The organism is Pseudarthrobacter sp. J1763, assembly GCF_050490295.1.
Lineage (GTDB): Bacteria > Actinomycetota > Actinomycetes > Actinomycetales > Micrococcaceae > JBNPEO01.
On record NZ_JBNPEN010000006.1, the window covers coordinates 168,571 to 210,685 of the forward strand.

Annotated in this window: 37 protein-coding genes, 1 tRNA gene and 2 pseudogenes (1 of these 40 cut by a window edge); 21 read left to right on the forward strand and 19 right to left on the reverse strand. The window is 60.5% G+C overall.

The annotated features are described in order from the left end of the window. The 3 genes from ACQQCD_RS08305 to ACQQCD_RS08315 all read left to right on the forward strand — a co-directional run. On the forward strand, positions 1-561 hold the 3' end of the coding sequence (locus ACQQCD_RS08305) for an MFS transporter (RefSeq protein WP_430267922.1). Its footprint begins 843 nt before the window's first position; the window shows 561 of its 1,404 coding nt (coding positions 844-1,404); its start codon lies beyond the left edge, outside the window; it ends in the stop codon at positions 559-561. An 82-nt stretch (positions 562-643) separates the two neighbouring features. Beyond that, positions 644-1,126, forward strand: a complete 483-nt coding sequence (locus ACQQCD_RS08310) for a cation:proton antiporter regulatory subunit (RefSeq protein ID WP_430267923.1) — start codon at positions 644-646, stop codon at positions 1,124-1,126. Positions 1,127-1,129: 3 nt separating this feature from the next. Next, entirely contained in the window at positions 1,130-2,329 is a 1,200-nt protein-coding gene (locus ACQQCD_RS08315; protein WP_430267924.1) for a cation:proton antiporter, read from the forward strand. 108 nt (positions 2,330-2,437) lie between these two features. Here ACQQCD_RS08315 and dcd read toward each other — a convergent pair whose 3' ends face one another. Continuing rightward, positions 2,438-3,013 carry a dCTP deaminase gene (gene dcd / locus ACQQCD_RS08320; protein ID WP_430267959.1) on the reverse strand — a complete coding sequence of 192 codons (576 nt, stop codon included), beginning with the start codon at positions 3,011-3,013 and terminating at the stop codon, positions 2,438-2,440. Between the two features lie 108 nt (positions 3,014-3,121). Here dcd and ACQQCD_RS08325 point away from each other — a divergent pair, with 108 nt between their 5' ends. Beyond that, positions 3,122-4,843 carry a CAP domain-containing protein gene (locus ACQQCD_RS08325; RefSeq protein WP_430267925.1) on the forward strand — a complete coding sequence of 574 codons (1,722 nt, stop codon included), beginning with the start codon at positions 3,122-3,124 and terminating at the stop codon, positions 4,841-4,843. A 17-nt stretch (positions 4,844-4,860) separates the two neighbouring features. On the opposite strand, the gene ACQQCD_RS08330 is transcribed toward ACQQCD_RS08325, so the two are convergent. Then, entirely contained in the window at positions 4,861-5,298 is a 438-nt protein-coding gene (locus tag ACQQCD_RS08330) for an SRPBCC family protein (protein ID WP_430267926.1), read from the reverse strand. A 132-nt stretch (positions 5,299-5,430) separates the two neighbouring features. After that, entirely contained in the window at positions 5,431-5,952 is a 522-nt protein-coding gene (locus ACQQCD_RS08335; RefSeq protein ID WP_430267927.1) for a hypothetical protein, read from the reverse strand. A gap of 144 nt (positions 5,953-6,096) precedes the next feature. Here ACQQCD_RS08335 and ACQQCD_RS08340 point away from each other — a divergent pair. Continuing rightward, a tRNA-Gly gene (locus ACQQCD_RS08340) sits at positions 6,097-6,170 on the forward strand. A gap of 279 nt (positions 6,171-6,449) precedes the next feature. On the opposite strand, the gene ACQQCD_RS08345 is transcribed toward ACQQCD_RS08340, so the two are convergent. Next, positions 6,450-7,805, reverse strand: a complete 1,356-nt coding sequence (locus ACQQCD_RS08345) for an MFS transporter (protein ID WP_430267928.1) — start codon at positions 7,803-7,805, stop codon at positions 6,450-6,452. Positions 7,806-7,954: 149 nt separating this feature from the next. Between ACQQCD_RS08345 and ACQQCD_RS08350 the strand changes: the two genes are divergently transcribed. The 5 genes from ACQQCD_RS08350 (at position 7,955) to ACQQCD_RS08370 (ending at position 11,896) form a co-directional block, all read left to right on the forward strand. Next, positions 7,955-8,821 (forward strand): LysR substrate-binding domain-containing protein, encoded by an 867-nt coding sequence (locus tag ACQQCD_RS08350; RefSeq protein ID WP_430267929.1) that lies wholly within the window; start codon positions 7,955-7,957, stop codon positions 8,819-8,821. 29 nt (positions 8,822-8,850) lie between these two features. Next, positions 8,851-9,453, forward strand: a complete 603-nt coding sequence (locus ACQQCD_RS08355) for a DNA-3-methyladenine glycosylase I (protein ID WP_430267930.1) — start codon at positions 8,851-8,853, stop codon at positions 9,451-9,453. Beyond that, positions 9,450-10,379, forward strand: a complete 930-nt coding sequence (locus ACQQCD_RS08360; protein ID WP_430267931.1) for a DNA-3-methyladenine glycosylase family protein — start codon at positions 9,450-9,452, stop codon at positions 10,377-10,379. The genes ACQQCD_RS08355 and ACQQCD_RS08360 overlap by 4 nt, the downstream gene beginning before the upstream one ends. A 65-nt stretch (positions 10,380-10,444) precedes the next feature. Then, on the forward strand, positions 10,445-10,873 hold the full coding sequence (gene panD, locus ACQQCD_RS08365) for an aspartate 1-decarboxylase (protein WP_430267932.1): 429 nt from the start codon (positions 10,445-10,447) through the stop codon (positions 10,871-10,873). A 42-nt stretch (positions 10,874-10,915) separates the two neighbouring features. Beyond that, the gene (locus tag ACQQCD_RS08370) at positions 10,916-11,896 is read left to right on the forward strand and encodes an AEC family transporter (protein WP_430267933.1); all 981 of its coding nucleotides are present in this window, start codon (positions 10,916-10,918) and stop codon (positions 11,894-11,896) included. 22 nt (positions 11,897-11,918) lie between these two features. Here the strand turns inward: ACQQCD_RS08370 and ACQQCD_RS08375 are convergent, their stop codons facing one another. Continuing rightward, entirely contained in the window at positions 11,919-12,905 is a 987-nt protein-coding gene (locus ACQQCD_RS08375) for an LLM class flavin-dependent oxidoreductase (protein ID WP_430267934.1), read from the reverse strand. Positions 12,906-13,158: 253 nt separating this feature from the next. Here ACQQCD_RS08375 and ACQQCD_RS08380 point away from each other — a divergent pair, with 253 nt between their 5' ends. The 3 genes from ACQQCD_RS08380 (at position 13,159) to ACQQCD_RS08390 (ending at position 17,541) form a co-directional block, all read left to right on the forward strand. After that, on the forward strand, positions 13,159-14,136 hold the full coding sequence (locus tag ACQQCD_RS08380) for a transporter substrate-binding domain-containing protein (RefSeq protein WP_430267935.1): 978 nt from the start codon (positions 13,159-13,161) through the stop codon (positions 14,134-14,136). 73 nt (positions 14,137-14,209) lie between these two features. Next, entirely contained in the window at positions 14,210-14,773 is a 564-nt protein-coding gene (locus ACQQCD_RS08385) for a hypothetical protein (RefSeq protein WP_430267936.1), read from the forward strand. Next, positions 14,770-17,541, forward strand: coding sequence for an ATP-binding cassette domain-containing protein (locus tag ACQQCD_RS08390; protein WP_430267937.1), 2,772 nt, complete (start codon positions 14,770-14,772; stop codon positions 17,539-17,541). Before ACQQCD_RS08385 ends, ACQQCD_RS08390 begins: the two co-directional genes overlap by 4 nt. A gap of 14 nt (positions 17,542-17,555) precedes the next feature. On the opposite strand, the gene metH is transcribed toward ACQQCD_RS08390, so the two are convergent. Beyond that, entirely contained in the window at positions 17,556-21,194 is a 3,639-nt protein-coding gene (gene metH / locus ACQQCD_RS08395; RefSeq protein WP_430267938.1) for a methionine synthase, read from the reverse strand. Between the two features lie 85 nt (positions 21,195-21,279). Here metH and ACQQCD_RS08400 point away from each other — a divergent pair, with 85 nt between their 5' ends. Continuing rightward, complete coding sequence (locus ACQQCD_RS08400; protein ID WP_430267939.1) at positions 21,280-21,747, forward strand: hypothetical protein; 468 nt, start codon at positions 21,280-21,282, stop codon at positions 21,745-21,747. A gap of 12 nt (positions 21,748-21,759) precedes the next feature. Here the strand turns inward: ACQQCD_RS08400 and ACQQCD_RS08405 are convergent, their stop codons facing one another. From ACQQCD_RS08405 to ACQQCD_RS08440, 8 genes are read right to left on the reverse strand one after another with little or no spacing between them, the layout of a single operon-like run. After that, a complete protein-coding gene (locus tag ACQQCD_RS08405; protein ID WP_430267940.1) occupies positions 21,760-22,821 on the reverse strand; it encodes an LLM class flavin-dependent oxidoreductase in 1,062 nt (353 codons plus the stop codon). Positions 22,822-22,869: 48 nt separating this feature from the next. Next, positions 22,870-23,016, reverse strand: a complete 147-nt coding sequence (locus ACQQCD_RS08410; RefSeq protein WP_430267941.1) for a hypothetical protein — start codon at positions 23,014-23,016, stop codon at positions 22,870-22,872. Next, positions 23,016-24,386, reverse strand: coding sequence for an NtaA/DmoA family FMN-dependent monooxygenase (locus ACQQCD_RS08415; protein ID WP_430267942.1), 1,371 nt, complete (start codon positions 24,384-24,386; stop codon positions 23,016-23,018). The genes ACQQCD_RS08410 and ACQQCD_RS08415 overlap by 1 nt, the downstream gene beginning before the upstream one ends. Before the next feature lie 9 nt (positions 24,387-24,395). After that, positions 24,396-25,481 (reverse strand): LLM class flavin-dependent oxidoreductase, encoded by a 1,086-nt coding sequence (locus tag ACQQCD_RS08420; RefSeq protein WP_430267943.1) that lies wholly within the window; start codon positions 25,479-25,481, stop codon positions 24,396-24,398. Then, positions 25,478-26,311 (reverse strand): DUF1684 domain-containing protein, encoded by an 834-nt coding sequence (locus tag ACQQCD_RS08425; protein WP_430267944.1) that lies wholly within the window; start codon positions 26,309-26,311, stop codon positions 25,478-25,480. Before ACQQCD_RS08425 ends, ACQQCD_RS08420 begins: the two co-directional genes overlap by 4 nt. Beyond that, positions 26,308-27,339, reverse strand: coding sequence for an ABC transporter substrate-binding protein (locus ACQQCD_RS08430; RefSeq protein ID WP_430267945.1), 1,032 nt, complete (start codon positions 27,337-27,339; stop codon positions 26,308-26,310). The genes ACQQCD_RS08425 and ACQQCD_RS08430 overlap by 4 nt, the downstream gene beginning before the upstream one ends. 9 nt (positions 27,340-27,348) lie before the next feature. Then, the gene (locus ACQQCD_RS08435) at positions 27,349-28,179 is read right to left on the reverse strand and encodes an amino acid ABC transporter ATP-binding protein (RefSeq protein WP_430267946.1); all 831 of its coding nucleotides are present in this window, start codon (positions 28,177-28,179) and stop codon (positions 27,349-27,351) included. Next, positions 28,179-29,204, reverse strand: coding sequence for an amino acid ABC transporter permease (locus ACQQCD_RS08440; protein ID WP_430267947.1), 1,026 nt, complete (start codon positions 29,202-29,204; stop codon positions 28,179-28,181). The genes ACQQCD_RS08435 and ACQQCD_RS08440 overlap by 1 nt, the downstream gene beginning before the upstream one ends. Positions 29,205-29,490: 286 nt before the next feature. On the opposite strand from ACQQCD_RS08440, the pseudogene ACQQCD_RS08445 reads away from it, so the two are divergent. Both ACQQCD_RS08445 and ACQQCD_RS08450 read left to right on the forward strand, forming a co-directional pair. Beyond that, positions 29,491-29,967 (forward strand): annotated as a pseudogene (locus tag ACQQCD_RS08445) (FAD/NAD(P)-binding protein); the annotation flags it as partial. Between the two features lie 339 nt (positions 29,968-30,306). Beyond that, positions 30,307-31,392 carry an IS110 family transposase gene (locus ACQQCD_RS08450; protein WP_430267948.1) on the forward strand — a complete coding sequence of 362 codons (1,086 nt, stop codon included), beginning with the start codon at positions 30,307-30,309 and terminating at the stop codon, positions 31,390-31,392. 212 nt (positions 31,393-31,604) lie between these two features. On the opposite strand, the gene ACQQCD_RS08455 is transcribed toward ACQQCD_RS08450, so the two are convergent. Continuing rightward, a complete protein-coding gene (locus ACQQCD_RS08455) occupies positions 31,605-31,757 on the reverse strand; it encodes a hypothetical protein (RefSeq protein WP_430267949.1) in 153 nt (50 codons plus the stop codon). A 216-nt stretch (positions 31,758-31,973) separates the two neighbouring features. Here ACQQCD_RS08455 and ACQQCD_RS08460 point away from each other — a divergent pair, with 216 nt between their 5' ends. The 5 genes from ACQQCD_RS08460 (at position 31,974) to ACQQCD_RS08480 (ending at position 36,299) form a co-directional block, all read left to right on the forward strand. Next, complete coding sequence (locus tag ACQQCD_RS08460) at positions 31,974-32,693, forward strand: 2OG-Fe dioxygenase family protein (protein WP_430267950.1); 720 nt, start codon at positions 31,974-31,976, stop codon at positions 32,691-32,693. Positions 32,694-32,706: 13 nt separating this feature from the next. Then, positions 32,707-33,927, forward strand: a complete 1,221-nt coding sequence (locus tag ACQQCD_RS08465) for an argininosuccinate synthase-related protein (protein ID WP_430267951.1) — start codon at positions 32,707-32,709, stop codon at positions 33,925-33,927. Then, positions 33,920-34,885, forward strand: coding sequence for a DMT family transporter (locus tag ACQQCD_RS08470; protein ID WP_430267952.1), 966 nt, complete (start codon positions 33,920-33,922; stop codon positions 34,883-34,885). Before ACQQCD_RS08465 ends, ACQQCD_RS08470 begins: the two co-directional genes overlap by 8 nt. Positions 34,886-35,367: 482 nt before the next feature. Continuing rightward, positions 35,368-36,012, forward strand: coding sequence for an AAA family ATPase (locus ACQQCD_RS08475; RefSeq protein WP_430267953.1), 645 nt, complete (start codon positions 35,368-35,370; stop codon positions 36,010-36,012). Beyond that, positions 36,003-36,299, forward strand: coding sequence for a hypothetical protein (locus ACQQCD_RS08480; protein ID WP_430267954.1), 297 nt, complete (start codon positions 36,003-36,005; stop codon positions 36,297-36,299). Before ACQQCD_RS08475 ends, ACQQCD_RS08480 begins: the two co-directional genes overlap by 10 nt. 105 nt (positions 36,300-36,404) lie before the next feature. Here ACQQCD_RS08480 and ACQQCD_RS08485 read toward each other — a convergent pair whose 3' ends face one another. From ACQQCD_RS08485 to ACQQCD_RS08500, 4 genes and pseudogenes are all read right to left on the reverse strand, one after another. After that, positions 36,405-39,371 carry a Tn3 family transposase gene (locus ACQQCD_RS08485; RefSeq protein ID WP_430267955.1) on the reverse strand — a complete coding sequence of 989 codons (2,967 nt, stop codon included), beginning with the start codon at positions 39,369-39,371 and terminating at the stop codon, positions 36,405-36,407. Positions 39,372-39,449: 78 nt separating this feature from the next. After that, positions 39,450-40,022: a recombinase family protein gene (locus ACQQCD_RS08490; protein WP_430267956.1), complete on the reverse strand. Its 573-nt coding sequence runs from the start codon at positions 40,020-40,022 to the stop codon at positions 39,450-39,452. A gap of 444 nt (positions 40,023-40,466) precedes the next feature. After that, positions 40,467-41,759: an IS256 family transposase gene (locus ACQQCD_RS08495; RefSeq protein WP_400160669.1), complete on the reverse strand. Its 1,293-nt coding sequence runs from the start codon at positions 41,757-41,759 to the stop codon at positions 40,467-40,469. Positions 41,760-41,874: 115 nt separating this feature from the next. Next, a pseudogene (locus tag ACQQCD_RS08500) lies at positions 41,875-42,115 on the reverse strand (hypothetical protein); the annotation flags it as partial.

Below are 42,115 nucleotides of genomic sequence, written 5' to 3' on the forward strand. Positions count from 1 at the left end.
GGTGTGGTCGCGGCCGGAACGTTTGGTTTTGAACTCAAGCAGGTAATTTTCTTCGCCATCTTCGGCAATGTGGTGGCAGCGGTCGGAGCGATTATCGGCGGTTGGTTAGATGACAAAATTGGCCCCAAACGTGTGATCGTTTTCTCCCTCATTGGACTGCTGATCGCTGGCACAGCAATTTTGGTGTTTGGCAACAATCCACAGTCGATGTTGGGTCTGAGCTGGAGCGGCACCACCACGTTCTGGATCTTCGGGCTGCTGCTATGCCTTTTTGTGGGCCCCGCGCAGTCCTCTTCCCGGGCTTACTTGGCCCGCCTGGCACCGGATGGCGAATCTGGCGAGCTCTTTGGCCTCTACGCCACTACTGGCCGCGCAGTTTCCTTCTTGGCCCCGGCGTTGTTCACGCTGTGCATTGCAATCGCGGCTCCTCTCGTAGCTGAAGGCCAGGCTCAGCGTTGGGGAATTTTGGGCATTATGGTGGTCCTGCTCGCCGGGCTTTTGGTGCTGTTGCCGGTGAAGTCACCGGAGGAAATTACGCCGGCGGTAGTCCCGGAGCACTAAGAGCTCACCGTTTTGCCGGGGACAGTTCACGCTGAAGCTTTTCAGCCAGCGGGAGTCCCCCTGAGAGGACTAGGCTGATGGCATGAATGTGGAAGAAACCGAGCTGCCCGGACTGGGCCTCCGCAAGGACTTCATGACCGCTTCCGGCCGGCGTATTGGTGTGGTGCTTCACCGGGACGGGTTGACCGAGTTCATCGTCTCTACTTGGGATGATCCAGACACTTGTCAGGCTTCCATCCCGCTGACGAGTGCCGAAGCCTTGGCGTTGGGGCAAATGTTGGGGGGTCAGGGAATCGTTAATCAGCTCACCGAAGAGCACAGGGACGTCCCCGGCATTGAAACACGTCAATTTTCAATCGGACAGGATTCGCCATTTTTGGGCAAAGCCATGGGCGCCGCCTCGATCCGCACCCGCAGTGGTGTGTCTATTGTGGCGATTATGCGTGAAGGCGAAGTGATCCCCTCGCCCGGTCCCGACGTCGAACTTCGCAAGGGTGACTTGCTGGTGGCGGTAGGCACTCTGCAGGGTTTGGAAGCTGCCGCAGCGATTCTGCGCAACGGGTAAGCGGTGGATAACCTCGCGCTGACCCTGATTGAACTCGGTGCAGTTGTTTTCAGTTTGGGACTGTTGGCCCGGCTGGCCGGGCGCATTGGCATGTCCCCGATCCCGTTCTATCTCTTGGGTGGTTTAGCTTTCGGCGCGGGCGGAATCATCAAGCTTGACGGCATCCGCGAATTCAGCCACCTATCCGGTGAGATCGGTGTGATCTTGCTGTTGCTGATGCTCGGGCTGGAGTACTCGGCCAGCGAGCTGGTCACGGGTCTGCGAAAGTCGTGGCAGGCCGGTGTATTGGACTTGGTTCTCAACGCCCTACCTGGCGCCCTGGTGGCGCTTTTGCTGGGATGGGGGCCGGTGGGTGCGCTGGTGATGGCCGGTGTCACTTACATTTCGTCCTCCGGCATTGTGGCGAAAGTGCTCACCGACTTGGGCCGGATCGGTAACCGCGAAACTCCTGTGGTGCTTTCCATTTTGGTGTTCGAAGATTTGGCTATGGCCGTCTACTTGCCCATCCTCACGGCAACGCTTTCTGGCGTGAGTTTCTGGGGTGGGCTGCAAACGGTTGGCATTGCGTTGGCCGTGATCACAGTGGTTTTGGTGGTGGCATTGCGGCATGGACACCGGGTCTCCAAGATTGTTCACAGCGAGAATAGTGAAGTCTTTTTGCTCAACGTTTTGGGCGCGGCGATGCTCGTGGCCGGTATTGCTTCAGCCCTGCAAGTGAGTGCAGCAGTGGGCGCATTTATGTTGGGGATCGCGATTTCCGGTGTTACAGCGCATAACGCCACCCGAGTGTTGGAGCCGTTGCGGGACTTGTTCGCGGCGATTTTCTTTGTGGCCTTTGGGCTGAACACTGACCCCTTGTCCATTCCGCCGGTGCTCGGTTGGGCGTTGTTGCTCGCCGTGATTACCACTGCTACCAAGGTGGCAACGGGCTGGTGGGCGGCGTCCCGTGCCGGAATTGGCCGGCCTGGCCGTGCGCGTGCCGGTGCCGCGTTAATAGCCCGCGGGGAGTTCTCGATTGTTATTGCCGGCTTGGCGGTGGCCTCTGGCGCTGTAGTGCCGCAAATCGCTGCATTGGCCACAACCTATGTGCTGATTATGGCGGTGAGTGGTCCGCTCGCTGCCCGTTTTGTGGAACCGGTGATGAAGCTGATTGGGCGAAACTCCAAGCCCAAGCCACCCGCCGTCGTACCTTCCAACACTTAAGTCCCCCGCCGCCGAAGAACCCCTCCGCCGAATGGGTAGATAATGTCCCTTAGAACGGCGTCAAAGCGACGTTATCTACCCACTCGGCGAAGAGCGTTGGAAGGGTTGCTAAATCTGACTGCGGTGGAAATTCATGTAGCTGCGCGATGCGGTGGGGCCACGCTGACCCTGGTACCGGTTGCCGTACTCGCCGGAACCATAGGGGTGCTCAGCGGCCGAGGTGAGGCGGAAGAAGCACAACTGGCCAATCTTCATCCCGGGCCACAACTTGATGGGCAATGTGGCCATGTTGGAAAGCTCAAGCGTGACGTGGCCGGAGAAACCGGGGTCAATAAATCCTGCGGTGGAGTGCGTCAACAGGCCAAGGCGCCCCAGCGAAGACTTGCCCTCAAGCCGGGCAGCAATGTCATCCGGCAGCGTCACGGTCTCATACGTGGAGCCCAGAACAAACTCACCAGGGTGCAGAATGAACGGCTCGTCCGCTTCCACCTCGACCAAACGGGTGAGCTCCGGCTGCTCTTGGGCAGGGTCAATGTGAGCGTACTTGTGGTTGTCGAACAGGCGGAAAAACCTGTCGATTCGCACGTCAACACTCGAAGGTTGCACCATGGCAGGATCGAACGGTTCCAGCACAATGCGTTGGGAATCGATTTCGGCGCGAATGTCGCGGTCAGAGATCAGCACAGACCCAAAATACCGCATGCATTGTGTGGTTCTAGCCCGTGCGCATAAGGTATCCCTCAGAATGACGTCGGGTTCACCGCCGCCGGCGCCTCCGGATCTGGGGAAAAAGTGAAAAAAATTTCGGTCGCCACAGCGATCTGTTTGGCCCTTGCTGCCGCCGTTGTACCCGCCGCACCCGGCCTGGGGACGCTGTCAATTTCGCAGCGCGCCAGTGTTGAGAGCACGGCAACTAGCGCCGAACAGCAGAGTACGACGACGCCCCTGGCCACCGCGGCTCAGAGCACCCAAGTGCCAACCGCTTCAGCCGTGCCAGCCCCGCAGTCGACGGTCAGCACAACGCCCTCCGTCACAACGCCGTCCGCAAAGCAAGCAGCACCAACACCGGCTGCCCTCACTCAAGCAGCCCCCACCACAGCTGCAGCAGCGCCCGTGGCGAGTCCCTCCGCATTATCTTCTCCCACTGCCACCATCCCCTCGATCGGCCCACTGTTCCAGCCCACGGCCGGAGCCGGGAAGACCGCCCAGGCTGCGGCAGTATCCGAATCGGTAAAGGCAGCGACCCCGCAAGCTTTGGTTCCGGATAGCAATACCGCTGCCATCAAAACCGTGTTCGACGCGATCAACACCTACCGTGTGCAGAACAAGTTGTCTGCCATGAAGTATCACCCCACGGTCGCGGGCATGGCTCAGGAGTGGTCAAACAACATCGCCAGCCGCGGTGTAGTGGAGCACCGAGCAAACTTCTGGCTGGACCCGCGCGCGCTCAATCCAAACAACGGCGCCGGCGAGGTCATTGCGATTCGCGGCGACCGGGATGCTGCACAACTGGTGGAGTGGTGGAAGTCCTCCACCGCGCACAATGCAGCTCTCTTGGATCCCCGGTTTAACGTGATGGGCATTGGCATTACTTACACGGACCAGACCTACAAAATCTGGGGCGTAGTGAACTTTTTCGGCTACACAACACTTCCGTCCGGGACGGTAACTGCACCAAGTGGAACAGCAGTTCCGCCTCAACCAACCCAGCCGCAGCCTGTCCAAGACGCATGCACACCTCCGGCTAAGCACATGCCGTCCACACAGAATCTGAGCACTTCAGCGATCCGCAGCGGGGCCGATGTGGTGGCCGTCAACGCCGCTGGCGCACTGCTGGATTACCCCGCAACGGGCACCGGAACCTTGGGTGCTGCACGGACCATCGGCACTGGATTTGCCACCACAAAGGCAGTGTTCACCACGGACTGGGACCGCGACGGCGTTTACGATGTGATCGCTCAGTGGACCTCCGGAAAACTCAGCCTGTACCGCGGAATTCTGGGCGGCGGGTTCAGGGCCGAGGTGGTGTTGGGCAAGTCCGGTTGGGACACCATGAAGATCTCCATTGGAGAATGGTGCGCCACAAATCGGATGCCGCAGATTGTGGCAGCGGACGCGAGCGGCAACGTATACCTCTACCCGAATATGGGGCTCGGTGATCTGGCAACGCGAACCTTTTTGGCCTCGGGAACCAGCGCGGTTGCGCTGACCATGGTGGATTACGACGGCGATGGGTTCCAAGATCTCTTGGTCCAGAACGCAGCGGGTTCAGTGAGTTTGTACCGCTCGCGTGGTCAGGCTGCAGTGATTAGCGAGGCGCGCACTGTGGTGGCGACCGGATGGCAGACCGTGATCCAGGCGAAATCGTTGAAGAGTTTCACTGCGTTGAACAGCCGCGGTGTGGTGTTACAGCGTAACGATGGATCGGCGTCGTATCTTCCGCTGGGAGCTGGTGGATGGCAGACGCCGGTGAAGCTAGCTGGTGTGTGGTCCCAAGTTCGGATGGCGCGGTAAGCGGGTAACCGGTTGCTTTAGTCGGCTGCTTCGAGGACTTCTTTAAGCCGTTCCAGTTGGGCAACTTCAGTGAGCATGGACTTTTGAACCATCGAACCCATGATCTTCATAAGGCCTTTGGGAACGTAATCGAGTACAAAGCGCACGCGTGTGGAGTCGCCGTCGCTGCTGAGGTAAAAGCCTCCATGGGGGCGGGCTGGCCCCGCAACCACCTGAAATTGCAGCTCGGCGCCGGGCCGGGCCACTGTGATTTCGTAGTCTCCGGCAATGGGACGCCCGCCGGGGCCGGCGAGGGTTTGTTGGTAAATGGCGCCTTTGGCACCCTTGGCACCTGAGCGGAGGGCAACGCTGCGAACACCCTCGCGCCATTCGATGTTTTTCAGACCGTCGGCAAGGAAGTTGTAGACCGTCACGGCATCCTTGTGAATGGAGACCTCGTATTCGGCGGTTGACACGGTTGGAGACCTTTCGGTGGAAGTTGGCTAGCCGCCTCAGTCCCCCACAACGCTGGCCGCCCGATTCAGGATACGTTTCACCACTTCATGCACCTAGAGAATCGCCCGGGCTTTACCGAAGAGTTACCGCACTTACTTGGCGGTAGTTGCCGCTTCTAGCTCAGCTTTGCGCTTGGGCGAGGGAAAAGCATCGCGCATGTGATCGCTGGTGAGGAAGTCGGCCACACCAATCATGAGGACGGCAAAAATGATCTGCTCCACCACCATCCAATAGGGGTATAAGCCGGGGATGGTTGCCACCACAAGGGTGATCACTGGGAAAATTTGGCTGAACAAGCGCAGGCGTTGGTAGCCGTAGTAGAAGCCGTTTTTGGCCCGCCAGCCGAAGAAAAACAGAGTCACTGTCATAAGGAGTACCACCAGGCCACGGAACCACACGGCAAACGGCACGTTGATTCCGTTGAGCTGTTGCACCAGAGCGATCCCGATCGCGGCAAGACCCACCACAACCTCCGCGGCCAGAATTCCGAACACCCATTTGAACGCTGATTGCGTTTTGGGGTGAGCCAGCTTCTGCGGATCCACTGTGTAATGCCCGTGCCGGCCGCCAGCGAGCTTGTCGAGGTCCATCCCGATGATCTTGAACGATTGCATATCTCAAGAGTATTCGGGCCCGAATAGCCGCCGGCACTGAATCCGTACATCATTTGGTTGATTCTTAGGCAGGTTCTTGGCTGGGGTAGAACTGCGCTAAGCTGAGTTCTGCTCCGGCTGAGCAATGCTCGGCTTGGTAGCGATGCGGGCGTAGCTCAATGGTAGAGCGCTAGCTTCCCAAGCTTGATACGCGGGTTCGATTCCCGTCGCCCGCTCCAATTTTTCCCGGTCCGGCCCATTTTTTGCGGCCCTCGCCACCACTTCGAAGCACAGAGTCGCCCTTTCCCAACCCAAAAACCTGCAGGCACCCCGTGACCGAGCATCTGCCCCGGCCTTCCAGCCCAGTTGCTCCCAGAGGCCTCGACGGTTCCCCGGCGTGTCGTGGCAACACGCCGTCGCACTTTGGGCGGGAGGGACAGCAACTGGGCCGGAAGGTCAGCAGAGAACGGCCGACGGCGTGCCCAGACTGGGCTCGTACCAACCGTTGCGCGCGGGCACTAGTGCGCCGAAGCCGTCGGAACGCTCCCGCTAACCCTCCGCTGAACAATTCGGATCCGCGGGCGTCGAGTGAATTCAACACTCAGTTTCAGCTCGCCGCGACGCGCCAGCAACACTCCGATCACCAAAGCTGCGAGCGCGGGAACCCCGCCAGCAATAGCTAGGGCCAGGTGCGGGCCAAAGTGCTCGGCGAGCCAACCCATCATGGGCCCACCAATGGCCTGACCGCCGATGAGGACCATAATGTATAGGCTCATCACCCGGCCTCGAATCATCATGTTGGCACTGATTTGTACCAGCTGGTTGGCCGCGGTGAGGAACATCAAGCAGCAGAACCCGGAAAGCGCCATCACCACACCGAAGAACGGCATGGACGGTGCAGCTGCGGCCAGCAACAGGGCCAAACCGTAGGCCCCGGCGGCTACCACCACTGAGCGTAAACGTAAGTGCCGGCGTCGTGCGCTCATCACCGCACCCACCAAGGCGCCAGCGGCAACCAAGGCGTTCAGCAGGCCGTAACCACCTGCACCGAAAGCGAAGACGTTGTTAGCGAAGGCGGCGAGCAGTACCGGCAGGCTCATGGCGAATACTGAGACGAAACCAGCCATCAACCACGGCCAATAGATGGTGGGTTTGGACAAGGCGTAGCGGAGACCTTCTTTGAGCATGCCTTTGCGTTTGGGGGCGGGCACCGCAATCATCAACTGATCCCGCCGCAAGGAGCTGAGCATCACCACGGTGAACGCACATGCTGCGGCGTTGGCTACAAAGGCCCAGCCGCCACCCACTGCTAGGAGCAGCCAGCCAGCCAGTGCGGGCCCAATCAGGCCGCCGAGCTGAAAAATTGTGGAATTCACCGAAATCGCGTTTCGCAAATACTTGGGGCCAACCAGTTCATTGACAAACACTTGACGGGCTGGCTGATCAAGCACTGTGACAAAGCCGAGTATCAGGGCAATCACGTAAATGTGCCAGACCTGCAGGTTCCCAGTCAGGGCCAGAACTGCAAGAGCGGCAGCCAAGAACCCGGCCACCACTTGGCACAGGATGAGAATTTTCCGTTTAGGGAAACGGTCGGCAATCATCCCACCCCATGGGCCTAGGACCAATGACGGCAAGAATTGTAGGGCAACGGTAATACCCACTGCGGTGACGGACCCGGAGAGCTGCAACACCAGCCAGTCCTGAGAAATGCGCTGCATCCACAGTGCAATGACCGATACAAAGTGGGCGATTGCGAAGAGCTTGAAGTTGGGGACTTTAAGCGAGTTGAAGGTTTGACGCCATGGGAGGCGTTCAGTAACGACGGCGATGGGCTGGGTCAGGGATGCCGTTGCGGGCTGCGGGGGTGCCACAGGGGTTCCTCTGGTGGAAATTTTTGGGGACAATTCAAGGCTAGTTATAGCCGGAGTAATTGCGTAGGCTTATTCACCGTATAAGACTCATAAAGAATCGCAATAAGTCCCGCACAACGTTGTGGGGTACTGATGGGACGGGGAAGCGCATGAGTGAGCAGTTATATGATCCGGCTCAGCTCAAGAGTTTTTTGACCGTGGCGGAAACACTGAGTTTCACCCGGGCGGCTGAGAAGTTAGGCCTGGCCCAGCCCACCGTGAGCCAACATGTGCGCAAACTCGAGCAAGCCGCCGGCCGCAATCTGGTGGTGCGGGATACGCGTGATGTCCGGCTCACTGATAACGGTGATGCCATGGTTGGTTTTGCCCGCACCATTCTGGCGGCGCATGAAAACGCTGCCCGCTATTTCACGGGATCTGCCATGCGTGGGCGGTTACGTTTTGGCACAGCGGATGACCTCGCGATCACCGGCCTCCCGCGCATCCTACGGGATTTCCGCCAGCTGTACCCAGAGATCAACTTGGAGCTCACGGTGGGCCAAAGCAACCAGTTGTACCGGCGGCTCAAGGCTGGTCAGCTGGATTTGGTGTTTGTGAAATGGGTAGCCGGGGCCAAAGAAGGCGCCGCTGTGAAACATGATTCCTTCACTTGGGTGGGGCTTGAACAAACACAGCTTGAGCCGGGCCGGCCCGTTCCCATGATCACTTACCCGGCACCGAGTTTGAGCAGAAAACTTGCCATCGATGCGCTTGAACAAGCTGGCCGCACGTGGCGGATCACGTGCACCACTAAACAAATCAGCGGCGTCTTGGCTGCTGTGCGGGCAGGCTTGGGTGTGACTGTAATGCCGTCGTCGTTGGTTCCGGACGATCTGCGCATCATCACCCAACGCTTTGAACTCCCGCCGGTGGGAGACGTGGATTTCACCCTCATCAGCAATCCGCACGCCAATAAGGATGTTGTGGACGCCCTGGGCCGCGCCATTTTGGGCCGTACGCTGAACCGCAGCCACTAACTACTCCTCCACTGGAGACAATGGACACTATGAGCGATCTGAACGGCACCATCATGGGCGAGGACGGATTGGCCCGCCCGCCATGGGCTGCCACCGACCCGCTACTGCGCGAGTATTACGACGCCGAATGGGGCATGCCCGTCCGGGACGAGCAGGGCATGTTTGAGCGGCTGAGTTTGGAAGCGTTCCAGGCGGGGCTTTCGTGGGCAACGATCTTGCGCAAACGCCCAGCGTTCCGGGCGGCTTTCGCTGATTTCAACCCGGAAGTGGTGGCAAAATACACGGACGACGACGTCCAGCGGCTTTTGCAAGACGCCTCCATTGTCCGTAATCGGCTTAAGATTTTGGCGGCCATCACTAATGCGAAAGCCACCATTGCCCTGCGCGAGGAGGGTGGTTTGGTGGATTTTGTGTGGTCCTTCCAACCCGCGGAAACTCCGCAGCCCAAGCATGCTTCCGAGATTCCAACACAGTCTCCGGAGTCCATTGCATTGTCTAAGGCACTGCGCAAAAAGGGCTTCGCTTTTGTTGGCCCCACCACTATGTACGCGTTGATGGAAGCGGTGGGAATGGTGGACACACACCTGATGGATAGCCATCGGCGTGGCAGCTCTGGCGTGTGGCTGGTGTGAGTTCAGTTTTCACTGCGACCTTGCCGATCAACGGGCGAATGGACGTTGCCGCCATGATGCAGTCGCTGAGCAATCACGCGCTGCCGAGCGGGGAGATCTGTGATCCCGGCTCAGCTCAGCACACCCGAATGCTGCCGGTGGGAACTTCCATGGCGCACGTCAGCGTACGCCTGAGCCCTCGCGAGGTTGAATTCCAGGCCGAACTGGCGCAGCCTGCTCCAAAGCAAGGGCTCAACCCCATAGAGGTAGAGCAAGCCGTACGCTGGTGGCTGGATGTGGACACCGATGTGACAAGCATTGAGCGGTATCTGAGCGAGGATCCCCTGCTCGCCGCCCTGATCGAGCAGCGGCCAGGCATTAGGATCATGCGCTACGTCAACGGTTTTGAAGCAGCGATTGTCACCGTTTTAGGTCAGCAAGTGTCCTTGGCGGCGTGCCGGACTTTTGGTGGCAGGCTGCTCGCCGCATACGGCACGCCCTTTACAAGCCCCACCGGGATGACGCTGATGGCGTTTCCGAAACCGGACACACTGGCGGCGATACCGGAGGACGAACTGCGGGCAATCCTTGGCATCACCGGTTCGCGTGCGCGGACGGTAACGGCCGTGGCTCGCGCCTTCGCGAGTGGGCTTCAGCTCGCCCGCCCGGAGCCGAACACCAGCCCGAACACCAGCCCGGGGCCTACAAAAGCAGCCCAGCAAGAGGTACGCGAACAACTTTTGGCGATTCCCGGCGTCGGACCCTGGACAGCTGATTGCTTGGCGCTGCGCGTGATGGGTGACCCGGACGCGTTTACGCCGGGTGATTTGGTGCTGCGGCGGGCGCTCGGAAACATTACTGTGCCAGCCGCCACCAAACGCGCGGAAGCGTGGAGCCCGTGGCGAGCCTATGCACTCGCGCAACTTTGGGCCTCGGCGCTCACCTAAGCGTCACCGGGCTGTCTGCCATCTCACAGACGCGTTGATGCCCGGAGGGTTAGACTTGATGCGTTATGAATCGCACAATGTTCAAGTCCAAGATCCACCGCGCAACGGTCACCCACGCAGACCTTCACTACGTTGGGTCAGTCACTGTTGACTTGGACCTGTTGGAAGCGGCGGACATCCTCCCCGGCGAGCTGGTCTCGATCGTAGACATCACCAATGGCGCTCGCCTCGAGACCTACACCATTGCTGGCGAGCGCGGTTCTGGAGTGATCGGGATCAATGGCGCGGCCGCCCACCTGATTCATGAGAACGATCTGGTTATCCTCATTACCTACGCGGCCATGACCACCGAAGAAGCCACGGCGTATCAGCCCAAAGTGGTGCATGTGGACAAGGACAACAAGATTGTCCAGCTAGGCAATGACCCTGCCGAGAGCATCACCCCGGACCTACTGCGCCCTCCGCACGCGCTCAACAACGCTTCACTGAACTAATCAGATTTAACGCACTGGCCCTGCGCTAGCTAGGGTAAAGAGGTGCTGCAGGTACTCTCCGGCTTTTTCATCGTCTGGGCCATTATTGGCGTGGGCTACTTCATTGGGCGCCGGAACGTCCTAGGCAACAACGCCGGGCAGGTGTTAAGCCGCCTGGCGTTTTTTGTGGGAAGCCCCGCATTGCTGTTTGAGACACTCAGCAAGGCAGATCTCAAAGCTGTATTTGCCCAACCGCTTTTGGTGGCTGCAGTCAGTGCCGTGGGCACGGCACTTCTGTTTCTGCTGGTCAGCAGACTATTTTTCAAGCGGAGCCTTCCAGAGACTCTCATCGGCTCCATGTCTTCTTCGCTAGCCAACTCGGCCAACTTAGGCATCCCCATCGCCGTGTTTGTTTTGGGTGATGCCAGCTACGTGGCGCCGCTGCTCATTTTCCAGTTGGCCTTTTTTACGCCGGTTTACTTGATGGTTTTGGACGCGGCAACCAATGCGGAAATGGCCCGTTCACGAGCTACAACGGACAGCGCTGGTACTCGCCGAAGCGCGCTGCGCTCCACACCGCTGATGTTTTTGTTGATCATTGTCCGCAACCCGATGATCATCGGTTCCGCTCTGGGACTACTTGCGGCGGCTTACAAATGGACGCCGCCGGAACTGATCCTGGAGCCCATCCACCTCATTGGCGGGGCGGCCGTGCCAGCCATGCTCTTGTCGTTTGGTATGTCGCTCAACGGGACCAAACCGCTTCAGGCGTCCGAGGGGCGACGCACAGACACCCTGGTGGCCAGTGCGTTCAAACTTTTTCTGCACCCGCTGCTTGCGTTGGTGTTTGCCCGCTTCGCTTTGAACCTCGAAGGTCACGCACTCTTCGCCGCAGTGGTGGCAGCAAGTTTGCCGACTGCGCAAAACGTTTTTGTGGCAGCTACCAGGTACCAAAAGGGAGTGACGGTGGCGAAGGACGTTGTCCTGATCACCACCGTCCTCGCCGTTCCCGCGATGCTGGGCATCGCGGCGTTACTCGGTTAAGCGGGCTACTCGGTTAGGCAGGCTAAGCACCCAGCCCTGCAGCCTTGGCTAGCAACTCCACCGAACGCAAACGGTCCTCAGTGGTGTTGGCCTGATGAGCCACAATGAGCTCGTCGGCGTTGGCGTGCTTGGCGAATCCTTCGAGGTACTCCACCACGGTTTCCGGTGTTCCCACTGCCGAATAAGTCATCATTTGCTTGATGTGTTGACCCTGCGGGGAATCCAAAACCATGTCCGCCTCGTCATCGGTGAATTCGCGTCCAGCACCGAAGAACAATGACACCCGGGCGCGCATGGTGGCCTGAATCAGCTGGTGCGCGTAGCTTGCCTCGTCGGCTGCAACCACGTTCGCCCCGGCAATAACGTACGGTTCGGCCAAGTGCTCTGACGGTTTGAACTCGCGACGGTACGCGGCCACCGCATCCTGCAAAGCGTTTGGTGCAAAGTGGGAGGCAAAGGCATAGGGCAAACCCAGCGCGGCGGCCAGCTTTGCGCCAAAGAGCGAGGATCCAAGAATGTACAGCGGCACATTGGTGCCCTTACCCGGGGTGGCTTCTACCCCCTTGATCAGAGTTGGACCGGTCAGGTAGCCCTGCAGTTCTTGAACATCCTGCGGGAAAGAGTCGGCGGACATGGGGTCGCGGCGCAGCGCACGCATGGTGTTCTGATCGCTGCCCGGCGCACGGCCCAGTCCCAGATCAATACGCCCCGGGTGCAGGGTCTCCAAGGTTCCGAACTGCTCGGCAATGGTCAGCGGCGAGTGATTGGGCAACATAATCCCACCGGCGCCCAAGCGAATTGTGGAAGTATTCGCGGCCACGTGAGCAATGAGCACGCTCGTAGCGGAGGAGGCAATGGACGACATGTTGTGGTGCTCCGCGTACCAAATACGCTTGTAGCCCAGTGTCTCTGCGAGCTGCGCCATGGCGACGCTTCCGGCCAAACTCTCCCGCGCCGTCTGGCCCTTCCCAATGGTTGCAAGGTCCAGGATGGATATCGGCAAAGTCACGGCACAAGCCTTTCAAAAACACGTTGAATAAGTCGCCAACCAGTTCCGGCAGCCACGGAAGGCATAACCCCACAGCCGCCATTCTTATTTCCGAATGCGTCGAAGAATGTGACTGTCCGCGTCCTGAGGTGAACTGCCATGACTCCGCGTATCGCCGGGTTGCGGGCCCATTGATTCGCCCCGCACCGCTAACGGATAGTTGCTGCAACGCGCACGTTTCCCACTTATCACTGCAAACTTCTGAGGAGGAGTTATGGCTATCGAGTCCAAGCCCACCGCTTTTATTTCCATCGCAATCGCAGCCCTTGTGGGGCTGACTGCCTGCTCTGATCCTGGCGCGTCGGCGGCTAGCCCGGCGTCGTCGCAGGCCGTCACGGCAGCCGGCAAAACATTCAACCTAAGTCCCGAGCAAAACCGTCCAGCCGTGAGGGTCGATCCGGCAGCCGCAGCATTGGTGCCGGCCGCGATTAAGGCCGACGGCAAACTCACCGTGGTGACCACCGGCGGTACGGCACCGCTGAGCCTGTTCGCTACGGACAACAAAACTCTCATCGGCTCCGAGGTAGACATTGCCTACGCCGTGGGTGAGGCGCTGGGGCTGAAGGTTGAAGTCCTGCCGGTAGCCTGGGCCGACTGGCCGCTGGGCGTGGAATCAGGCAAGTATGAGGCGGTTCTGTCTAACGTGACTGTCACCGAGGCGCGGAAGGAAAAGTTCGATTTCGCCTCCTACCGCAACGACCTGTTGGGCTTCTACGCCAAGTCAGATTCCACCATCGGCATCATCAAAGAAGCCAAGGATGTGGCCGGCAAAAAGATCATCGTGGGCTCCGGAACCAACCAGGAAGCCATCTTGATCCGCTGGGATGAGGAGAACAAAAAGAACGGTTTGGCTCCGGTTCAGTTCCAGTATTACGACGACGACTCGGCCTCAAGTTTGGCCCTCCAGTCCGGACGTGCGGACCTGACCTTCGGTCCCAACGCGGCCGCCGCTTACAAAGCGGCGAAGGACGGAAAAACGAAAGAGGTGGGCACCCTCAATGGCGGGTGGCCGCTGACAGCTCAGATCGCGTTCACCACTAAGAAGGGCAATGGTTTGGCAGGGGCCGCTGAGGCTGCGTTGAATCACCTGATCCAAGACGGGACGTACACCCAGATTTTGGACCGCTGGGGCTTGGGCTCCGAAGCGATCCAGAAGTCTGAGCTGAATCCGCCGGGACTGCCGAAATCCTAAGGATGTAGGCATTCCGCGTCACATAAGGGCACGCACTAAGGGTAGGGGCTCCCCAGCCCCTACCCTTAACCACGTGACTTTGACTAAGATTCGCACCGCCGCCGCGACTACGTTTGCCGCCGCCGGTGTTTTGATTGCTCTTGCTGGTTGTTCCGGTTCTGCCACCAGCACCGCCACCTCAACCTCCCCGGCAGCATCGGCCACAGCCACCGCCACCAGCACTGCCGCAGCTGACGGTCCCTGCACCGGTGTGAAGGTGATTGTGGATTCCGCTTCGTTGAAGCAGTCCGCCGCTAACACCTCCGTGTGCGTCCCGGCAGATGGCCCCGTCCTAGCCTCGGCAGTGTTGAGCCAAGCGCAGGTGAAGATCGAGGGCACCGCGAAATACCCCACGAGTTTTGCCTGCCGCGTCAACGGTGTACCTGCCGCGGATCTGGACATTAAGCACAAGGGCGGCACCATCCGCGAAGCGTGCGACGACAAGAACACCGTCTCCTACTGGGCACTGTGGGTGAAGCCCGCGGACGGCAAGTGGGGTTACGCCCAAGAGGGTCTGGATACTCTCAAGCTCACCACCGGTCAGAGCCTCGAACTGCTCTACACGGTAGATAACGAACCGGCCGCCCCCGCGGCATGATGTTCCGGCCCGCGCCGTTACGAGCCGCTGCGGCGCTAGCTGCCGTTTTCATTGCGGCGCGGGTCGTCTACCGTGTCCTCTTTAATGGGGCTGGGCTCGGCGCCGGTTTGGGGACACCGGTTTTGCTGGACCTTCCGGCGTTCCGGCTTCCCGCCCCGTATGCGCACGTAATTTTTCTGGGCCCAGTCACTGCACAGGGACTCTGGCAGGCGGTGTTGTCCGCGTTGCCGATTGCGTTGATGATCCTCGCTTTTGGTGTGCTGAACTCCGTAGTGGACATCTCGCGGGGCTTTGTTTGGCTGGCCCGCGGCGGACCCTTGCAGGGTATGGCGCGGATGCTGGTGGTGGCGTGGGCTGCGTTGCCGGCTTTGGCCAGCGCCGTTGCTTCGGTGCGGTTGGCGTTTCGTTTGCGCGGTGAACGTTTTGGCCCGCGCGCCCTGGTGCCGATTCTTGAACGCACCCTTGAACACGCCAGCAGGGTGGCCGCCGCACTGGAACTGCGCGGCTTTGGTGCCCGCTTTTCAGGACAAAATACGTACGACGGCGTTGAGCCAGTTCTGGTTCGTAATGCTGAGTTCCGGATCAGTTCAGCAAGCATCAGCGTGGCCGGCTTTGTGCCGCCCCGCGGTACCGTCACGGTCATCACTGGGCCCACAGGTTCAGGAAAATCAACGATTCTGCGCGGAATTTCAGGGTTGCTGACGCACGTTGACGGTGGTTCCCTCTCCGGCGAGGTCCTCATCGCCGGACAGGACCGGGTAGCCGCGCCGCCGCGAGAGACTGCCGGAAGTGTCGGCGTCGTGCTTCAAAATCCGCGGGCCGCTTTCGCCACTACTCAGGTGCGGGATGAGATTGGTTTGGCGCTTGAGTTGCGGCACGTGCCAGCCGCTGAGTCGCGGGCCCGGGTTCTCGAGGTGGCCTCCGGTATCGGCGTTACGCATCTCTTGGACCGGGATGTCTCTACTCTTTCGGCGGGCGAGGCAACACTTGTGGCTATTGCAGCCGCCGTCGTGAATGGGCCGGAATTGTTGTTGGCGGACGAGCCGCTTGCCGATTTGGACACCGCGGCGCGGGCGCGAGTGATTGCGGTGTTGGCGTCCTTGGCGCGGGAGCACGGCGTTTGTGTGGTGGTGGCGGAGCACCGGGCTCACGCGCTGATTCCAGTAGCCGATGCGTGGTGGCGGATGGAGGGCGGTTCGCTGGTACCGGGTGAGGCGCCTGATGTTGCTGCCACGGCTGCAGTTTCCCCTACTGTTCCTCCGGCCCCCTTGGCTTCCCCAGTGTTGACCGTGGCCGGCCTGAGCGTGGAGCACAAGGGCGCCCGGCTGGTTCGGGACGCCGCGCTGAGTCTGAACGCGGGCGAGATCGTGGCGCTCGTGGGGCCCAATGGCGCCGGAAAATCATCGCTGCTGGTCGAGCTGGCGCTCGGCTCTCATTCCAGCGCGCGCGTGGCCTTGGTCCCGGATGCTTCGGACGATCTCTTCACGCGGGACACGGTGGCAGGGGAGCTCCAGGCGGCCGAACGGCGCCTCAATCGCCGCTCCAAAGACTCCCCGCGCGAGCCAGGTTTCGCCGCAGCACACCTTCAGCGTCTGCGCGGAAACGCGTCCATTCCGCTGGGTTCGCAGCATCCCCGGGACCTTTCTGCGGGAGAACGTCGCGTGCTGGCTGTTGCCTTGCAATGCTTGGATTCCCCGCAGGTTTTGTTGATCGATGAGCCCACGCGCGGTTTGGACCCCACGGCCCAGGCCGCTGTTGCGGGCGCCCTTCGCACGGCCGCCGCAGACGGCGCAGCCGTTCTGATGGCCACCCATGATGCTGACTTCGCCGCCGCTCTGGGGGCCAGGGTTCTGCACATGCACGACGGCGTGGTCCCGGCATTACCGGGGATGGTCGCCACCGTGCCGGCTGAAGTTGAGATCCCCGCCCCGTGCACCCCTGCTCTAGCCGCGCCAGCAACTCGACTCCCAGCAACGCCACGGCCAGCACGTACCGGCTTGTCAGGAACCAGCTTGGCGCTCCCCCGCGGTGCGCAATTCGCGGTCCTCGCCGCCGCCAATCTCGTGGCTCTAGCCGCGTTTTGTTGGCCGCTGCTGGCCGCCGCGCTCCCGGACGATGCCACAGCTGCGCTGCCTTTCGCGGCCTTGGCCATCGCGCCCGTGGCGGCGATCGCCGTCGTCGTTTCACTCGATGGTTCGGTGCGGTCCGCGCATACCGTGGCGCTGCTGGGAGTGTTGGCCGCGGTGGGTTCCGCGGTGCGGGTGGCGAGTACCGGCGTTGGCGGTGTGGAGGCTGTGTTTATCCTGCTGATCCTGGCCGGACGGGCTTTTGGTGCGCGTTTTGGTCTGCTGCTGGGGGCCGCGACGATCGCGCTTTCGAGTGCCCTGTGGGGTGGGTTGGGGCCGTGGACGCCGTTCCAAATTTTCGCGTGCGCGTGGGTCGGCGCCGGCGCTGGTTTACTCCCCCGGCAGGTGCGCGGCAAGGCCGAACTGTGGATGCTGGCCGGGTACGGGATTGTGGCGTCGTACCTGTTCGGGCTGCTCACCAACCTGTGGTTTTGGCCGTTCGCGGTGGGCACCGGAACCGGGATTTCTTACGTTGCGGGCGCACCGCTGAGCACTAATCTGAGCAGTTTCCTGCTGTATTCACTCTTAACTTCGACGGCGGGATGGGACACCCTGCGCGCCGTCACCACGGTGATCGGCGTCGCCGTGGTGGGCCGCGCCGTACTGGCCGCGCTGCGGCGGGCCAAACCCGTCACGGCGTAGCGGCGCGCAGCGCCCTACACCTTGAAGTACTTGGCCTCCGGGTGGTGGAACACAAAGGCGTCAGTGGACTGCTCGGGGTGGAGCATTAGCTCGTTGCTCAGCACCACGCCCATGCGCTCCGGCTTGAGGAGTTCGGTGACTTTGCGGCGGTCCTCCATGTCCGGGCAGGCCGGGTAACCCAGCGAGAAACGGGCACCCCGGTAGTCGAGTTTGAAGTATCCGGCGGTTTCCTTGGGTTCCTCGGCGCCGAAGCCCAGCTCTTTGCGAATACGCGCGTGCCAGAATTCGGCCAGCGACTCGGTCAGTTGCATCACCAGACCATTGAGCTCGTAGTAATCCCGGTACTGGTTGGCGGCGAACATCTTGGAGGTGAACTCTTCGATCTTCGAACCGGCGGTGACCAGCTGAACCGGCAGAACATCAATCTGCCCGGACTCGCGGGACCGCACAAAGTCGGCCAAGCACAAGTGCCGGTCGCGGCGCTGACGCGGGAAGTTAAAGCGCAAACGCTCGGTGCCAATAAGCCCTTCGGAACCACCATCGGGGGCGAGCAGACCGGGAGTGCCGAGTACGCCGTCGGGGTCTTCACCGTGATGCAAAACCACCACATCTTCCCCTTCGGCCACCACGGGGAAGTAGCCGTACGCCACGGAGGCGTCCAACATTCCCTCGGCCAGAATCCGGTCCAGCCAGTAGCGCAGACGCGGGCGGCCTTCGGTCTCTACGAGTTCCTCATAGGAAGCGCCGTCCTCGCCGCGGCCGGGTTTCAGACCCCACTGGCCCATAAACGTGGCGCGCTCATCTAAGAAAGCAGAGTAGTCGTTGAGCGCAATGCCGCGCACAATCCGGGTTCCCCAGAACGGTGGCGCGGGCACCACATTGTCCACAACGACGTCGGACCGGCCGGGCATCGCCTCCGGCTCGGTGACCGTAAACGACGGACCAGAGCGGTGGATGCGTTTCTTCAAAGGCGGCAGGCCAACCTCGTCAGGATGAGCGCCCCGCGCGATCGCCACGAGCGGTTCCATGAGCGCAAGCCCCTCAAAGGCGTCCTTCGCGTACCGGACGGTGCCCTCAAACTGTTCGGCGAGATCCTGCTCAACGTAGGCGCGCGTCAGGGCGGCGCCACCCAAAATGACTGGCCACTTTTTGGCGAGGCCGCGGGATTGCAGCTCGGCGAGGTTTTCCTTCATCACCACTGTAGATTTCACCAACAGGCCGGACATACCAATGACGTCCGCGTTGTGTTCCTCGGCGGCGGCCATGATCTCGGCGATGCCCTGCTTGATGCCGATGTTGATGACCTTGTAACCGTTGTTGGTCAGGATGATGTCCACAAGGTTTTTGCCGATATCGTGGACGTCGCCGCGAACCGTGGCAATCACCATAGTGCCTTTGCCGGAAGAGTCAGACTTCTCCATGTGCGGTTCCAAAAGCGCCACGGCGTTCTTCATCACCTCAGCGGATTGCAGCACAAACGGCAACTGCATTTCGCCGGCGCCGAAGCGCTCACCCACCACCTTCATCCCTTCAAGGAGGTGATCATTGATGATGCCCAGCGGGGTGAGGCCTTCGCTGCGGGCCAAGTCCAGGTCCGCTTCCAGGCCCTTACCTTCGCCATCGATGATCCGGCGCTCAAGCCGGGCACCGGTGGGCAGCGCGGCGAGTTCCGCGGCTCGCTGATCCTTCAGCGCTGCAGTGTCCACGCCGGCGAACATGTCCAGCATGATGGCCAGCGGATCGTAAGTGGTGTTGCCGTCAGCGTCGTATTCGCGGCGGTCATAGACCAGGTCTAGGGCAACCTTGCGCTGCTCTTCGGGGAGGGATGCGAGCGGGACGATCTTGGCGGCGTCGATAATTCCGCTAGAAAGCCCGGCTTGGACGGCTTCGTGCAGGAAGACGGAGTTCAGGACCACGCGGGCCGCCGGGTTGAGGCCGAAGGACACGTTGGAGACACCGAGGGTGGTGTTGATTCCGGGGTATTTTGCAGTGATTTGGCGGATCGCTTCGATAGTTTCGATGCCGTCGCGGCGGGTTTCCTCTTGGCCGGTGGCCACCGGGAAGGTGAGGCAGTCAACGATGATGTCCTCAACCCGCATGCCCCATTCACCCACCAAGGCGTCGATCAGGCGCGAAGCGATGGCCACTTTGCCGTCCGTGGTGCGGGCCTGGCCGGATTCGTCGATGGTCAGGGCGATCACCGCGGTGCCGTGCTCTTTGACCAGCGGCATGATCCGGGCAAAGCGACTATTGGGTCCGTCACCGTCCTCGTAGTTCACCGAGTTGACCACCGGGCGTCCGCCGATGAGTTCCAATCCGGCTTGCAGTACGGGAGGTTCGGTGGAGTCGATAACCAGCGGGAGGGTGGATGCTGAAGCGAAACGGGAAACGATTGACTTGACGTCTGCAACACCGTCGCGGCCCACATAGTCAATGCAGACGTCCAAAAGGTGCGCACCAACGCGAATTTGTTCGCGCGCAATGTCCACGCAGTCATCCCAGCGTTCCTCAAGCATGGCCTGCCGGAATGCCTTGGATCCGTTAGCGTTGGTCCGCTCCCCGATAGCCAGGTAGGAGGCGTCCTGCTTGAAATTCACGTGCTGGTAGAGCGAAGAAACGCCAGCTTCCCGTTCAGCAGGAACGCGGGCCGGCCCCTCCTTGGGTGTCCCGGACTGCGTCCGGAAGGGTTCCAAACGTTCGACGACGGCGGCCAGGTGTTCCGGCGTCGTACCGCAACAGCCACCCACCAAACCGATACCGAATTCGCGGACGAACTGTTCGTGGGCGGTGGCCAGTTCCGCGGGTGAGAGCGGGTAGTGCGCGCCGTTGGGGCCTAGGACCGGGAGTCCGGCGTTGGGCATACAGGCGATCGCTACGGAGGACTGCTTGGAGAGGTGGCGGAGGTGTTCGCTCATCTCGGCCGGGCCGGTGGCGCAGTTCAGGCCGATCGCGTCCACGCCGAGGGGTTCCAGCGCGGTGAGGGCGGCGCCGATTTCCGAGCCCATAAGCATGGTTCCGGTGGTTTCAACCGTGACTTCAACGAAGATCGGCAGGCGGACGCCGCGGGTGACGATCGCTTGCTTGCAACCGTTAACTGCAGCCTTAGTTTGGAGAAGGTCTTGGCTGGTTTCGATCAGGAAAGCGTCCGCGCCGCCGTCGATCAGGCCCGCCGCTTGCAGCGCGAAGGTCTCTTTGAGATTGGCGTAACTCGTGTGGCCCAGGCTGGGGAGTTTGGTGCCGGGGCCCATGGAACCGAGGACCCAGCGCATGCGGCCGTCTTTGTCTTCGGCAGCTTCCGCACGTTCGCGGGCAATCCGGGCGCCCTTTTGGGCGAGTTCCTCGATGCGGTCCTCGATGCCGTAGTCCGAAAGGTTGGACCAGTTGGCGCCAAAGGTGTTGGTCTCCACGGCGTCGATGCCGGTGGCGAAGTAGGCGTCGTGAATGTCGCCGATGACGTCCGGGCGGGTCTCGTTGAGGATCTCGTTGCAGCCCTCAAGGTTTTGGAAGTCCGTTTCCAGCTTCAGATCACGGGCTTGGAGCATGGTGCCCATGGCGCCATCGGCAATAACCACCCGGGTGTTCACCGCATCAAGCAGGGCCTGGGCGCGGGCCGGGCGGGGAACAGTATCGATGTCTAGCGCAAAACGAGGCATGCCAACAGGTTACGTGTGGTGGTGGGCGCGATGCGATGTGTGTCCATGTGCTACGACGGGGGGTGCGGCGTGGAAGTATTCACATATGACTTTCGATAATGATGTTGCCAATGTTCCAACGCCACAGGATGCTCCCGTTGAAACTGAGGCCACTGCCCGAAATTGGGATCACATCGGCGCCATCATTCTCGATGCCGCCTTGCAGCGGCGGCAGAACTATCACGCAACGGTCCGGCCCCGCGTTCTTACCCTGATCGAGGCATGGCCGGACGCTGCCACCACCAGCGGATTCAGGGCACACCTCGATGGCGGGACACTCTCCGAGGTTATCGACTGGCCATCACCCGGCCGGCTGGCACAAGTAGATGACATGACGGCCGTACTGGAGAGCCAAAGAATTGAGACTGTCGCCGAACTCCGCGCAGCCTTTGACGACGACGCCAAAGGCGCGGACCTCCGCGAGGCCATGGGAGCCGTGATGCATGTCAGCCCCAAAACCCTCGACTATATCGAGGCACTCAGCCAAGAACCAGCGAACGCAGTCGAAGAATAGAACCGGCGTACTTCAAACGGTCGACGGTGACCCGGAGGTAGTCGGTGGCGCTACCCACCCCAACGCCGGACCTAACTTCTCAGCAATGTCCGTCAGGATCTGCACGTAATCCTCGTGCTCAAAACTGAATGGCAACGCAAACGCCACCTCGTCTACTTCCCGGAAGCCGGCGTGCGCGTAAAGCTGCTCCGCGATCTCGGCAGACGTGCCGATCAGATCGGCTGCGAACATCATGCCCCGTGGGCCCTGAGGCGTCAGGGTTCGCGGGGTTCTTTCGTCAACGTACCGCTGGTACTTCTCGCGCTGTTCCGGGGATGCAGAATCGGTAAGAATGACCACCAGGCCTTGTGATACTCGAGCGCCGGAATGCCCAGCATCGGCCGCAGCCTTCCGGAACGCCCGGACCTGCGATTGCTGCACCAGAGCAAAGTCAGGTTCCTGATCAGGGCTGGGGAAGATCACGCTACTGGAGAGCAAATTGAACCCGTTGGCCCCAGCCCATACGGCGGACTTCAAACTGCCAGCCCCGTACCAAAGCCGCTCACGCAAACCTGCGGAGTGCGGCTCAACCCGGCGCGAAAACTCCTCCACTACACCTTGTTTGCCGGAGAATTCGCGGACCGGTTCTCCGGCGACCAACCGCGCAAAGCGTTCAACCCGGGCGTAACTGAAATCTTCGACGTCGGCGGTGTCCGGGTAGAGCTCATGCTTAAGGGTGTCGAACTGCATCGGCTCCCCCACACTCACCCCGGGATTGATCCGGCCGCCGGACAGCACGTCCACAGTGGCCAAATCCTCTGCGAGCCGCAGCGGGTTCTCCCAACCCAAAGGCGTCACCGCGGTGCCCAGCTCGATGCGGGAGGTCCGCTGACTCGCCGCAGCCATCACAGCCACAGGGGACGAGATCCCAAATTGCAGGTGCCGGTGACGCAACCATGCGCTGTCGAAGCCAAGCTTCTCGCCCAGTTCAATAATCTGCAAGGTCGATTCGTGCCCAGCCGCCGGGTCCGCCGGATCAAACAACCCGATGGTCAGGAATCCAAGCTTGTGTAGCGGTTGGGATTTTTCAGGCATGGGATTCCTTCTCTCAAAAACTGCTGTCACTATTGAGACTAAGCCAAATTACAACCACTGCTCCCACACGGCCAGCTCAAGTCGCGCCACCCCCGCGTACGGATCCCCGGCTAAAGCGTCACCCGCGGAAAGGTCGACGACGGCACTTACTTCGCCGCCGTCGTCGAACCTTCCGAAGAAATCAGCCCAAGACATTAGGCACGAACCGTCTCAACCACATCAGCCGAACGGACCGGGGTGGCCAAGCCCAGGTTCTCGCGCAACGTGGACCCCGCATACTCGGTGGGGTACACGCCGCGCTCCTGCAGCTCCGGGACCAGGTGGTTCACGATGTCGTCCAATCCGCTGGGCACCAGCCACGGTGAAATGTTGAACCCATCCACCGCCCCCACGCGAGCGAACTCCGCCAGCTGGTCAGCAATCTCCGAGTACGAACCGGTGAAGGTCGAATCAATCCGAGCTGTCCGGGACGAAACAAACTCCCGAATGCTCAGGTTCTTATCCTTCGCCTCTGCCCGCCACTGATCAGCCAGCTGCCGCGCCTTAGCACCATGGAAACCGCTACCGCGAGTCTCCGAGGTCTCCTCAACCACAGGGTCAATGTCCGGCAACGGACCATCCGGATCGTAGCTAGACAATTCCCGGCCCCAGAACTGCTCGAGGTACGCAATGGCTTGCTGCGGGCCAATCTGCAAACTCCGCACCCATGCCTTCTTCTCGGCAGCTTCAGCAGACGTCGGCGCCAAAATGAACTCGCTCGCCGGCATGATCTGCAGCGCGTTCGCCCCACGGCCAGCCTTAAGAGAGCGCTCCACCAGGTCCTCACGGAATTTCACCGCTGCCTCAAACTTGGGGTGCGCGGAGAAGATCACGTCCGCTTGGCGGGCAGCAAAGTCGCGGCCTTCCGGGGAATCACCTGCCTGGAACAGCACCGGTCGGTACTGGGCGCTGCGCGGCAAACGTGGCGTGACGTCCACCGTGTAATGCTGGCCTTCGTGCAGTACTCGCCGGGCCGGGCCGTCAGCGGTCTCCCACGAATCCCAGATCCGCTTAGCCGTCTCAACGAACGCCTCGGCATGCTTGTACCTGTCAGCGTGATTCAGGTACCCGCCGCGCCGGAAATTGGCACCAGTCCACGCGTTGTCAGTTGTCACAATGTTCCAGGCCGCACGCCCACCAGAGATCAGATCAAGCGACGCCAAACGGTGCGCCAAGTCGGCGGGATCGTTGTAGGTGGTGTTCTGTGTGGCCACCAAACCAATGTTCTTGGTGACTCCTGCGAGCGCCGCAAGAGCGGTCTGCGCATCCGGACGGCCCACCACATCGAGGGCGTGCGGACGGCCCAAGTGCTCACGTAAACGCAGACCCTCACCCAAAAAGAATGCTGCAAATAGACCGCGCTCGGCGGTCTGAGCGATTCGTCGGAAGGATTCAAAGTCGGTTTGGGACCCTGATTCTTCAGCCTTCCAAATGGTCCCGGAGTTCACGCCTTGGAAGAAAACACCAAACTGGATTTTTCCGGACGGAACAAAAGTTCCGGCGTCGTTCTGGCTGTGCTGTGTCATGGTTTTCCCTTACTTTCCAGCGCCAGCGGGCGCGGCGGCGGATAAAGCAGATGCGTAGCGGTTCACTGGGCGTTCAAGGCCCAGCACCTCACGAAAGGTCCCGTCCTGAATGACGTCCCGCAGTGCGCCGCGGCGCCGAAGTTCGGGCAGAACTAGGAGGCTCAGCTCCTGAAGATCAACAAAAAGATCCAGCGGGTGCAGGCGAACCCCGTCAGCAGCTGTCAACAGCTCTGCGAGGAAATCAGTCAGTTCGGCAGGCGAGCCAACAAACCGAGCCCGGCCAGATCTAGTACCGGCCACGCGCTCCGCGGCCGCTTGACCGCGCGAGTCCAGTACAACGTCCAACTCCGCAACTACGGCAACCGCGTCACCGTTAGCACCGGCGAGCCGCGCTTTGACGTCCCGCACCTCACCAACCAACAACTCCGGCGTGGGTGCTGTCACCAGCACGGCATCCACAGACTCCACAGGAATCGAGCCCTCGCCCACCAAGTCTGCCGCTGCCAGCACGGGCAATTGACCCTGGAGCGGGCGGGGAATGATGGACGGACCCTTGACCGCATACGCGTCACCGGCAAACTTGTCACCAGTCTCAAAGTCCGCATAGTGCAGTTTGTCCACGTCGATGTAACGCCCGGTGGCCACGTCACGGATCACAGCGTCGTCTTCCCAGGAATCCCACAACCGCCGGGATACCTCCACCGACGCTGCAGCTTCCTGTCCCAGCGCTGCACCGGTCACCGCGGAACGCCCGACGGCGGCAGCCGCCTCAGCTGATTCGGCGGCCGTCACAATCCACCCGGCCCGGCCACGGGAGACATAGTCCAGGCTGGCCAACTGGGTGGAGATGTGAAACGGCTCCGTATATACAGTGTCCACTTCGGGGATCACGGCGATGTTGCGGGTCACCGGACCCGCAAACGCGGCACGAAGCAAAGCGTTAGCCCGTCCCGGTGCCGGGGCGTCGGTGAAGGTGGCGGCGTGGAAGCCGGCCTGCTCTGCGGCGAGCACCGCGCGGGTGAGCTGGGCGCTGTCCCAGCCCGCGCCGTCGAGCTCTATGGCAAGAAATCCTGGCTTGTTCTTAGCGGTACTCACTTCTGTTCCTGACGTTCGTAGGGAATCTTTTCGCCTGCTTCAATGGCAACGGGCAAACGGTTTTCGGCCGGCGGTAGCGGGCACGTGGCAAGATCCGTATAGGCGCAGGGCAAGTTCACCGCCCGGTTGAAGTCCAGCAACACCGTGCCGTCCGCAGCGGGGGTCACTGACAAGGAGCGGTTGGCCGCATAGGTGGTTTTGCCGGAGGTGGCATCGGTGAAGAGCACCAAAAGTGCTCCGGCTTCGTGGCCGTTGAAGGCTGTCAGTGCCAGTTCTTGGCCGTCCAGTTCAAAGTGGATGTGTCCCGGCGCCTCATAAACGTGGTGAATGCCTTCGACGGCGGCACCCACCGTGGTGGGGCGCGGCGTCTGATACGGGACGAACTTTGCCGGGATGGCGAACGCTTCGTTGGGCGCGTAGGCGGGTGTTCCTTGGTAATGCTGAAGGAGCTCATTCTCCGGATGCCGCGGGCGCAGCACGTACTCACCGCCCCGCTTTGCCAGCTCAAGCACGCTCTCGCCGGAGGTCAGGTTGATGCCGTCACGTTCGGGAATCGGCCCAAACGTGACGCTTGTGCCGGCACCTTGGTTGAGTTCCTTGCCGTCCTGCAACAGGCTTTCGCCGGGTTCTAAAATCACCCGGACGGCATCATCCTGAACGCTCCACACCCCGGGAGCACCCTCCAGAACTGCAGGCGAGTCGCCTAACCAGTGCAGGTGAGTTACGGCCAGGAAACCATAGGGGTGGGTTCGGTTCTGTTCGTGCGCTGCGTGCCAGTGGTTCCATTCGGCAGCGAAGGAGGTGGTGGTTTCAGTCTCAACGGCGGTCATGATGCCTTCCCTGAAGCGGTTGCGGTGGCTGCGGCCTGGGTGGCTGCGAAGTTCTCTTGTGTGATGGTTTTGGATTCCGGCACTGCTTCTTCACTCAGGCCCCAACGCTGGAGAACCTTGGCGTAGGAGCCGTCTTTGATGGCCGAGTTGATGGCGTCGGTGATCACCGGGGCCAGCCCATTGCCGCGCAAGGTGGTGGCTGCAACAAGGGTTTCGGACGGCCAGCCGGCGTTGATTTTGCCCACCACTTTCAAGTCCTGCCGGGTGTTTTGCCGGTAAGTGACAGACGGGTAGGGAGCAATGTTCAGGTCTGTCCGGCCGGAGGACAGCGCCAGGATCGTGTCTGCGTCGGAGGAGTAGTACTGCAGTGTTGCAGGCGCTTTGCCCTTCGCTTCTAGCTCCTTGTTCCAGGCCAGCAGGATCTTCTCCTGGTTAGTACCGGAGCCCACTGAGACCTTCAGCCCAGAGATGTCTTCAGCGCTCTTGATGGTGTAGTTTGACGACTTTTTGGCCTCAAACCCCATAAACGCTGCACGGTAGCTAGAGAAGTCGAACAGCTTCACCCGGTCCTTGTTCACACCGACATTGGAGAACACTGCTTCGAAGTCGCCAGATTGGGTTTTCAGCGGCCAGTTCTCCCAGGACGTGACCTGCACATCCAGTTCCAAGCCCAGTTTGTCCGCCACCAGCTGCGCGAGGTCCACCTCAACACCAATGGGTGTTTTGTCATCCGTGGCGTGGAAGGACAGCGGGATGGAACCGGCGGTGGTGGCAACTGTCAGTTTGCCGTCCTTGCCGATCTTCTCCGGAACTTTGGCTGCGAGCGCTGTGTCCTTTTCCTCGCGGATGCGCTTCTGGTCGGGCGAAGTGTTGTACACAATGCCGTTGCTGGCTGCGGTGGCGGTAGAACCGCCGGCGCCGTTTCCGGCGGCCGCAGCGCCAGGGTCAGAGCAGCCAGTGAGCGCGGCGGTGCCAAGAAGTACGACGGCGGGCAGTAGCGTGAGTGCGCGGGTGCGGTTGAGAGCCATAAGAATTCCTTAGATGTTGAATGCCGGTTCGAGCACCTTGGAGAGAAAACTCCTGGTGCGTGGTTCTTGGGGATTACCGAAAATTTGTTGGGGAGTGCCCTGCTCCACGATCTGGCCTTGGTCCATAAACACCACGGTGTCCGCCACATCCTTGGCGAACCCCATTTCGTGGGTGACGATGATGAGTGTGGTTCCGGAGGTGGCGAGTTCCCGGATCACGTCCAGCACCTCGTTGACCAGTTCGGGATCCAGCGCTGAAGTGGGCTCATCAAACAGCAAGATTTTGGGATCGAGGGCCAGCGCCCGGGCTATTGCCACACGTTGTTGTTGCCCGCCGGAGAGTTGGCGGGGGTAGGCGTTTGCGCGATCTTTTAGTCCCACTCGGTCCAAGAGTTCCAGGCCACGGCGGCGCGCTTCTTCTTTGCTCCGGCGTGCCTTCCCGGGCTGACGTGCCACGACGGGTGCTTCGGCCACGTTTTCCAGTGCGGTCAGGTGCGGGAACAGATTGAAGTTCTGAAACACCATGCCGATTTCGGTGCGCTGCTTCAGAATGTCCTTCTCGCGCAGTTCGTGGAGCTTGTCCCCACGAATTTGGTAGCCGACTAGCTCGCCGTCGATGGTGATGTGACCGCCGTCGACCTTTTCTAGGTGATTGATGGTCCGCAAAAGTGTGGACTTCCCGGAACCCGAGGGCCCTACAATCACCGCAACACCGCCTGGTTCAACCGTCAGACTGACGCCTTTGAGTACTTCGGTGGTTCCGAACGATTTCCGGACCCCGTTGATCTGGACCAGACCGAGCGTTTTGGTGGGTGTTGAAGAAAGAGTTGTTGTGCTCATCAGAGGTTCCTCCGGGAGGGTACTGCCGCGTGGGTGGCGAAGAACTTTTTGGCCTTTTGCAGGGGTGTGAGAGGCAGGTTGCGCACCGCACCCTTGGAGTAGTGGCGCTCAATGTAGTACTGGAAAACGCTCAGCACGGAGGTGATCACGATGTACCAGAGGGTGGCCACAAGAAGCAGCGGCAGCACTTGTTGGGTGCGGTTGTATATCACCTGAACCGTGTAGAACAGCTCCGAATACGCCAGGACGTACACAATCGAGGTGCCCTTGACCAGGCCAATAACCTCATTGAAGGCGGTGGGCAGGATGGCCCGCATGGCTTGCGGCAGCACAATCCGGGTGGAACGGCGCCAGGCCGGGATTCCCAAAGCGGCTGCTGCTTCCAGCTGACCGTGATCCACGGAGAGAATGCCGCCGCGGATGATCTCCGCCGAATACGCGGCCTGGTTTAGAGTCAGCCCCAAAACTGCTGCTGCAAATTGGCTAATCAACGTGGTGGTTTGCATTTCAAAGAAGCGCACATCGGTAAACGGAATGCCCAGGCTGATCTTCTCGTACAGGTACCCGAGGTTGTACCAGAGGAGCATCTGCACCAGCAGCGGTGTGGACCGGAAAATCCAGGAGAACGTCCAAGACACCGTCAGTAGCAAGGGTGAAGCGGAGAGCCGCATCAGTGCCAGGACAAAACCGAGCACAAAGCCCAGCACCCCGGAGATCACGGTAAGTTTGAGGGTCTCGAGTAAACCGTTGATGACTGACTGGGCCGTAAACCATTGGGCCACCACGCCCCACTCCCAGCGGGGGTTTGTTGCCAGCGACCATGCCACAGCCAAGACACCAAGTGCCACAACCGCGGTACCCACCCAACGCCAAGGATGCTTTGCAGCCACCACACGGTAGGCGGAGTAGTCGGTGTCTACGCGGATGGAACCAGAGGAGTTGGGTTGCTCTGGTACGTGGCCGGGGCCAGTATTCGGCGCCGCTGGTGTGGGCTTGGCCGCCGCGGTCTTAACTGCTGCACTCATCAGCCACCTCGTTTCTGTAGTGCTGTCAATATCGGGTTGGCTGCAAACATAGGACCGTTTTCAAGTGGCCAGCAAGGGTCTCTGTTGCATGAGGTCACGGGGCTTCGCGGGGCGTCACATGACCATTTGTTGCCCTTTCTGACGCCTCATGACGTGCAGTTAAGCGCAGTGACTATTTGCTGTACGGGCGCCGTTTTCGGTGCCTAGCATGGGCACTTCAGCGGCTCTTCAGCCGCCGGTTCACTTTCTGGCACCACCGGCGCCAGGCCCACCCCAAGGAGCGTGTATGCCTGAGAAGATTCCGGCGATCGTTTTTATTGGTGGTGGTCCGCGCACGGCGGGAGTTCTTGAACGGATCGCCGTGAACCGGGCCGAACTCGGGGCTGGCCCCCCACGGATCCATGTGGTGGAGCCTTATGTCCCCGGCTCGGGCAGGATTTGGCGTTACAACCAAGACCCAGGCTTACTGCTGAACTCCATGGCTGCGGACATCACCATGTTCACTGACGATTCGGTGGAGTGCGCCGGACCGGTTAACCCTGGCCCCGGCCTGCTTGAGTGGGCCGCCGGTGTTCTGGACGCTTCCATCATTGACGTCCCGGATTTCACGTCCGATCTTTGGAAACAATTGCGTCAACTCACCGGCACCAGCTTCCCGTCGCGACAGTTGCAAAGCCAATACCTTGAATGGTTTTTTCGGCGTACGGCCCGGTCGCTAGATGGCGCCGTCACCATCCACCGGACCACAGCCCTCAAGATCACGGGGTCTGAGTAGTAATGGAACAGGATTGCGCGTTTAGCCCTCGACCGGGCAAGTCCCCATGGTCTGTAAGTCTTTACCCGGTTGCTCTGTGAGCGGCTGGCAGTCTGGTGCTGTGACCTGGCTGGGGTGTGACTCGCCCATGGTATTGCCTCCGCACGGAGCTTTCCGGAGTGCGCTTGCTTGGATATGTCCGCCCTGGCCGGGTCCGGCATCGGTTCTGTCTACAGCGCTGGCCTGATTAGAAGCATGCCCACCCACGCAGCGGGTGTGGCCCATTACAGACCTGCCACGCCGTAACCCACCGACGCGCTTCCATTCCCGGAACTCAGGAGGAAAAAGATGATTGTGGCAGAGCACTTCTGCTTCGTCGTAGGCATTGATACGCACGCAAAAACTCACACACTAGCCATCGTCGACACCGCAACTGGTGGAGAAATAGCGAACGAAACATTCCCTGCCAACGCAACCGGAGGCAATCGCGCCCTGTCCTGGATTCTGCGCCGCACCGAAGCTTCTCCTGAGCAGGTCCTGCTCTCCATGGAGGGAACAGGGTCGTACGGCGCGAAACTTCGGCAACAAGCCTCCGACGCCGGCTTCCAGGTCACTGAAGCTCCTGTCCCCAACCAACGGTTGGGCAGGTATCAGGGTAAGTCCGATTCCATTGATGCCACCCGGGCAGCACGAGCTATTCTCAGCATCCCTATGGACCGGCTCCGGGAACCCCGGTCCGGGCAGAACCACATGGCACTACGGATCCTCTCCAACGCACGCCGCACCATGGCACGGGAACGCACCGCAGCCATCAACGCTCTCACTGCTCTCCTGCGCGTCGTAGACCTCGACATGGATGCCCGGAAACCGTTGACCGTCACCCAGATCCAGACCATCGCAGGATGGCGGGAAAGGGACGAAGAATTCGGAGTCCAAACCTGCCGCCGCGAAGCCACACGCCTTGCGAAACAGATCCTGACCTTGCAGGAGCAAATGGCCAAAAACCACAAAGAACTCGAGACCCTTGTGCAGCAAGTTCAGCCGGCTCTTCTGAATGTCTACGGCATTGGTCCGGTGCTGGCTGCAATCATCCTCACAGCTTGGTCACACACTGGGAGGGTGCGCTCCGAGGCCGCATTCGCTGCCTTGGCCGGTACCTGCCCCGTCCCAGCATCCTCCGGCAGCAACACCAGATTCCGCCTGAACCGCGGCGGCGACCGTCAACTCAACAAAGCCATCTACACCATCGCTCTCATCAGAATGAATAGGGACCAGGCCACCAGAGACTACGTCGCCAAACGGATAAGCCAGGGCAGAACCAAAAAGGAAATCATCCGAAGCCTCAAGCGCTACATAACCCGCCAGATCTTTAGACACCTCAACAGCAAAGGTTCCGTGAACGGAAACCTTGGAGTAGTACCCGCCACTGGCTAATCCGACGACGTGGTTTTTAACAAGGCGCGCTGCCGCGGCAGTGGTTTGGTTGCTTCCAAGCCGTCGCCGGGTCTGATCGAGGATAGCGCTTGCTCCAGGCTCGCGGAATCATCAGGGTCTCGGGCACGCCCTGCTGACTGAAGCGCCAGTCCTCCGCCTCAAAACAACGCCGAATCTGCTCGGGATCGTTCTGGCCGCGGGTCAGCATCCCCTCAGCGTGCATGCGCGCGGTCTACACGAAGACGTTGATGTTCAGAGGTGCCGGCAGTGCGGGTTGCGAGGTGCGCGACTTGCACGATGACCAGCGGGGTTCGCCGGACGTCACTGGCCTCATAATCGGCGCGTTGACCTGCCCAGTTCCGCATACACCTTTTTGGGAACAGGAAAAAGTCAAGCACAATTCATGGAAAAAATGACGAAACATACAAGCTTCATTACGTCCCATCGGACAAAAAGTTGATTCATAAAATCGATCGTCTATCGTTGGTCCTAGGCCTGAAGGCGGTTCTGGCCCGGCTCCGTTCCATAGCCCACTGGGAGCATGAACGGATGCCTAACCACATCTTAATTTTGGGGGATTCATGAAAACTCTTGTCGATTCATTGAATATCGATGGTCTTAAAACAACTGGATTTGTTCACACTAATCTTGCAGCCGTTTCATCCGACGCGCTTGATGGAGACTGGCAAGACTTTGCCTCGAGCTGGTCCAACCTGCGGCCCGATACTTATATGGCAGATGGTGGAAAATACCGCTTTCGGCGGTACTCGGAGTTTTCGGTTGAGGGGACGACAGGGGCGTCGGAATTGCTCCCCCACGTGCCCTACAAGCAGGAAAAATCGGTCAATCACCTCAATGGCGGCATCGACCGGATGTATGAACCCTTTGAGGACAGTGTTGTTGAAAGTTCCAGTCTTTCGTCCGTTTTCCGGACCGTCTCCCACTATCTGGAGGCAGTGCGTCCGGGGCGCACTTGGAAGGCCCAGTGCTTCCAGAACCGTATCCTGACCAGCCAAGATGAAGTTGGGCAGCCGGCACCTGAAGGTGTGCACCGCGATGGAGTTGACTACGTTCTGACCCTGTTCGTGGACCGGGTCGGCGCGGATGGCGGCGAGAGCAGCGCCTATCTCGCGTCGGACCGCAGCAAGCTGGCCTCCACCCAGCTCAGCGAACCGGGTGAGTATCTTTTCGTGGACGACCACAAGCTGCTGCACGACGTGACTGGTCTATCTCTCAAGCCTGGTCACGACCAGGGACACCGCGATGTTCTCATCGCGATGTTCACCGATACTTCAGCGTAAGGAAGCACCGAAATTGTCGCAGCTAATTCGTTCCTTCGGTCAGCTCGAAAACGCAATTCTTGACCGCACTGACCCGGTGGTGACACTGTTCAGCGGCGGCCTGGACAGCACCTATCTGCTGTACCGCCTTCAAAAACTGGGGATGCAGAACATTCACGCAGTTTCCATCGATGTTGGTGATGTTGAATCGCACACAGGAAAACGCGAAATCGCCACTCACCTCGGCGCGACGTTCCATTCTGTCGACGCCAGGAACGAATTCATCAGCCACCACGTGGCCCCCGCCATTAGGGCTCATGCGGTGTACCTAGGGACACATCCAATTAGCTCGTCTCTGTCCCGGCCTCTGCTCGCAAAAGTCGCCGTGGAGCTTGCGGAGAAAACAGGTGCACGCATGCTTCTGCATACGGCGAACCGCTCGCAAAACTCCTTGCGGCGGTTGAACGGGTCGATCAGCGCCCTGAAATTCACCGGCCGCTACGGAAGTCCGTACGACCTCGAACCGGTCGATCGCTCAACGAAAATCGAACACCTTGCTGCTGCTGGCTTGACCAGTATGGCGCAGCGCGTCGTCAGCGGAGACTCTAATCTGTGGTGCCGGGAATACGAATCCGGATTCTTGGACGACCCGGAAAACCACGCAATGGAACAGGACCTGTACCAGTGGACGGCCAACACCGGCAGCTACCCCGAAGAACTGATGAGCATCGGCTTCGCGAACGGACTCCCCGTGAACGTGGACGGCCGTGCTTTGGAGCTGGCTGCGATTATTGAGGAGCTCAATCACCGCGTTGGAAAATTCGGCTATGGACGCTATAGCGGGCTGGAGCATCTCGACCGCGGTGAAAAGGTACTCGAGGTACGTGAGATGCCGGCGGCCTGGATCCTCCTGAGAACTTTGCGGCATCTGGAAACGGCTTGCCTCAGTGAACGGCTGATCCGGGAAAAAATGGATATAGAACAGACCTGGGTGACGGAAGCTGTGGAAGGGCGCTGGTTTGGCGGACTAAGGTCCGCGGCCCAGGCTTTCATTGAGTCCTCGACCAGCCGGGTTACCGGCACTGTCACTTGGGCTATGAACCAACGTTCAGTGGATACAGTAAGCATTCACGCGCCGGACGCCCTGTACCTTCGTGACCGCGAAGCCTGGGAAGCGGAATCCGTGAATAACGAAAAGGAAGGCTACGCTATGCGTTCTGATGGACTGGTCCTGGCCGGGCTGAACAGTGTCTGATCCAACTTCTCTCCGGTCCGCGGCCAAGCGGGCCTCGGTTGTCGATGCTTTGCTGCTTGCCGTCGCTGTGGCTTGGGGCTCGACTTACTGGGTTGCCAAGGAACTGGTCAGTCAGGACACCGTGCTGGCGGTTCTTGGCGTCAGGATGACGCTGACCGCCGCCGCGCTGGGCCTGATTCTCGTCTTGATGCGCAAGCGGCTACAGAAGACGGAGGCAGCGATCGGCTGTATCCTCGGCCTGTTGCTGTCCACCGTCTTTACGTTCGAAACCTTCGGCATTGCCGCAACCAGCGCGACCAACGCCGGGCTCATCATCAGCCTCACCATCGTGATGACCCCAGTACTGGAAACGTTGGTCGGAAAGCGGAAGCTCAGCCGGCTGTTTTACCTGGCCGCGGTGATCGCGGTTGCTGGGGTCTACTTCCTCGCTACGGGCGGTGCCGCAGCATCCTTCGGGTTCGGCGATCTGCTAATCCTGCTGGCCGCAGTGGCACGTGCGGTCCATGTGACGGGGATGCACAGGCTCTCGGCAGGACGCAGCATTGATTCGCTAAATCTGACCTTCGTCCAGATGGCCACCTGCGCACTGGTGTTCCTCATCCTGTCCAGCCTCTGGGGCATGCCGGTTCCGGCCTATACAGGAGGCATGGACTGGTCCGCGGCACTCCAGATGGCGTATCTGGTGATCGTATGCACCGTTTTCCCGTTCTTTATTCAAATGTGGGCGGTTCGCAAGACCTCCCCGACTAGAGTGAGTCTCTTGCTTGGAACTGAACCGGTTTGGGCAGCAATCATCGGCGTTACGCTGGCAGGCGACGTCCTAGGCCCAATCGGAATCTTCGGTGTTGTGCTTGTGCTTGCTGGAACAATGTGGGGGCAGCGCCTGGAACTCAAGGCTCCGCCTACTGCCTCCGTTGCCTCCCGTGAACCTGAAGAGATCCGCACCCCGACGGCATAGTTAATACAACCCCCAGGGGACAACTGAATGAGTAGAGAAGCAGCCCGACGGACTCTCACCGGAGGGCTGCTTCTCTACTGGTACCGCAGCACAGAACACCGCCAACAACTCGTTCAGGCCGGCCAGCAGGCAATGGACCACGCACGGGAACTTAACCGGAACAAGCCATCACCGAGCCTCCTTCGCTGTCCGAGTTCCCGGGGCGGAGCCCCGTTATCGCATCCAGCGTCACTACATAACTTCACCGCCGGGTTGACGGATCATAGAAGCATCCACGCCTCATGCGTCCGTCTCTCCCATTTGTCTTGGGATGGGTTTTTTAGCCGGGACATAGCCGGCCCCTAACTAGTATCATGGTGATACTGTTTTGATGCTAGTATCAAAACAGTTCCGAAATTATACTGTTGCAGTATCGTCACGTGACTAAAACCAGATCGCCTTGATATCAGGGCAGTAGCATTCAATCTCTTGGAGAGGAAGACATGCCAGTAATCCTTGTCGCTTGCCAGAAAGGCGGGACAGGCAAAACAACGACAACAGTCAATGTCGCAGCCGAACTTGCCCGCTTGGGCCACGATGTCCTGATTGCAGACTGCGATAAAAGCACCGAGTCATCCTCCACATGGGCGCAAGACCGCGCCCAAGACGACTCACTCCCCCGCGTCCACGCCATCCAAAAGACCGGGAATGTTCGCGAGGCCCTGAAGGACCTCGCTGCCCGGTACGACTACGTAATCGTTGACGCCCCCGGCCATGACAGCCAGGAAATGCGCACAGCCATGACCGTGGCAGACCTGATGGTCATTCCTACCCGACCGTCCCAGTTCGATCTGGACACCCTACCCGGCTTGGCCGGACTGATCGAAGTCGCTCGGGATCTGAACCCCAAACTCAAAGCATTCGTCCTCCTGACACAAGTCCCCACGGACTCGAACGCCACGGAACAGGATGAAGCAAAGGAGTACCTAAGGGATTACCCACAGCTCCCACTCATTGATGCTGCGCTGAAGATCAGGAAGGCCTACCGCGACAGCATCCCGACAGGCCGAGGGGTCATCGAGCTGGGGAATGCTAAGGCAAAAGCAGAAGTTCAGGTACTGGTAAAGGAGATCCAAGGATGGCTATAAAGAAGCGCGCCGCACAATCGACGTCCCCCGCGACGGCTGACGAGGACGTCATAGCGAAGAAGGCCGAGGAATTCGGTCGTGGTGGCTACGCGCCGGAGGTGCAGGCGCCTTCCCTGGACCCGAATGCGCCTGTTGGCCCGCAGGGCATCCTGTTCCGGTTCAACGACTACCAGAAGCAGCTGCTCAAAGAAGAGGCTGAAGCCGATAGGCGCAGCCAGCAAAAGCTCCTTGAATCGATCATCTGGCCCGAGCTGGAACGACGACGCGCAGCCCGAACCCGGAAATAGACGGTATCGCGGTGGTATCAAAACAGTCGCAATCCAGTAGCGCAGTAGTCGCATAACGTCCACGGGTAACAAGGGGTGGCTTGTGAAAAAGTGAAATATCCGACGCTAAGGTTTTGCCGGGCGTCGTAGTGGCCTGTATTTGCCGGGTTTGATGTGGTTGGCGTGCGGCCAGGTGTAGTCGCCGGTGAGGTTGATGTGTTCCCAGCCCAGGGGTGAGAGGAACCGCAGGAGGTCCGGGTCAATATCACCGCCGTTGCTGGCCAGGGTGGAGACGGTGCGGTCAAGGTAGACCGTGTTCCAGAGAACGATGGCTGCGGTGAGAAGGTTCAGTCCGCTGGCACGGTAGCGCTGCTGCTCGAAGGAGCGGTCGCGGATTTCGCCGAGCCGGTTGAAGAACACGGCCCGGGCGAGGGTGTTCCGGGCCTCGCCCTTGTTCAGGCCGGCGGTGACCTTGCGGCGCAGGCCGGGATCTTGGAGCCAGTCCAGCAGGAACAGCGTCCGTTCGAGTCTGCCCAGTTCCCGTAGGGCGAGGGCGAGTCCGTTCTGGCGGGGGTAGGCGCCAAGTTTGCGCATCATGAGGGACGCAGTCACGGTGCCGGTTTTGATGGACGTTGCAAGGCGTAGGATCTCGTCCCAGTGCAAGGCGATCGTTGTCGTGTTGATCGTTCCGCCGATCAGCGGCGCCAAGCCAGAGAGTCCCGGATCGTTCGTGGGTGTGTAAAGGCGGGTGTCGCCGATATTGCGGATCCGTGGCGCAAACCGGTAGCCGAGCAGGTGCATGAGGGCGAAGAGATGGTCGGTGAATCCAGCCGTGTCGGTGTAGTGCTCCTGGATCGCCAGGTCGGACTCATGGTAGAGCAGCCCGTCCAGGACATAGGTCGCGTCGCGGTCCCCGACGTTGATGAGTTGGCTGTGGAAGGGCGAGTACTGGTCCGAGACGTGCGTATAGACGAGCCGGCCCGGCTCGGCACCGTATTTGGGGTTCACATGCCCGGTGGATTCGGCTTTGCTGCCGGCCCGGAAACGCTGCCCGTCAGAGGACGAGGTGGTCCCGTCGCCCCATTGCGCGGCGAAGGGGTGACCGTGCTGGGTGTTCACCAGTTCCGCCAGCGCGGCGCTGTAGGTTTCATCCCGGATGTACGCCGCCTGGTGGCGGTCCAGCTGGGCGTAGGTGACGCCGGTGCAAGACTCTGCCATCTTGGTCAGTCCCAGGTTGATTCCGTCCGCGAGGATCGCGGTGAGCAGGAGCTGCCTGTCCTTGGAAGGTTGGCCGGATTTAAGGCTGGTGAAGTGGCGGGTGAATCCGGTCCATGTATCCACTTCCATCAGCAGGTCGGTGATGCGGATCCGCGGGAACATGGCACTGGCCTGGTCGATCAGTGGTTGGGCGTGCGCGGGGACGATCGTCTCGAGCGGGGTGATTTTCACGCCCTTGTCCGTGACCAGTACCCCGGGCAGTTCGTCGCGGGACGCAAGCCTGTTGACCTGGTGCAGCTGTTCGCTGAGCAGGGCCAGGCGGTCCTGGAGATAGTGTTCGCCGCCGTCTGTCGTGATCAGAGGCAGCTTCCCGGCAGTTTTCATGACCGTGTAGTCGGGACGGGCAAGAAGGTAGTCGTCGAAGTCGCGGAATTGGCGTGATCCGGTGACCCACATGTCTCCGGAACGCAGCGCATTCTTCAGTTCCGTGAGGGCGCAGAACTCGTAAAAGCCCCGGTGGAAGCCGTCGTCGGTGAAGACCAGCGGTTTCCATCGGGGCCTGATGAAAGAGACCGGTGCATCGTCCGGGATCCTTCGGGCGCCGGTGGTGTTCAGGGCGCGGAGGACGTTGATCGCGGCCAGGAGGTCTTGTGCTGCGGGGGCTGCATGGAGGTCAAGGACGGCAAGGAACGCCGGGGTGTAGCGGCGCAGCGTGGTGAAGTGTGCGCTGACGAGGGCCAGGTGATCTTCGAAGGCCGGCCTGGTCATTTCCTTGGCCTGAGCGATGCTTTCGGCCAGGGATTCCCAGCCGATAGCTGTTTCGATCGCGGCGAAGGGATCTTCACCGTTTTCCTTTGCCGCGAAGAGGGCATCACCGAGCCGTGAGTGCATACGCATCATGGCTGTGACGGTGGAGCGGGACGCCAGCGTGTGCTGGTTTTGTTTGTTCTGCGCGGTCCGGATAAGCCGGCCAATGATGCGATCGTGCAGATCGATAATTTCGTCGGTGACCGTTGCCATGCTTTCCACTGCCATGGCAAAGAGGGTCGCGTACCGGCGTGCGGGTTCGAACTTGGACAGATCGGCCGCGGTCATGGAGGCACCCTCACGGGCAAGCTTCAGCAACCTGTTCCGGTGAACCAGCCGGCTCGCTGGCCACGGGAGATCAAGGGCACGCCAGGTAGTGAGCCGGTCGATGTGCTCGTTCATCGCGCGTGCGTTGGCGCGCAGGGGTGCCTGCCGCAGCCAGCCGATTTCGGTCGATGAACTCTCAGGGCGACGGAGAAGCAGCCCGTCCAGTCGTTTGCAGTGGTCCACGGACAGCTGCTCACACACGGTGGCGTAAATGTTCCGGTTCGCCTTGGTCAGGGCCTGGGCGCAGGCCCGTTCAATGACGCTGACGCCAGGCAGAGCGATCTTCTTTGCATGGAGGAAGTCTCGCGCGCTTTCAACCAGGAGCAGGCCCATGTCTGTTTGGGCAGCCACGCCGGCAACGTGCTCCACGAGCTGGCGGAAATCCGCGATGCCAAACGAAGACATCCCCAGATACGCGCGGATCTCTCTTCCGTGTTCTTGCCGCGTTTCCTCGCGTTCCCCGTAGTCTGTCCATGCATCGGCGGGGACGACCAAGCGGGAGGCCAGCCAAGAAAGCAGTTCAGGCGGGACCTCGGTGTCTTCGGCCAGCGCGATCCCTGGGTGACGCAGCAGAGCCAGCTGGGCGGCGAAGCCCAGCCTGTTCGTGTCTCCGCGACGCTGGCGGATCAACGACATATCAGCATCACTGAGCGTGTAGTGGGCTGCAAGGTCCTCTGCTCGTGTGGGTATTGCCACGATCTGGCTACGCTCTGCAGGTGTGAGTAAAGAGCGCAGAGCCACGTCAGAAGTCCTTATCTACTAAACGGCCGGGCCTCACAGGCATGCCGTCGTTCTGCTGTGGCGCGCAAGGCCCGTCGTTCATGGTTTGGCGAGGTGCCGGTAGATTGTGGGCCGGGTGACGCCGAACTCCTGGGCGATGTGCTCGACCGTGTGGGCCCGCTTCCCGTCGGGGCCCTTCTCTTCATACATTTCCCGGGCCAGCCTGACCTGGCGCGGGCCGAGCTTGGGTTTCTGGCCGCCGGTCCGGCCGCGAGCACGGGCAGCGGCGAGGCCGTCGCGGGTTCGTTCGGACATCAGGGCGTGTTCGAACTCGGCGATCGAGCCGAGGATCTGGAAAAACATCCGGCCGATGGCGGTGGAGGTGTCGATGCCCTGGTCCAGGACGACCAGGTCCACGCCGCGCACCTGCAGCGTGTTGGAGAGCTCGATAAGGTTCTCCAACGACCGGCCGAGCCGGTCGAGTTTGGTGACGACAAGCTGATCACCCGCCCGGTTGGTCGAGAGCAGCGCTTTGTCGAGTTCGGGTCTGCGGGCGAGTTTTCCGGAGGCCGTATCAATGAAGATCTGCTCGCAGTCGGCCGCTGTCAGGGCGTCGTGCTGGGCTTCGGGGTGCTGGTCATGGGTTGAAACCCGCCCGTATCCGATTCGCATTCCCAAAACGTATCAGTAACCCGGATGGGCGTTACATAGGAGAGTACACGCGAAGCATTACAAATGAGGCCCCGTACTTCCGCGCCTCTTCGAACTCCACTTGGAGTGTCTTGCGAACGATCGTTACCGTTACGGCTGTGTTCTGTAAGTACCTCCGCTTCCGGAAGTTGCGGGGCAAGTCGGGGCATGAGGATGGCATCGTCATCAAGAGAGACCTGAAGATGCTGACGCGCTTGGCCGAGGTGGAGCGAAATGCTCGTTCACGGGGGAGCGTGTCTATGCCAGCGCCTGCACGATGAATGTCCTAAGTGCCAATGGTGTTGCCCGTTTTTCAGGACAGGCTCAGGATCCCGGCGGCGAGCTCAGGGGCCTTGCCTCGTGATTCTCCTCGCCGGGCTGAAACCGCCGGGACTATCTCATTAACGGTGTATCCGGCGGTTTCCTTTAGTAGTTTTCAGCTGCCGGGAATCGGTCGCTGAAGGTGATGGCGAAGGCGTTCAAAGCGGGCTTCCAACGCACGGCCCATCGGGTCCTGCCGGCACCGGTCGGATCGAGGGATCTGGTGACGAGATACAGGCACTTTAGCGCGGCCTGCTCGGTTGGGAAATGACCGCGTGCCTTCACGGCCCGCCGGTACCGGGCGTTGAGCGATTCGATGGCGTTGGTCGAGCAGATCACGCGCCGGATTTCCACGTCGTAGTCCAGGAACGGGATGAACTCTTCCCACGCGTTCTCCCAGAGCCGGACGATCGCCCCGTATTTCCTGCCCCACCGCTCCGTGAGCTCCTCGAGTGCCGTCCGGGCGGCCGCGGCGTTCGGGGCTGTGTAGATGGGCTTCACATCGCGTTTGAGCGCGTCCCAGTCCTTTTTCGAGGCCAGTCGGAAGGTGTTGCGGATCAGGTGGATGATGCAGGTCTGCACCGTCGTCAGCGGCCAGACATTGCCCACCACTTCCGGCAGGCCCTTGAGTCCGTCGCAGACCAGGAAGAAGCTGTCTTTCACACCACGGTTCTTGATGTCAGTGAGAACGCTCATCCAGAACTTCGCGCCCTCGCCGCCGGTCCCGGCCCACAGGCCCAGAATGTCCTTCTCCCCGTCCAGGGTGACGCCAATGGCGGCGTAGATCGGCCGGTTGGCGACCTGACCATCGCGGATCTTGACCACAATGGCGTCGATGAAGATCGCCGCGTAGACCTCATCAAGCGGCCGGTTCTGCCACTCGTTCATCTCCTCGAGGACCCTGTCCGTGATCCGCGAGATGGTCTCCTTGGAAACGGAAGCCCCGTAGATCTCGGCGAAGTGCGCACTGATCTCGCCTGTTGTCAGGCCCTTCGCGTACAGCGAGAGGACCATCTCGTCCACCCCATTCAGCCGGCGCTGGCGCTTCCGGACAATGACCGGCTCAAACGTGCCCGCCCGGTCCCGCGGAACGTCGATGCCCACCGGCCCGGTGGTCTCCGTCAGCACAGTCTTGGACCGGGTCCCGTTGCGGGCATTGCCCGTCTCTTTCCCGGCCGCGTCGTGCTTCTCATAACCGAGGTGCTCCGTGAGCTCCTCATCCAACGCGGTCTCTATGACCGTCTTGGTCAGCTGTTTGAGCAGCCCGTCCGGACCAGTCAGAGACAATCCCTGTTCACGGGCCATCCTCACCAGCTCACGGGCGGCCTCAGCCTCCGAATCTTCCTTCGGTTTCCCAGTGGTGTCCGCAGTCTTCACGGCATCCAGTGTCACCGGCATATCCAGCTCATTCCTGCCAAGCAGACCGCCTGGCGTGTCGAGCCGGATACACCGTTAATTCCACAGTCCCGGCTAGGGGTCTGTCAATTATTCGGTGTAACTGGGGTTGTCTTCTCTAGCTCCTGCCGGCGGACAGGCGGCCGTCAAAGGTGATCTCGGAGGCGTTGAGAGTGGCCTTCCAGCGGTTGCTCCAGCGTTTCCGGCCCTTGCCGGTGGGGTCCAGGCTCATGATAGCCAGGTAGACGCACTTCAACGCGGACTGCTCGGTCGGGAAGTGGCCGCTGCACGATGACTGTCCTAAGTGCCAATGGTGTTGCCCGTTTTTCAGGACAGGCTCAGGATCCCGGCGGCGAGCT

Excerpts from the sequence above, each read along its gene's own strand:
- ACQQCD_RS08310 (WP_430267923.1), top strand. The coding sequence starts at position 644 with ATGAATGTGGAAGAAACCGAGCTGCCCGGACTGGGCCTCCGCAAGGAC.
- ACQQCD_RS08335 (WP_430267927.1), bottom strand. The coding sequence starts at position 5,952 with ATGCAATCGTTCAAGATCATCGGGATGGACCTCGACAAGCTCGCTGGC.
- ACQQCD_RS08350 (WP_430267929.1), top strand. The coding sequence starts at position 7,955 with ATGAGTGAGCAGTTATATGATCCGGCTCAGCTCAAGAGTTTTTTGACC.
- ACQQCD_RS08355 (WP_430267930.1), top strand. The coding sequence starts at position 8,851 with ATGAGCGATCTGAACGGCACCATCATGGGCGAGGACGGATTGGCCCGC.
- panD (WP_430267932.1), top strand. The coding sequence starts at position 10,445 with ATGAATCGCACAATGTTCAAGTCCAAGATCCACCGCGCAACGGTCACC.
- ACQQCD_RS08380 (WP_430267935.1), top strand. The coding sequence starts at position 13,159 with ATGGCTATCGAGTCCAAGCCCACCGCTTTTATTTCCATCGCAATCGCA.
- ACQQCD_RS08390 (WP_430267937.1), top strand. The coding sequence starts at position 14,770 with ATGATGTTCCGGCCCGCGCCGTTACGAGCCGCTGCGGCGCTAGCTGCC.
- metH (WP_430267938.1), bottom strand. The coding sequence starts at position 21,194 with ATGCCTCGTTTTGCGCTAGACATCGATACTGTTCCCCGCCCGGCCCGC.
- ACQQCD_RS08400 (WP_430267939.1), top strand. The coding sequence starts at position 21,280 with ATGACTTTCGATAATGATGTTGCCAATGTTCCAACGCCACAGGATGCT.
- ACQQCD_RS08405 (WP_430267940.1), bottom strand. The coding sequence starts at position 22,821 with ATGCCTGAAAAATCCCAACCGCTACACAAGCTTGGATTCCTGACCATC.
- ACQQCD_RS08410 (WP_430267941.1), bottom strand. The coding sequence starts at position 23,016 with ATGTCTTGGGCTGATTTCTTCGGAAGGTTCGACGACGGCGGCGAAGTA.
- ACQQCD_RS08415 (WP_430267942.1), bottom strand. The coding sequence starts at position 24,386 with ATGACACAGCACAGCCAGAACGACGCCGGAACTTTTGTTCCGTCCGGA.
- ACQQCD_RS08425 (WP_430267944.1), bottom strand. The coding sequence starts at position 26,311 with ATGACCGCCGTTGAGACTGAAACCACCACCTCCTTCGCTGCCGAATGG.
- ACQQCD_RS08430 (WP_430267945.1), bottom strand. The coding sequence starts at position 27,339 with ATGGCTCTCAACCGCACCCGCGCACTCACGCTACTGCCCGCCGTCGTA.
- ACQQCD_RS08435 (WP_430267946.1), bottom strand. The coding sequence starts at position 28,179 with ATGAGCACAACAACTCTTTCTTCAACACCCACCAAAACGCTCGGTCTG.
- ACQQCD_RS08440 (WP_430267947.1), bottom strand. The coding sequence starts at position 29,204 with ATGAGTGCAGCAGTTAAGACCGCGGCGGCCAAGCCCACACCAGCGGCG.
- ACQQCD_RS08450 (WP_430267948.1), top strand. The coding sequence starts at position 30,307 with ATGATTGTGGCAGAGCACTTCTGCTTCGTCGTAGGCATTGATACGCAC.
- ACQQCD_RS08455 (WP_430267949.1), bottom strand. The coding sequence starts at position 31,757 with ATGCGGAACTGGGCAGGTCAACGCGCCGATTATGAGGCCAGTGACGTC.
- ACQQCD_RS08460 (WP_430267950.1), top strand. The coding sequence starts at position 31,974 with ATGAAAACTCTTGTCGATTCATTGAATATCGATGGTCTTAAAACAACT.
- ACQQCD_RS08475 (WP_430267953.1), top strand. The coding sequence starts at position 35,368 with ATGCCAGTAATCCTTGTCGCTTGCCAGAAAGGCGGGACAGGCAAAACA.
- ACQQCD_RS08480 (WP_430267954.1), top strand. The coding sequence starts at position 36,003 with ATGGCTATAAAGAAGCGCGCCGCACAATCGACGTCCCCCGCGACGGCT.
- ACQQCD_RS08490 (WP_430267956.1), bottom strand. The coding sequence starts at position 40,022 with ATGCGAATCGGATACGGGCGGGTTTCAACCCATGACCAGCACCCCGAA.
- ACQQCD_RS08495 (WP_400160669.1), bottom strand. The coding sequence starts at position 41,759 with ATGCCGGTGACACTGGATGCCGTGAAGACTGCGGACACCACTGGGAAA.